Genomic DNA, 57,671 nt, shown 5'->3' on the forward strand with positions numbered 1-57,671 from the left:
GACTCTTAGCGCGTAGCGTTAGCATTGAGGCACCTTGCGCAAAGGAAATGGTAGCACTACGTGCTTTGTCATTATTCCTTTGCACCTAATTTGCTTGGTGACAATAGCGTTTTGGACCCACCTGACCCCATGCCGAACTCAGTAGTGAAACGAAACAGCGCCGATGATAGTGTAGCATTTGTTATGTGAAAGTAGGTCATTGCCAGGCTCCAAATAAGAGAAACCCGTTACAGCAATGTGACGGGTTTTTTGTTGTTTGAAATAAAATTAGAGCTCTCAGCTTTAAGCCGTCAGCTATCAGCTGCACAGCGTCAACCACTACACCGTAGTGTGGTTTGAGCATCACGAAACCCAGGATTAAAGAACACCACGATCACCTTAGAGTTTAGTATATTGCTTTAAAAAATGGCTGATTCTAATCTTGATAAATCTACAAATACTATCAATAAATATAAACACATAAATTGCCCTCAACTGTTATCAACTATCATGTTAGAATTTTATTTTAGTAACACCGACAGAGAGTGAGAGCAATATTGGTTTATTCTGATTACCAACAAGTGTTAAATGAAATTACAGCTGAGGTACAGCCGTTACTTTCTCAAGGAAAGGTCGCTGATTATATTCCTGCTTTAGCTGAAGTTGAAGCCAATAAGTTCTCTATGGCTATTCACACGACAGATGGTGAAACCTTCTGTGCTGGTGATTGTTCGGAGCGCTTTACGATACAGTCGGTATCAAAGGTAATGACCCTTACACTTGCTTTACAGCGTTATGGTGATGAACTGTGGCAAAGAGTTGGTAAAGAACCTTCGGGCACAGCATTTAATTCTTTAACGCAGCTTGAATTCGAAAAAGGCCTTCCTCGAAACCCATTCATAAATGCGGGCGCTATTGTTACATGCGATGCACTTTATAGTCGTCTTTCAGCTCCTATGCATTCTATGCTTGAAACATTTCGTTTATTATCTGGTAATCCAGCGATAGTGATTGATAAAAAAGTAGCAAACTCAGAATACGAGTTCCGACACCGTAATGCTGCTATGGCGCATCTGATGAAATCTTTTGATAATTTTGACAACGAGGTGGATGATGTTCTGTGGGCTTATTTTAACTTCTGCGCAATCGAGCTTAATTGTGTCGAACTTGCAAAGGCTTATAACTTCTTGGCTAATAAAGGGATTGATAATACAACAGGTAAAGTGGTTCTTTCTAATCGTCAAAGCAAACAGTTAAATTCATTATTATTTACGAGTGGTTTATATGACGCCGCAGGTGATTTTGGTTATCGCGTTGGTATGCCTGGTAAGTCGGGAGTGTCAGGAACTATACTGGCTGTTTTGCCTAATAAGTTTACTGTGGCTGTTTGGTCACCGGGCTTAAATTCGTTCGGTAACTCAGTAGCAGGGATAGCAGCTTTGGAGCTGCTATCTGAAAAGCTAGATATATCTATTTTTTAAAACTTGCCTAAGGAGTTTACTGTTCCCAGTAAACTTGTTCTAGGCAGTCTTCTCGCTCAGGCAATCCACGTGATAAACGCGGTGAGTGCTGCACCAATACTTCATAACTTGCGCGGTTAGCATACTTGCTAATTTGCGCCAGTGATGAATAGGTCATTGCCGGTTGCTGGTGTTTAGCTGAGTTACCGACATTGAGCTTATGATACACGTTTGCTGATAAGTCATGTAATACAGCAGCTAATGCGCAGTCGCCTGCACCATTGGTGTTCTTAATACTGTCTGGACCACCCATAAATGGCGCTGTATGACTATAAGCTTTAATAGGACTTTCACAATCGACTTTACGCATTGCACGTGAAAACTCAAAACGATTAAAGTCAGCTATTGCACCAGGCAAAAGTGGGTATTCTGTTTCTCGTTTGAATTTTTCATCAACGTGGCCTGCCATAAATAGGCCTTTTTCGCCCGCTGTGCAAATAACCAAATCGACCCAGTCTAGGGCTTTATCAGCTGCTAGCAGTGGATCTTCAAAGCCTGTGATTGCCAAGCCTTCCTCTTCGTTCATTGCTAAAATATCAACGTGTTCTTTTACAAAGTTAGCCCACCAGGTTGGGTCTTGTTCGATTAAAAACTTGGTTCCGAGTGTTAACACAACTGGTACATTGGCCTCATTAGCATATTTAACTGCTTGCATAGTCGCTTCAGTCATAGTTTCACTACCTTGAGTACGCATTAAATATGCACTGATAACGAGAGCAGATGAGTTTTCGATAAGTTCTTTATCGATTGACTCCGGGCGTAAGTGATTCATTAAGCCTGCACTGATTGCAAATGTGCGCTCGCCGCTATCATCAATTAAGGTGAAACAGCGCCCAATTGGGCCATCAACTGGTTGCAAGTAATCAAGATCAACACGGCTTGAGGTGTTACATAAAAAGCGATAGGCGTAGCTACCTATTTTTATGTTTTCACTCATGACACCTAATAGTACTGAGCGGTCGTCCGCTAGCACTGAGTAATTGTGCATGGTGTTACCTATTGTGCCACCGGCAAATTCATAATCGACCATGTCGTTTAATTTAAGACGATCGTATAGAGCGTTGGTAATATCACTATCAATAACTTGCGACATTCCTCGGCGCAGGTGGAATTCGTCAAGGAAAGCTTGATCAACTTTTGCTTCGATATCAACGACAATTTGATCTATTCCAGTAATATAGCTGCGCTGCAGTCTATCACTAGCATTTAGTTGATTCGTTAGTGGATCTTTGGCTTCCACCGGAAAATAATGTTTATGCCTGCGGCGTCCAGGAAATTTCATTTGCTACCCGTGTGTTGTGAGCTAAATAAAAAAAGCGGGAGATTATAGCGCAAATCGCAGTCACTGAGCCATGGCAAAGCACCTTTAATTTGTTTTATTTTTGTCACTAATCCACATGTTTAGCACTTTTTTGCTCTAAGTAGGTATAATAAAACAATAATTAAAGAAAGGTTGAGAAAGATGAGTACCTTGCACAGTGACCAATATTGGATGGAAGCTGCGTTAGAATACGCAAAAGAGGCTGAAAAGTTGAACGAAATCCCTGTTGGAGCCATTATTGTAAAAGATAATCAGCTAGTTGCGGCAGGTTATAATCGTTCGATAACTGACAATGATCCATCGGCTCACGCAGAGATGATTGCGATTCGCGAAGCAGGTCAAAAGCTTCAGAATTACCGCTTAATTGATTGCACCCTTTATGTAACGCTAGAACCTTGCTCTATGTGTGCAGGTTTGTTGGTACACAGTCGCATCAAACGTGTTGTATTTGGAGCGACTGACTTAAAAACGGGATCCGCAGGGTCGATAATGAATTTACTTCAAGAGCCAAGGTTGAACCACCAAGTTGATATCACTGCAGGTATACTAGCACAACAGTGTGGGCAGACGATTTCTGACTTTTTCAAGCGGCGTAGAAAAGAAATTAAGGCTGAAAAGCAAGCCAAGAAAAATTTAAATCTTAACTCTTAGGGTCTGATGCATCATTCAATTCAGACATCACTTGCATTGCAAACATGCGGCGACGCCATATTGTTTTTTTGTGTAAATTGCGCAGCATTATTCTACGACGAGTAGCTGTTGAAAATATAACGTTGCGCTTAAATGCGTGCGTACGCCGACGTTTTAGCATGGTTTCTCCTAAGTGTGAGAGTGAGAAGTAATTAATTTAGCTCACATTAGTGATCATTTAGTGACAAGTAAACATATATTTTAATCAAACTCAGGTGCTCGCAAACTTTGTTAAATTATTACCTTATTGGGAACTATTCTCTATTATAGGTTTAGAGGGAGTGTTTGGTTCACTTTTTGCTACAGTTTTTTCCATCGCATTATTTTCATCTAACCAAACAAGTGCATCATAGTAACGACGAATGTTATCTACGTATTTAACTGCTACGTCACCTCTTGAGTAGCCATATTTTGTTTTTCTGTAATAGCGCTTTTTAATTAACAGCGGCAAACGTTTTTTTACATCAGCCCATTTGTCGGGGCTTGCCCCTTGTTGTTGGGTAATAATACGCGCGTCATTAACATGTCCCCAGCCAATATTATATGAAGCTAATGCAAGCCACGTTCTATCTGGTTGGGGAATGCGCTCTGGAATACGCTTTACTAATTTAGCTAGGTATTCCGCCCCCCCTTTAATATTTTGTTCTGGTTCTAGTCGGTTTGTTACGCCAACTTGTTTTGCTGTCGCCCGGGTAAGCATCATGATTCCACGCACACCGGTTGGTGATTTTGCTCTAGGGTTCCACATCGACTCTTGGTAACTTAGAGCTGCAAGTAAACGCCAATCTAAACTACCAGCGTATTGTTCAAACCAAGGTTGGTATTTAGGTAAGGTCTCCTTTATTGCTTCGATATAGGCGAGGGTGTTTACATAATTGAATTGACGAACATGTCCAAAATATTTTTCTTCGAGCACATAAAGTTGGTTATTTTGCTTTACTTCGCCGAAAAAAGGCACCATCAGCGCATACAAAGAGTCGTCATTGTCTTTTCGCATTAGCCAAGCTATAGGATCGTTGCGAGTAACAGAAAAGCCAATACTTAAATTTGGATGGTAACGACGAAACAGCGATAAAGTATGTGAGTCGGCAAGTGTATAGTCAATTTCACCATCAATCACTGCCTGCAATAGTTCCTCTTCATCGAGGTCCTCGGTTTCGCTCCAGTTTAAGTTTGGGTGAGTTTGTTTAACTTGTTGAAGCGCAAGTGAGTGGCTGCTTTTAGCTAACACAGTTAAGTTACCTGTTAGATCATCAAAATCGCGAGGACGAACTCTGCCTTGTTTATATACTAGCTTTTGGCTAATCGTTCGATACGTTGGACCAAAACGGTAATTTTGAGAGCGCACTTTGTCATAGGTTAAACCAGACGCAATAATATCTAGATCGCCGCTGTCTAATCGGGAAAACATATCTGTTAGGCTAAAAAATGGCACCATTTTTAGTTCAACACCCAAGTGCTCGGCAAACTCTTGTGCTAATTCGTACTCAAAACCTTGCTCGCCTTGAACAGCCTGATAGTAATTGCTCGCACCAGCTAAAGTACCGACTCGGATTTTGTTTTGCGTTTTTATTTGGCTTAACTGTGACTCTTGCTGCTGCATATCACAGGCACATAAAAACATGATTAACGTAATGATTGTTATTAACTTTTGTTTAATCATAGTGTGCCCCTTTGATACCCTACAACACTTATATCAAAACTTTAACATCGCGTCACTTGTCGATTGGTTTAAGGCAAGGTTTTATTTGCGCGGGTAATACAACTAGTTGCTGTCTTTAAACAATTTTTAATTCCTCTCAAATCCTGTATTTCCGACTGACTTGAGTATATAATATGCGCCTAAAATATCGTTCAATCCCTAACCCCGGATGAAAATACCTATGTTGATCCTTCGTGGTGCACCAGCACTTTCCGATTTTAGAGTTCAGAAAATTTTAGCCCGTTGCCAACAGGCGCAACTTCCAGTCACCAATGTTTACGCTGAGTATGCTCACTTTGCAGATCTAACAGCAGAGCTTTCAAGTGAAGAGCAAATTAAGCTTGAGAAGTTACTTACCTACGGCCCAACGATAGCAGAACATGCACCAGCAGGTACTTTGGTGTTAGTTACGCCGCGTCCTGGCACTATCTCGCCATGGGCTTCAAAAGCAACGGATATTGCGCACAACTGTGGTTTAACGCAAGTTCACCGTGTAGAACGTGGTATTGCTTATTATGTTGAAGGTGACTTAAGTACAGAGCAAGTAAGTCAGGTTGCTGCACTACTGCATGACCGTATGACTGAAGCGACGCATAGCTCTCTTGAAGCTGCAGAACAGTTATTCCGCACTGATGCACCGAGCGAAATGTCATCTGTTGACATTTTAGGCGGTGGTCGTGAAGCACTTGCAAATGCAAACGTTGAGCAAGGTTTTGCATTAGCAGATGACGAAATTGACTACTTGGTAGAAAACTTCCAAAAGTTAGGGCGTAACCCGAACGACATCGAATTATTTATGTTTGCACAAGCAAACTCAGAGCATTGTCGTCATAAAATATTTAATGCTGATTGGACAATTGATGGCGTAGAACAGCCTAAATCATTGTTCAAAATGATCAAAAACACCTACGAGAAAAACCCTGAAAATGTGTTATCAGCTTATAAAGATAACGCAGCAGTAATGACCGGCTCAAAAGCAGGCCGCTTCTTCCCGAATGCTGAAGGCGAATACAGCTATCATCAAGAAAACATTGAAATATTGATGAAGGTTGAAACCCATAACCACCCAACTGCCATTGCGCCATTCTCTGGTGCTGCTACTGGTTCAGGCGGTGAAATTCGTGATGAAGGTGCAACAGGTCGTGGTTCTAAGCCAAAAGCTGGTTTAGTTGGTTTTACCGTATCTAACTTACGTATCCCTGGTTATGAACAACCTTGGGAAACTGATTTTGGTAAGCCTGCTCGTATTGTTAATGCCCTTGATATTATGACAGAAGGCCCACTAGGTGGGGCTGCATTTAATAACGAGTTTGGTCGTCCTAACTTAGTTGGTTATTTCCGTACTTATGAAGAGCAAGTAACCAGTCATAATGGTTTGGAAGTACGTGGCTACCACAAGCCAATTATGCTTGCCGGTGGTTTAGGTAATATTCGTACTGACCATGTGCAAAAAGGGGATATCCCAGTTGGTGCTAAGCTAATCGCTTTAGGTGGCCCTGCGATGAACATTGGTTTAGGTGGCGGCGCTGCTTCATCAATGGCATCTGGCCAATCTAACGAAGATTTAGACTTTGCTTCAGTACAACGTGAAAACCCAGAAATGGAACGTCGTTGCCAAGAGGTTATCGATAAATGCTGGCAACTAGGTGACGCTAACCCAATTGCGTTTATCCACGATGTGGGTGCTGGCGGTTTATCAAATGCTTTCCCTGAGCTTGTGAATGATGGTGGCCGTGGTGGTAAATTCCAACTACGCGATATTCCAAATGATGAGCCAGGCATGGCACCACACGAAATTTGGTGTAATGAATCACAAGAACGTTATGTACTTGCTGTAGCTACTGAAGATTTTGACCGTTTTGAAGCAATTTGTAAGCGCGAACGTGCGCAGTACGCTGTCATCGGTGAAGCAACAGAAGAGCGTCACTTAACGGTTGCTGATAGTCACTTTGACAACAATCCAGTTGATTTACCGCTTGATGTGTTACTAGGTAAAGCGCCTAAAATGCACCGTGAAGCGAATACGCAAAAGGCAGTGAGCGAAGCGCTTGATACGAGCAAAATTGATGTGGCAGAAGCTGCAACTCGTTTATTGCGTTTGCCAACAATTGCAGAAAAAACCTTCTTAATCACCATCGGTGACCGCTCGGTAACAGGTCTTGTTGCGCGTGACCAGATGGTTGGCCCTTGGCAAGTACCTGTTGCTAACTGCGCCGTTACAGCTGCAACTTACGATACTTACCACGGTGAAGCAATGTCGCTCGGTGAGCGTACACCAGCAGCGCTTCTAAACTATGGCGCATCGGCACGATTAGCTGTGGCTGAGTCATTAACCAACATTGCGTGTGCTAATATTGGTGGTCTTGAGAATATTAAGTTATCAGCAAACTGGATGGCTGCAGCAGGTCACCCAGGTGAAGATGCGGGCCTTTATGAAGCAGTTAAAGCAGTAGGCGAAGAGCTTTGCCCAGCACTAGGCTTAACTATTCCAGTGGGTAAAGACTCAATGTCGATGAAAACTCAGTGGGATGAAAATGGCGAACAGAAATCAGTTACTGCGCCGTTATCTTTGATCATCACTGCGTTTGGTCGCGTTGATGATGTACGTAAAACTGTGACTCCACAATTACGTACTGACAAAGGTGAAACATCACTAATCTTAGTTGACTTAGGTGCGGGTAAAAACCGCATGGGCGCATCAAGCTTAGCGCAAGTTTATAAGCAACTTGGTGATATAACCCCAGATGTTGACAGCCCTGAGTTATTAAAAGGCTTCTACAATGCAATGCAAGCACTTGTCGCTGATAATAAGCTACTTGCTTATCATGACCGTTCAGACGGTGGCTTATTTACCACAGTAGCTGAAATGGCATTTGCTGGTCACACAGGTGTAACTGTTGATCTTGATGGTTTAACAGGTTCAGACATCGAAGCACTTTACAACGAAGAGCTCGGTGCTGTTATCCAAGTTGCTAATAACGATTTAGCTGCTGTGAATGCGGTATTTGCTGAGCACGGTATTGCTGCTATTAGCCATGAAATTGGTACACTTAATAACGATGATTCAGTGGTATTTAACCGTGCAGGTAATGCTGTACTGAATAATACACGTACTGAACTTCGTACTATCTGGGCTGAAACAACGTATCAAATGCAAGCGCGTCGTGATAACCCAGATTGTGCTAAGCAAGAGTTTGATGCAAAGTTTGATGCGAAAGATCCAGGTCTGAACGTTAAACTCAACTTCGACTTAAACGAAGATGTAGCTGCACCTTACATTGCCACAGGCGCTAAGCCTAAAATGGCTATCTTGCGTGAGCAAGGTGTTAACTCGCATTTAGAAATGGCTGCGGCGTTTAACCGCGCAGGTTTTGCTGCTGTTGATGTACACATGAGCGATATTCTTGAAGGGCGCTTAAGCCTTGAAGAGTTTAAAGGCTTAGTAGCATGTGGTGGCTTCTCATACGGTGATGTATTAGGCGCGGGTGAAGGTTGGGCTAAGTCAATCTTGTTTAATGATATGGCGCGTGACCAATTCCAAAGCTTCTTTGAACGCCAAGACTCATTTAGTTTAGGTGTATGTAATGGTTGTCAGATGTTATCAACATTAAAAGAGTTGATCCCTGGCACTGAGCATTGGCCACGTTTTGTAACTAACAAATCTGAGCGCTTTGAAGCACGCTTTAGCCTAGTAGAAGTACAAGAGAGTCCATCTGTATTCTTCAAGGGCATGGCAGGTTCTCGCATGCCAATCGCAGTTTCTCACGGTGAAGGTCATGCTGAGTTTGCCAATGATGCAGCTGTTAAAGCAGCCGTTGAGTCAGGCACTGTGGCGGTTAAGTTTGTAGATAACCACGGTAACCCTACAACACAATACCCTAATAATCCGAATGGTTCGCCTGAAGGTATTACCGGTATTACATCGGCGGACGGTCGTGCAACAGTTATGATGCCGCACCCTGAGCGTGTATTCCGCGCAGTAGCTAACTCTTGGCACCCAGATGAGTGGAAAGAGGATAGCCCATGGATGCGTATGTTCCGTAACGCACGTAAAAATGTAGGTTAAGCTGCATTTATACACACTAGATTCAGAATCTAGTTGTAAAATAAAAGGCTGCATTGTGCAGCCTTTTTTGTCTACACTGTTCAAGGTTCAAGGTTCAAGGTTCAAGGTTCAAGGTTCAAGGTTCAAGGTTCAAGGTTCAAGGTTCAAGGTTCAAGGTTCAAATTAAGGATAGTATGATTAAACGTATCACATGGGGACTCGTGTTTTTATTGCTGAGTGTTTTAACACTTGGCTACGTATTTCGTATGCCTATAACTCAATGGGCTATAGCACCCTCTTTGAGCCAATCTGGTATTGAATTACATTGTTTAGATTGGTCACTAAATGCAAATATTAGCTTAAACGTATCGCGAGTGTGCCTGACTTATCAAGGTCATCAAATTGAGCTTGGTAGCATAGTCGCTGATACAAATAAAATAACCGTTGGTCGTGCTAATCTTCGCTTAAATAATAACGAAAGTGACTCGTCAAGTAATGACTCGTTTAAAAAGCTGGCACTTAATTTACCCAAAGAGCGGCCTAAAATTGAGATCAAAAGGCTGCTAATTAGCCACCCACAACTTCATGATGAACTGTCGGTTAGCGTTGCTGAAGAAAAGCTAAATACATTTGTGATCTCAGATGATGTAATTGCCGAGATAACAGTCAACAATAATAAAGTTACTGGCCGTTTTAATCTAGCTGATGAATTACTAACAAATATAAAGCCGATACCCGCGCTGACGTTAAGCAGTGAGCATGAGTTCACTTTTGATGGGTTATCCGTTGATATAAAGTCAAATATAGATGCTGAGTTTACTCAAGCGTTTAGTGAATGCCCTTTGACGGTTGATGTTTTAGGTGATGTGAATACTCACTATCATTTTAACGATAAAAAAGCATCGTTAAATGCGCAGCAATTAACGAGCTGGGTAACGTTTGATAGTGGCTGTTTAGCGCTTATAAATAATCAACCACAGCGTGACTTTATAGCCAAGCAGCTGCCTTTAAAGTGGCAAATCATGCTGAGTGATACAGTGAAGTTTGAAAATGAACAACTTGTTATGCCAGCGATGTTATTGAACGCTCAAAATAGTGAAACGAAGCTGAGCCTGACCGACCTAGCAATAAATGCTCAACAGCCATTAGAATATAGCAAAGGCGATATCAAGTTATTGTTTACCAGTGAAGACATTGAGTATTTAGAAGTAGGTGCCAAGTTGAATAACTTGGCTATGAATGGCGATTACCAATTAAGCGTCGATGAACTGCCTGATTTTTTACCCGCATCAGCTAAAAAGTTAACAAGCAAAGGTCAATTTAAAATAGCGAATGTTTTACAACACCTACAAAATGCGAGTATAACCAGTGAGCTTGCTTTTGCTGAGCTTGGTTTTGATAAATTAACCGCAAAGAGCTACAAGGCACAGTTTACGACTGAACTTGATGATAAACAAAATATAAACGCAAGCTTGGATAGCCAATTAGACTCAGTGACTTATGATGAATACCAAGTGCTTGGGGTAAACAATCAATTATCAGCATCTTCTAGTTTGGCTGTTGGTGAATTGTTTGTCGATTTAAACAGTGAAACTAAATTTGCCCAATTTAACAGTGATCTTTTAAACCTGAGTAATATTCGTATAAGTTCAAAGGGCTTGCAAAGCCGAGCGTTGCAAGCATCACATCATGTATTTATTGATGGTATTGAATTAGTAGCCAATCACCATATATCTGCTGTGGAACACCCATTTGAGATAACAATAGCAGAGCAAGCCGTGACTAAACTTAACCCTGTTTTACAGCAGTTTGAGCCATTAGCAACACTGACCGACGGTAGCTTTAATGGCGTTGTACGCGGAGATGTTAATTTACAGCAGGCTGATTTTACATTACAGATAGACCAGCTAAGCGGCTTATACAACGATTATTTAGCCAAGCATTTTAGCAGCCACCTAACCGGTAGTTATGATTCAGGGCAGCTTAATGTGGCTCCCACTACATTTGAATTAAATGAGTTACGAGCGGGTGCTGTTGTGAATAACATAGCAGGAAATTTGAGTGTTGATAACTCTGTTGCACGCGCTTATCAGTTAACCGGTGATGTGCTGGGTGGCCGCTTCGCCTTAGATAGCTACAAAGTGACTCAAGAAGCTCAGCAGTCCTTAGTCACATTTGAAAGTATTGATGCCAGTAAATTAATTACCTTAGATGATAAATCAGGCATTACATTAACAGGTCAAGTGAATGGGCGTTTACCCGTTTACTTTGATCAACAAGGTATTTCAGTAAAGTCGGGTGAGTTATCAAACAAAGGGGCAGGTAAGCTAATAATTTCTGATAATGCTGCTTTTGATGCGGTTAAAACCCGGCAACAAGAGTTGAGCCCGATTTTAAGTTTGTTAGAGAACCTAGACATTCAGAGTTTAAACAGTAGTGTCGAATTAAAGCCTGATGGTTGGCTCTATTTAGGTGTAAACTTAAAAGGGTACAATGAAGAACAGGCACAGCAAGTTAACTTTAATTACAACCATGAAGAAAATGTATTTACACTCTTAAGAGCATTGCGCTTAAGTGATGAAATTACTCAAAAAGTTGAACAAGAGTATTCAACAAAAGGAACTAAAAATGACTAAATGGCTGGTAATATTTACAGCGCTGGGTTTACTTAGTGCATGTACTCACCGTGTTGAAGTGGCGGCGAAAGAGCCTATCACTATTAATTTAAACGTGAAGGTTGATCATGAAATTCGTGTGAAAGTTGATAAAGAGCTAGATGATCTATTTGGCGATGACAGTGAATTATTCTAAGGAGCAATTATGAGTTTTTTAAAAAATAAAAAGTTAAACGTGATCACACTGTTAAGTGCCGCTTGCTTGTCATTTTCTGCTTGGGCTATCACGTTAGATGATGCTAAAAATCAAGGGTTTGTTGGTGAAGATAGCTCAGGTTATTTAGGTCTAGTAGTGCAAAGTGCAGAGGCGAAAGCAGTTGTTGATGAAATTAATGCAAAGCGCAAAGCACAATATTTAAAACTTGCGAAAAAGAACAATTTGTCACTTGCGCAAGTAGAAGCATTAGCTGCAGCGAAAACGATTGAAAAAACCCGGGCAGGGCACTTTATTGAAGTAAATGGTGAGTGGGTTAAAAAATAAACTCAGCGCATTACTTAAAGGCATTAAAACCGAGCTTACTTGCTCGGTTTTTTACAGTTCTTTAATAAGGCTTGCCAAAAGTCGATGCCTTTACGGCGTGCTAAATTAATATTGTGCTCAGGGATTGACTCTGGCTCATTGTATTCATCTAACGCCGCGCTCATGCTTGCTTCACGTATTAAATGCAAAGTAGGGAAAGGCGCTCGGTTGGTATAATTAGCGGCATCGTTTTCATCGCTATCAGCGAATACATAACCAGGATGAAAGTTCGCTATTTGGTACTTCCCTTCAAATCCCTGTGCTACGAGTAAAGCATTTGCTAAATCTACTAAATCTAAAAACTCCTCAAAATCAATAAAGCCTTGCTCAAACATGATAAGTGTTGTTTCGCGCTCAGCTAATAAATTAAGTTGATTACACTGTTCAAGCATTTCCATTACCGCATCATCGATGCTGACACTTTGGCTGGTATAATAATGAATACAGTTATTCTCGACTTCTTTACGAGCGAACGGGCAGAAGTTGTATTTGACGATAACATTTGAGACCCACTGACGGGTTTGTAATTCTGCTAACGTGACGGTTTGATTGTTCATGATTTAATATACTGATTAATTATGGTGAGTGTATTTGCAATAGCGCCTTGATTATTTATTAGGCACTTGTTGGCTTGTAATCCGAGTGCTTCAGTTAATTCAGGTTGGTTTGCATATAAGCAAAGCTGCTTGTAAAGCTCGTCGCTAGTTTTAACTTGTATGCAGCCGCCAAGCGTTACTAGCTCTGGGTACACATGGTTAAAATTATAGGTGTGCGGGCCGGATAACACCCCTACAGAAAATGCAGCTGCTTCAAGCGGGTTGTGACCGCCGCGCTCAATTAAACTCCCCCCGATATAACTTACATTAGCCATGCCATAGAGGCATTGTAATTCACCTAGGGTATCCGCTAATACCACTTGCTCATTAGCATAATTATTCTCGCTTCTACGACTAAATGTAAGGGCTGAGTTAGTGAGTAGATCGGCAACTTTATTAAACTGTTCTGGGTGGCGTGGTGCAATGACTAGTAGTGCATCAGGGAATTGCGTAAGTAAATGTGAGTGAACTTGTAAAATAAGTTCATGCTCAACCGGGTGAGTTGAGCCTGCAACCCAGATAAAGCGTTGCTGGTTATAAAGTGACTTTAATTCAGACACCTTTTCAAGTTGTGTTGTGTTTGGTTGAATATCAAATTTAATTGAGCCAGTTACTGCTACTTTATCAGGTGTTAAGCCGAGCTCAATAAAGCGTTGTGCGTCTTGTTGATTATGACTCGCTAGGCGTGTTATTGAGTTCATTATCACACGGGTTAGTGGCTTTATTTTATTATAGCCTTGTTGTGATTTTGCCGATAAACGCGCGTTTAATACCAGCACCGGAATGTGTTTATTTTGGCACTGTGCCATTAAGTTTGGCCAAAGTTCAGTTTCTAATATGCACAGTGCTTGCGGTTGAATATTTTTTAAAAAGCGAGCCGTTGCCGATGGCAAGTCAAGCGGCAAGTAAAGCGTCTGTACAGAGTCTTTAAAGTTGTTTTTTATTTGCTCACGACCCGTAGGGGTATTACAGGTGATAATAATTGCTAACTCAGGGTGCGCTAATTGTAGTTGCTTTATTAGAGGTGTTGCAGCAAGTACCTCACCCACTGAGGCGCAGTGAATAAGCAAAGGAGAAATTGCGTCAGCTTTTACAAATCCAAAGCGCTCAGCAAAGTGATGACGATACGCCGAGTTTTTTTTACCTCTTATTCCATATAGGTAAAAAACAATTAGTGGGCTTAATAAATAAAGAATAAGCGAATAACAAAAGCGTGCCATTTTTAAGCCTCAAATAATAAAGGGTAATAATAACGTGGATACTTAAGAAGCTAAATATGAAATTGTTAAAAAGCGTTATTTGAGAGAGTTTTGAGTGTTTAGTTTGCCCTAATTTGGTAATATTTGGCCACTTATTAGAAAATGTGTGATGTTATGGAATTCAAATTTATTAAAGCCGCGGTAGTCGCCAGTTTTTTAGCAGGTGCGTTTCCAGCTCTTGCTAGCCCCACTGCTTATTTACCAATTGGCATGGATGCGCAGCTTGATCACCAACTTGATACCTTATTTGCACTTACGTCGGGCACGCCTATGGCAAAGCCGTACCGCCTTAGTGAGGTAGAAGCAGCACTAAGCAAATTACAAGCCACAGAGCCAGCTCTAGTTAGTGCAATTCGTACTAAAATAAAGTCCTATCAAGGCACTGATAATATCACCCGCGTTGGCGTAAAGCTCACAGTGGATGGTGATAAAGCAGTAAAGCTTGCTAATCAACGTGGAGTAAGCTCTGATGAGTGGGGGCAAGGTTTTTTTGAAGGTATTTGGCGACCGAACGATTACATGTTGATGCAAGTTGGCGCAGATTACCGTGCACAACAGAATAAATTTACCAACTATAATAGTTTTATAAGTTTTGCAGGTGACGACTTGCAGCTAAATATTGGCTATAAAGAACATTGGTTTTCGCCTTTTAAGCAATCAGCACAAATAATTTCAACTAATGCTCGTACGTCGCCATCAATTTCGTTAGGTATGGTGGCGCCAGCGCATAATTGGTGGAACTTTGATTTCGAGCTTTATTACTCTGAGCTTGAACATGTGGAAAAAGGTATTTTATATCAAGGTGAATTGCATGACGGCACGCCAAAACTTGCTGGAACACATATTAGTATTGAGCCTATAAGTGGTTGGAAAATTGGTTTAAACCGTATGATGCAGTTTGGTGGCGGCCCTCGCGAAGCAAGCGCTGGAGATGTATTTAAAGCGTTCTTTGATCCTGCTGGTAATGATAATGCAGCTATGGTTGAAGGTGGGCGAGATAATGAGTTGGGTGACCAATTAGCTTCATTTACTTCAAGCGTGAACTTTTATTGGGGAATGCCTATAGAGCTTTACTTAGAGTATGGCGGGGAGGATACAAAAAACCACAAAAATTATCAGTTTGGTAATATAGCTTACAATTTTGGTGCTTTTATACCTAAATTAACAGAGAGTTTATCCCTAAGATACGAATATTCTAATATACATAGTTTATGGTATTTGAACACTATATACACCTATGGCAATACTAAAGACGGATATGTAATTGGTAATTTTATTTCAGATACTAAGCCTAGAGGGGAGGGGGATCCAAGTAAAGCGAGTGTCTTAGAAATGAGCTATACAGAATCCCTACATTCTTTATGGCAAGCTAAAGTAACGGTTGTCGATAATAGCGATGGTTTTTTTGACACTAATGGTTTGTACTATGACTATGAACAATCGATTGAGCTACAACTAAGCAATAATCGACAATGGCAAGAGTATAATATAGAAACCACATTGACGTATGGCGAAGATGTGTTTGGTGATGATTATGCTTGGTTATCCGTTGCACTTTTCTGGTAATAAGTGGCCTTTAGTATTTATATACCGTAACAAATTTGAGAGAAATATGTATGTCTAACACTGACTCAGTAGCAGCGAGCTACCTTGAAAGTTTAACCCGTCATCAAACTTTGTTTGAGACGATGGAAACGTATCACCCACAAGTAATGCAATTGCTTGAGGTGTGCCATAGTGTGTTACAGGCGGGCGGCAAAGTAGTCTGGTTTGGTAATGGTGGCAGCGCCGCTGATGCGCAGCACTTAGCAGCTGAATTCGTGGTACGTTATAAGTTAGAGCGCGGGCCGTTAGCGTCCATCGCCCTAACCACGGATACTTCAATATTAACAGCCCACAGCAACGACTATCATTTTGACACTGTGTTTGAACGCCAAGTACAAGCACTCTGTAAGCCTGAAGATTTAGTCATTGGCTTAACAACATCAGGTACCAGCGCCAATATCAATTTAGCTCTAGCTGCTGCAAATGAAATTGGTGCTTATACAGTTGCCTTTACCGGCCGTGATGGTGGTAAAGTCAAAGACATTGCAAAACTACCGATCATTATTAAAGATGATGAAACAGCACGTATCCAAGAAGCACATATGTTTATCGGTCACTGGTTATGTGAAGCGATTGATATGGTTGTTGCGGGGCAAGAGTAATGGAGCTAGGGCTGCTTAAAAATTTATCTAACGCTAAAATACTGGTTGTTGGCGATGTCATGTTGGACCGCTATTGGCATGGTGATTCAGGGCGTATTTCGCCAGAAGCACCAGTACCGATTGTTAAGGTGAGTAAGTTTGAAGATAAAGCTGGTGGTGCGGCTAATGTAGCTAAAAATATTGCTCGGTTAGATGGTAAAGTTGGTTTGCTTGGTTTAATTGGCGAGGATGAAAGTGGTCAAATCCTTGAAAATATTTTAAATGATGAACGTATAGATTCGCAGCTTGTCAGTGTGTGTGATTTACCGACTATATCTAAAATGCGTGTTATCAGCCGCCACCAACAAGTTGTTCGATTAGATTTAGAAGAAAAGTTTACCGAGCAGCACAGCCAATTATTATTAAATCGCTTAGAACTTGTTCTAGAACAGTATGATTTTGTACTGTTTTCAGATTACGATAAAGGTTCGTTGAGTTTAATTCAAAAAATGATTCAAGTGGCTAAAGCTGCAGGGAAAACGGTTCTTATTGACCCTAAATCATCAGATTTAAATCAGTATCGTGGTGCTGATTATATCACGCCAAATTTAAACGAGTTTAAGCTTGCGGGTGGACAAACTGATTCTGAGCAAAGCTTAACCGACAGCGCGCGCCAACTAATAAAAGATGCCGGTGTTGCAGCTATGCTACTTACTCGTTCAGAGCAAGGTATGTCATTGATCAGCGCAAATGAGAAATATGACTACTCGGCGCAGCAGCTAGAAGTCAGTGATGTAACTGGCGCGGGCGATACGGTTATCGCAACGCTTGCGGTAATGCTTGGAGCCGGTATGCAGCCAAAAGATGCCGTAGAAGTTGCTAATCTTGCTGCGGGTATTGCTGTTAGTAAGCTCGGCGCCGCAACAGTCTCTCCTGAAGAGTTAAGTCGTAAGCTTGGCCAATACTTACAAAAAAATGGTGAACATTACCAAACACCGTTTGATGATGTATTGCAGCATATAGAATTTGCAAAACAAAATGGCGAAACTATTGTATTTACCAATGGCTGTTTTGATATTTTACATGCGGGCCATGTACGTTATTTAGCACAAGCAAAAGCACGAGGCGATCGTTTAGTGGTTGGTCTAAATAATGACGAATCTATTGCGCGTTTGAAAGGCCCACAAAGGCCTATTAACCCACTTGATGAGCGTGCAATGGTATTGAGCGCATTGGCATCGGTTGATTGGGTCATTCCGTTTGGCAGTATTGACGAAAATGACACGCCGGCTAAGTTAATCGAGCAAATTAGCCCTGATATTTTAGTTAAAGGCGGTGACTATACTGTTGAGCAAATCGCGGGTGCTGAACACGTATTACGCCATGGCGGTAAGGTTGAAGTGCTGGAATTTTTAGATGGCTGCTCAACCTCTAAAGTGATCAGTAAAATTAAATCTTAGGCTTAAGAGATGACTGGTACGCAGTATTTAATTGCTGCCAGTCGCTTTGTTGCCAATGCATTACCTGATTACGATTACGCTCCTTGTCAAACGAGCGGAGTAAGCGCGATATATTCGCCTCTTGCCATTGACCTTTAACGGCCTTTATCTCACCTCTATCGAAATCGATAATATACACAGCGCCCGTATTGTCGAATAATATGTTATTAATGTTCAAATCAGCATGATAAACACCTAAGTTATGGAACTGGGCGATGGTGTTACCAACTTTTGTTAACTCATCAGATGTTAAGGCACGTTGTTTGAGTACATCAAGTAAGCTTTGTGCGCCTTCTATTGCTTGAGTAATAATATCGCCGCGGTATATTAAACCGTGTTTAGTTACCTTTGCTGTAATGGGCTTTGGTACGTTGAGGCCCATCTCACAAAGTTTCATCATCAATGCGAACTCTTGGTAAACGCGGGTCTTTTCAAGGCCAAGGTACACGTATTGATCGCTTAAAACCTTACCGACTAAACCGCCGCGCCAATAGTGCCTGAGCACGGCAGTTAACTCGTTATGACAAAAGAACCACGCAGTGGCACGGCCTTTTTTGCTGCCGACTATTTTTTCTTGTTGTTGCCAATATTCAGCATCAAACCAATTTAAGCTAATTTGAGCGCTGTACGCTGGGTTGCTCAAAATAATGTGTTGATTGATTGTTTGTTGATTGAACATGGCTAAGATACTTTATTACAGGTAATGAGGTATCTTAACGCGTTTTAATGCTAAGCATAAGTACTTGCAATAGTGAGTGGTTAATTTAAGATCAAGCTCTAGTTAATAATAAAGTGAACAATGCCTGTGAGCCAGACTGCAAACTATTCAGATATCTGTATTTTACGACTTTCAGCAATTGGTGATGTATGTCATGCGGTTTCTGCGGTACAAGCAATTCAAAAAGCTCATCCTAATGCAAAAATTACGTGGGTGATGGGTAAAATAGAATCCATGCTATTGGCAGACTTACCTGGTGTAGAGCTTGTTGTATTCGATAAAAAACAGGGTAAGCAAGCATTTGAGCAGTTAAAGCAGCAATTTAAAGGCCGCAAGTTTGATGTGCTTTTACATATGCAAGTCGCTTTACGTGCAAACCTTGTGGCACGTTGCATTCCTGCAAAGGTCAAAGTTGGGTTTGATTGGGCGCGTGCTAAAGAGCTCCACAGCTTATTTATAAATAAACGTATAAAGGCAGAGCCGCAAGCACATGTGCTCGAAGGATTTAAAGGGTTTGCAAAATCAATAGGGGTACCTGACTACCAACCTAGCTGGGCTATGCCAGTAACAGCACAAGATCAAATTGTCGCCGATGACTTACTCGAGGCAAAGCGGCTTGCCAGCCCTATTTTTGTTATATCGCCAGCGGCGAGTAAAAAAGAGCGTAATTGGTTACCTGAGCGATATGCAGTCCTTGCAGATCATGCACATAGTCAAGGGTTTGAAGTAGTCATCACTGGGGGGCCAACAGAGCTTGAATTTGAGCTGAGTGAGCAAATTATTAGCTACGCTAACGCACCTATCTTAAACTTAGTTGGAAAAACAAAACTTAAAGAATTGTTGTGCGTGCTTAAGCGTGCCGCACTAGTGCTAGCGCCTGATACCGGGCCTGCTCATATGGCGGTTACAGTTGGTACGCCTGTGATTGGTTTGTATGCCCACTCTAATCCAAAACGAACGGGGCCGTATTTGTACCAAAATTATGTGGTTGAGGTTTATCACCAAAATTTATTGCAGCAAACAGGCAAAACCGCTGAGCAAGTGGCTTGGGGAACACGGGTTAAGGGGAGTGATTTAATGGCCCAAATAACCGTTGCAGACGTAACATTGATGTTCGATCTAGTCGTTAAAAAAGAGCAGCTGCTCGCAGCTAAGGTTTACTAATGTTAAATAAAGCGCTTTTTTTAGACCGTGACGGTGTTGTTAATGTTGATCATGGTTATGTGTATGAACCTGATAAGTTTGAATTTATCGACGGTGTATTTTCTGCCTGTAAGGCGTTTGTTGATGCAGGCTATAAATTAATCATCGTGACAAATCAATCAGGAATAGGGCGAGGTTATTATACTGAGGCTGATTTTCATGCGCTAAGCAACTGGGTTATAGCGCAATTTGCAGAGCATAATATCACTGTCAGTGGGATTTATTTTTGCCCTCACCATCCAAAAAAAGCACTTCCAGAATATCTAAAGGAATGTCAGTGCCGCAAGCCTGCGCCAGGGATGTTGCTACAAGGTATTGATGAGCACCATATTGATGCTACGCAAAGTATTATGGTGGGCGATAAACTTAGTGATATGCAAGCCGCAAGTAATGCGAATATTACAACTAAAGTACTTGTACGATCAGGCCAAGCATTTGATAGCAGCGCTATAGGAGCAGCAGATCATATCAGTGACTCTTTAGCTGATTTACCTGCATTACTGTTGTAGCTAAATATAAACTGGCAGCTTAAGTTGTCAGTCTCAATTTATGCGATGAACTACAAACAGTGCATTTAGTTGGCTAAACTTTTACAATAGCCACAATTCGTGATCAGCGATTAAATTTACGCTTGATTACCCGTTCAATTATTTGGAGATTTCAGATGAGAGCATCTGCATTTTTTAGCCAACTTCAGCAGCAAATTGATGAAGTAAAAGCCGAAGGTCTGTATAAAAGTGAGCGAGTAATTACCTCGCAACAACAAGCGCAAATTCAAGTTGCTTCAGGTGACAAAGTTATTAACTTTTGTGCTAACAATTATTTAGGCTTAGCAAACAGCCCTGAGTTAATTGCAGCCGCACAACATGGCCTTGATGAACATGGTTTTGGTGTTGCGTCAGTACGTTTTATTTGTGGAACTCAAGATATCCACAAAACGCTAGAACAAAAAATCAGTGAGTTTTTAGAAACAGAAGACACCATTTTATATTCATCATGTTTTGATGCGAATGCTGGTTTATTTGAAACTATTTTAGGCCCAGATGATGCCATCATCTCAGACTCTTTAAATCATGCCTCTATCATTGATGGTGTGCGTTTATGTAAAGCAAAACGTTTCCGTTATGCTAACAACGATATGGCCGACCTTGAAAAGCAATTAATCGCAGCTGATGAAGCAGGCGCGAAGACAAAGCTTATCGCGACAGATGGTGTATTCTCAATGGATGGCGTTATTTGTAATTTAGAAGCTGTATGTGATTTAGCGGATAAATATGATGCATTAGTGATGGTTGATGATTCGCACGCTGTGGGTTTTGTTGGCGAAAACGGCAAAGGCACACCAGAGTACTGCAACGTGTTAGATCGTGTTGATATTATTACAGGTACTTTAGGTAAAGCGCTTGGTGGTGCATCAGGTGGTTATACTTCGGGTAAAAAAGAAATTGTTGAATGGTTACGTCAACGCTCGCGCCCTTATTTGTTCTCAAACTCGCTTGCGCCATCAATTGTAACAGCCTCAATTAAAGTGCTTGAAATGCTAGCCGATGGCAGTGAACTGCGTGCTAAGTTGTGGTCAAATGCTAAGTACTTCCGTGAGCAAATGGAAGCGGTAGGCTTTACCTGCGCAGGTAAAGATCACGCGATTATTCCTGTTATGTTAGGGGACGCAAAGGTGGCATCAGCCATGGCTGACAAACTCCTTGCTGAAGGTATTTACGTAACGGGTTTCTCATTCCCTGTTGTGCCAAAAGGTCAGGCTCGTATTCGTACGCAAATCTCAGCTGCACACAGCATTGAACAGCTAGATACGGCAATTTCAGCCTTTACCCGCATCGGTAAAGAAATGGGTGTTATCTAATTAATTATTAAACCGCGGCATGTCCGCGGTTTTTATTGAGTGTGTGATCATGAAAGCATTATCAAAATTAAAAGCAGAACCGGGCATTTGGATGACAGATGCACCAAAGCCAGAAGTAGGCCATAACGATTTATTAATTAAAATTCGTAAAACGGCTATTTGTGGTACCGACGTACACATTTATAAGTGGGATGAGTGGGCACAAAATACCATTCCAACGCCTATGGTTGTGGGTCATGAATATGTTGGTGAAGTAGTCGACATGGGGCAAGAAGTTCGCGGCTTCAATGTAGGAGACCGTGTTTCAGGTGAAGGCCATATTACTTGTGGTCATTGTCGTAACTGTCGTGCAGGACGCGTACATTTATGCCGTAACACAACGGGTGTTGGTGTGAACAGAGAAGGCTCATTTGCTGAGTACTTAGTGATCCCTGCATTCAATGCGTTTAAAATTCCAGATAACATCAGCGACGAGCTAGCATCTATTTTCGACCCGTTTGGTAATGCCGTTCATACTGCCTTGTCGTTTGATTTAGTAGGTGAAGACGTACTTATAACAGGTGCAGGTCCAATTGGTATCATGGCGGCTGCTGTTGCTAAGCACGTAGGTGCTCGCCACGTAGTTATCACTGATGTGAATGAGTACCGCTTAGACTTAGCCCGTAAAATGGGGGCTACTCGCGCCGTAAATGTCGCCAACGAAAAACTTGAAGATGTAATGAATGACCTTGGTATGACTGAAGGGTTTGATATTGGTCTTGAAATGTCAGGCGTGCCATCGGCATTTAACGCCATGCTCAATAACATGAACCATGGTGGTAAAATTGCCATGCTCGGTATTCCACCGTCAGATATGGCGGTTGATTGGAACCAAGTTATTTTTAAAGGCTTAGTGATCAAAGGTATTTACGGTCGCGAAATGTTTGAGACCTGGTATAAGATGGCCAGCCTTATTCAATCAGGCTTAGACCTAAACCCAATCATTACTCATCAGTATTCAGTAGATGACTTCCAAGCAGGCTTTGATATGATGATTTCAGGCCAGTCAGGTAAAGTTATCCTTAATTGGGACTAACTTTTCTACTATGGAAAAAGGCGGCCTTATAGCCGCCTTTTTTATCAATTAAAAAGTATTATTTTAAGAGGCAGCAATGGCATTTAAACATATTTCAATCGCCCAAACTCAAGAGCTACTTAATAAAGAAGACGTGGTGATTGCAGATATTCGTGATCCTAATTCATATCAAGCAGGCCACATTCCTGGCTCTGAGCATTTGTCGAATACTAACATTGGCGAATTTATGATGAACAAAGAGTTTGATCAGCCAATCATTATTGTTTGTTACCACGGTATGAGTTCGCAAGGTGCTGCTAACTACTTATCAGAGCAAGGGTTTGAAGACGTATATAGTATGGACGGCGGGTTTACACAGTGGGAAGTACAGTTGCCGGAGCTAGTTGAAAAATGATAGAGCTTGGCAGTATTAATAATCCTCGTGCGGCGCAAGGTTTTATCGACTATATAAAAAGCCAAGGGCTTAGCGGCGAATTGCGCTCAAGTGATGGCCAAAATGTGATTATTTGTATTGCCCCCGAGCACTTTCATCAAGCTAAACCTTTATGGCAAGAGTTTGTTGAAAACCCTAACCATACCCGTTATCAAGATGCATCGTGGCAGGTTGGTAACATGCAATCGCCTCTTAGTTACCAAGGGCAGTCACTTAATTTAAAAGAACGCTTTAAAGCACTTAGCTGGCTCAACCAAACCGTCACTTTATTATGTGTAGGTATTTATATCGCTTTCTTACTCGGTGGTTTTGAGTCAATTTATGGTATTTTACAATTTAACCCTAATCACCCCCTTACTTGGTTGACGCCTGCTATTGTGCACTTTAGTGCGATTCATTTAATTTTTAATATTATCTGGTGGATCTCACTGGGAGACGGTATTGAAAAGCTTGCTGGTAAAAGCACGTTAATAGGCTTGTTTTTAGTAACCGCTTTGTTTAGTAATTGGGCTGAGTTTCTAATGGTAGGCCCTAACTTTGGTGGTTTAAGTGGCGTGGTTTATGGTTTATTAGGGTATAGTTGGATATACAGTGCCCTTAACCTGCAACAGCCTGCACTTGTAAGTAATGCGATTATTGGCTTTATGCTTATTTGGCTTATTTTGGGCTTTGCTGAGATGTTGCCTGTAGGCATGGCTAACTGGGCACATTTAGGTGGATTACTCAGTGGCATGGCTTATGCACTTACCGCACAATTTTTTAAAACTAAAAAAACTAATGGTAAAGGTATTTAGTAAATAGTACTTCACGAATAATCTCTTGCCCTGTTTCTTGTTTGAGCAGGGTTTTTAGTCTTTGCGCGCAACGCTTTCGAATTTCTTCACGGCCAGTTAGTGACTTGATATTTTCTTCAGGTTCTTTTGATAAAATTTCAATAATCGCATCACGAAGCAATGGTGTGTGGTGTTCTACAACAGCAATATTAGCCATATCACTTAGCATTAAATCTACTGTTAAACGAACGTAACCTAGCTTTTTATTATTCTGAGCAATGTAATTAGCAATAATATCAGGCTCAAAACCAAAATAACCGACGTTTGACTCTGCACGGCTAGTAAAGCTGGTTAATAAACCAAATAACATTGTTAAGAGTAAAATGCTTGCGTAGAGCGTTTTTTTCATATTAAGTAAAGTAATCCATATTCCTGCCATGGTTAACAGTTTATACGTAATACCAATTAATATACAGGCTGAAGAGGCTATTATATTCATTAATCATCACTTTTTCATAACAGCCGCCAGTGGTATCATTTACTCGGTTGTTATTAAGTAGAGATATCGTGATTACATTCCCCCTTTCATTGAACGCTAATTGGCAGCATGGTGCCACTGTTAAGCCGCTTACTCATCATGAGAAAGATTGGCTACTTGAGCCGAATTCACTAACGGCTAAATTAAAACATCATGGCTGTAACTTTCATGTGCAAGTGCTCAGTGAAAAAGTATTTAAACTAAATGTTGAGCAACAATCGTTACTCGATGGTCAGTATAAAGAGGGCGTTAACCGCGAAGTATTACTTTGGTGTAATAATCAGCCAATGGTTTATGCGCAAAGCTGGTTGCCTGTAACCAAAAGTATGCAACAGCAGCAATTACTTGAGCTGGGCGATAAACCGTTAGGTGATGTCATTTTCCAACACCCTGATTTAAAACGCACTGAAATTGAAGTCGCCTGTTTTGATGAGCATCACCCAGTGCAGCAATTGATAGATCAACCTTCCGAGGGAAAGCGATCATTGTGGGGGCGCCGGAGTGTTTTCTCTCTAGCGCAAAACCGCTTTTTGGTTTGTGAAATATTTTTACCTAAGGCCTTTATATACCAATGAAACTTGCTTCATTAAAAGTTGCACACATACCCTATTACAAGCAACTAATGCGAACAGATAAACCAATAGGAACGTTACTGCTTCTTTGGCCTACTTATTGGGCTCTTTGGCTTGCAAGTCAAGGCGTTCCTAGCTTAGTAAATTTTGTTGTTTTTACTTTAGGCGTGTTTGTGATGCGTAGTGCCGGGTGTGTGATCAATGATTTTGCTGATCGCAAAATAGATGGTTCAGTGAAGCGCACTGCTCAGCGACCACTCGCCGCTGGGCTGGTGAGTAGTGGGGAAGCATTAAGCTTATTCGCGTTGCTGATTAGCATTGCTTTTGGGCTTGTATTGTTACTAAGCTGGCAAACAATTTTGCTCTCGGTAGGAGCGCTTGTATTAGCGTTTAGTTATCCATTTATGAAGCGTTTTACCCATCTACCGCAAGTGGTTTTGGGGGCTGCGTTTAGTTGGGCGATACCCATGGCATATATGGCATGTAGCGGATATGTTCCAGTTGCAGCATGGCTACTGTTTTTGGCTAATATTATTTGGACAGTTGCTTACGATACAATGTATGCGATGGTTGATAGAGATGATGATTTAAAAATAGGGGTTAAATCAACGGCGATTTTGTTTGGCTTTGCAGATAGAGCGGTGATTTTTTTACTTAATTGTTGTTTTGTAGGGTTGCTTGCGATTGTAGGGGTTATCTACCAACTAAGTTTTTATTATTGGCTTAGTTTATGTGCAGCGTCTGGCTTTTTAATTTACCAGCAGTGGTTAATACATAGGCGTAAAAGAGAGCAGTGCTTTAAAGCATTTTTGAATAACCACTATGTAGGGCTAGTGATATTTATTGGATTAGCAGCCTCCTTGCCACTCACTTTTTAAGTGAGTAAATGTCAACGAGGAGGATCAATAATTCCGCTGATAGACGTATTCATTCTAAACCAACCAGCGATAGAGTAACGATCATCGACAGCAGGAAGTACTTCATGCATAAAGCGATCGCTTTCAAACATCACGAGCGTGCCTGCTTGAGGTTTAATATTAACCTCGACTTGCTTGCTTTGAGGTTTGTAGATTACTAATTCGCCCCCACTATGAGGAGTATTTAAATATAGTACCGTAGTAAAAATACGATTAGAACGACCCTTAAATGCATCATAGTGTTTTTTGTAAAAATCCCCATTAAGGTACTTAGCATAATGGCATTCGTAGTCGAATAGGCCTAAAAAGAAACTGCGATTCAGTACTCCCCTCATTTCTTCCATAAGCGCTAAGTAATGAATCTGTGCCTCGCTGCTGGCATCAAACCAAAATGTTTTATCTTTACGGATAGTTTTATTAACGTGTAAATCACTTTTTCGACCAATACCCGCAATATTAAAGTCAGGGTTTACTCTATAGCAATCATGCATGAGTTGAGCAATGAGGGTCTTAGAGACCGCATTGTGAATTATTGTAAAACCGTGCTTTTCGATATCATCTAAATAGATTTCTGAAATGAAATAGGGGATCATTTTACGTACTAAGTATCAAAGGTTAGCCAGTTTAGCCTATTAAGCCGTTTACGCGAACTTAAATCTACTAAAAAGAAGCAAAAAAAGCCTGAAGTAATCAGGCTTTTGATTTATATTTATTCACTAATAGACAGCGCTGTCTTTTTAATAAGTGAAAGCAGCTGATTTACATGGTCACCCTGAGGGACATGGTGGCTTGTTTTAACTACCAATTGTTCTTGCGTTAAATCCTTATTTGTTTTCAATTGCACCAAACCGGTATGCTCTGCAACTGTGTTAGCATGTTCAATACTGGCAATTGCAAAGTGATTTGATTTACATAAACCATCCATCACTTGCTCAATGCTGCCCACTTTAATTGACGGTGTTTTATTTAGCCCCTCAATAGCTTCGTTTAACATGGCTTGGATTTGCTTAGACTGTGAGAAACAGCCATACATTGGGTAGTCAATAAGATCTTGTTTACTAATATCACTTTTTTCAGCGAGTGGGTGAGTTTTAGCTACAAATAAAATAAGTTGATCAGGTAAATGAATATCAGTACCTATGCTATTAATTGCTTGTGAGCATACGCTAATATCAATTTCACCAAGTTGAAGTTTACGCATTAATTCACTTGGTTCTTGAAGTTGCATCTCGATTTTTACATGGGGGTATTGTGCTAAAAACTGACCACAAGAAACAGGGACGATCGCACTTGCTTTATTGGTATAGCCAATTACTAACTTTTCATCAGAACAACCATTAACAGATTGGTATAGACGTTTTTTAGTTACTTCAAGTTCATTCAATGCCGCTTGCGCATAGCTTAAAAACAATTCACCTTCAGTGGTTAATTTTACCGAACGAGTAGAGCGTTTAACTAGCTCGTAACCCATTTCATCTTCTAATGTTTGGATGCTGCGTGTTAACGCTGATGTACTAATTTTTGTTGTTTCAGCTGCTTGGCGAAAGTGCCTAAGCTGACCCAGTGCTACAAATTGTTCTAGTTGTTCAAATCTCACTTTTATAGTCCTTTGTAATAAGTAAGCCACACGGAGGCGAACATAGTTGAAATAAACCTAATAGATACTAATGCATTGTACCTAATTTGAAAAGGCAATTTTACACAAATGTTACAACCATTAGTCTGGGTATTGTTTATTTATCTGTAGAAAAAGTGCTAAATTTTCGATGAATAAATCGACTAACTTGGGGTCGAATTGCTTGCCTCTTTGTTCTTTAATAAGCGCTATAACGTCATCCATTAACCATGCTTTTTTATAGCATCGTTCGCTGCCAAGCGCATCAAAGACATCAGCAAGCGCTGTAATGCGTCCCGTAATATGTATTTCTTCTCCTTTTAATTGATTAGGGTAACCAGTGCCATCCCATTTTTCATGATGAAGATAGGCAATAAGTGAACCGCATTTTAAAATTTCATTATTGGACTTGTTAAGAATGTCGTATCCAATTTGAGCATGAGTCTGCATGATTTTCCATTCTTCAGCATCCAGTTTTCCGGGTTTATTTAAAATGCTATCAGGAATGCTGATTTTGCCAATATCATGAAGTGGTGAGGCCAGTTTGATTATTTCACATTCAAATTCATTTAATCCGTATAGCTTGCCTAAAAGTTCACTGTATAAGGCAACCCTTTTAACGTGAGAACCGGTTTCTTTAGAGCGTTTTTCAACGGCTTCACCTAAAATATAGGATAACTCTTTTTGTGAATCTTTTACCATTTCACGCATTTTTAAATTATCGTAGGCAAGGGCGATATTGTTGGCAAAATATTCTAAAAGTTGGTGCTCCGTGCCTCCTAGTTGAGAACCCTTATGAATGTAAAGCATAGCTTCAAGGCCTGCTTGAGTAGAGAAATAGCCTACATAGTCATGATTTGTTTTATAAGAAGATTTACGATTATGCGCATCAATAAATAGCGCTTTTACATTCTCAGGAATATCACTATTCATTGGTAGGGATTTTACGCCCGAGGCAGCAAGCAACTCAAAGTCAGTTGCTGGAGATGTTTGTTGGTTTACTGCCGCGGCACAATAAATTTCGGTTCCATCTAAACCTAGTACATTTTTTACATGAGTTAAAATTGTTGATGCAAATTCATTAACACTGCCACACATTAAAAATGAACTTGAAGCCGTAATTATTCTTTCTAACCCTTTTTTATGGCGCTCAATAATTTGAATATCTCTGTGGGCTCGAAGTGCAGAATAAAGCAGCGTCTTCATTTTTATAGCGGTCAGCTCAGTTTTGTTTTTGTAGTCATTTATATCGTAATCACGAATGACTGCTTCTTCAGGCGCTTCACCTGGCTGTCCGGTCCTAAGGATTAAGCGTATATCGTGATTATTAATATCTTCGCGGATAAACTTTATGAGCTCTAGCCCAGCGTGACTAGTCTCCATCACAACATCAATTAAACCCACAGAAAAGTCAGGGTGTTGTTGTAATAATTGCTTGGCCTCTTGGGCAGAATATGCATGATGAAACCTGAGTGCTTTATTCTCAAACTTAAAGCCGGATAATACCAATTTGGTCACTTGATGAATGTCATCTTCATCATCGACAACTAATACATCCCAAAAATCGGGCTCGCTATTAAGTGTGGCCTCTTGAATTACCTCATTTGAAAATAAAAAGTCACTCAAATGAATACCCTTAAGTTTAATTATTCACATATAGAGTATAGTGTCTGTTTTTTAGTCTGCCTGTTTGCTGTGTGGTTTTTTTTCAATATTCTTCAACTCGATCTCTATAGCATCACAGGAAATATGAATTTCATATAAAGAGGTTAAAAGTGACAAAGCTAAGCATCCTAGGCTAATACCAAAGAGGACTACGCCAACGGTTTTAAACTCAATAAATAATGCAAACATCGAAATAGTACACATTAAAAATGAGGCTACACCATAAACTTGCATGGTTCTTATAAGTTTAATACGCTTTCTGAGGTTCGCTATTTGCTCTACGACAATTGGGCGAATCGTTTTCCCTTCACGGGCATTTAGCTCTCTAATTAATTGCGCTAATACTAAAAAACGATTTGTATAGGCTAACAGCAACAAGGATATTGCAGGAAAGAGTAAGCCAGGGGTTGTGAGGGTCATAACTAGGTCCAGTATAGCTGTAGGTTTAAACACCCAGCCTAGCAATCAAGTAAATGAAAGTAAAAGAGTTCGCTTATAAAATAACAGGAAAGTAATAAATGAATAATCCATTTCAATGGCTCACCATTTATAGTGCCGCGGATGCTGTAGAGGCGAATATTGTTAAAGGCTTACTTTTAGCCAATGACGTGAATTGTCAATTGTTAGGCGAGTCTTTACAAAGTGCGGTGGGTGAAATACCCATTGCACAAACTGAAGTTCGTGTTCAGGTTTATGCGATTAAAGAGCGCCAGGCGCGAGAAATATTGATAAACTATACACAAGAACAACAATCCGCTCCTGATTGGGTTTGCCCTAATTGTAATGAGCATAATGGGTCAACATTTGAAATGTGTTGGTCCTGTAGGACATCAAAGAATGACTAAAGCGAATAATTTTCAGCGAATTCGAGAGCTTAATTATTTACAGCAAGCGGTGTTAGCCGCAGCACTTATTGAGCGAATGCTACCAAATTACGGTTTATTTAGTGAAGCGACAGGGTTTGGTGATGAAACAACGCTGCGCAGTGCACTTAATGTATGCTGGGAAAAAATTCTTTTACCTAAAAGTAAAATTGATTTAGAAAAACAAATTGAAAAAATTGAACCTAATGTACCTGAGTTAGCAGACTTTGACATGTTTGGAACCTACCCAGCAATAGATGCTGCTACCGCTTTACTTGGTTTAATGCATGGTTTAATTGCTCAAGATGGCAGTGAGTTCGTTAGCATAAGTAAAATATCGCAAGCGACGGTAGCACGCTTTATTGAATACCAACTCACCGTTGAAGGTGAGATTGCTGATAACAAAATGGTGCGAGAGCATCCCCTTATGCAATATGAAATTGATGTACTCAGCGAAATGATTGATTATGTTGAGCAGATGGGAAGAGTGACGTCACAAAGTGTTAAATCACTTAAGCAGCATGCCATTGCTGATGGCCAAACAAACATTGGTTTAGCGTTATAAAATTAATCTAAGTAAATCTACTCGTTAGGAGAAAGTTGCAGTGCGAATTTTAGGCATTGAATCATCATGTGATGAGACTGGTATTGCTATTTATGATGATGAGCAAGGGTTACTCGCGCATCAATTATATAGTCAGGTAAAAGTGCATGCTGATTATGGAGGAGTGGTTCCAGAGTTAGCTTCACGTGACCATGTTCGAAAAACGCTACCGCTTATTGATGCAGCATTTGCTCAAGCCGGTTGTGGTCCTGAAGATCTTGATGGTATTGCCTACACCGCAGGCCCTGGTCTTGTTGGAGCTTTACTTGTTGGTACTTCAATCGGGCGCTCATTGGCTTATGGTTGGGGAATTCCTGCCGTTGCAGTACATCATATGGAAGGGCATTTACTGGCTCCAATGCTTGAAGAAGATGTACCAGGGTTTCCATTTATTGCGCTTTTAGTCTCAGGTGGCCATACCATGATGGTTAAAGTCGAAGGTATTGGTCAATATGAAGTGCTAGGAGAGTCTGTTGATGACGCTGCAGGAGAAGCGTTTGATAAAACTGCAAAACTCCTTGGTTTAGATTACCCAGGTGGGCCTCGCTTAGCGAAACTGGCTGAGCAAGGTGAGCCTAAGCGATTTATATTTCCACGACCAATGACTGACAAACCCGGGCTTGATTTTAGCTTTAGTGGTTTAAAAACGGCCGCGGCTATCACGATTCGTGATAATGATGATGCTGAGCAAACCAAAGCCGACATTGCTCATGCCTTTCAAACCGCCGTCATTGACACACTGGTTATCAAATGTAAGCGTGCGTTAAAACAAACGGGTATTAAGCGCCTTGTTATTGCTGGTGGCGTAAGTGCCAATGTGCAATTGCGCGCACAACTAGAACGTGTAATGCAAGGCATGAAAGGTCAGGTGTATTACCCAAGAACTGAGTTTTGCACGGATAATGGCGCAATGATAGCGTACGCAGGCATGCAGCGTTTAAAAGCAGGGCAGTTTGCAAGCCTTGATATGAAGACTAAGCCACGTTGGCCAATAGATAGTCTTGAGGCGATTTAATTCGCGTTGTGATCATTTTGAGTTGGCGGCTTTTTTTTGTCGCCAATTTTAGGCTCTTGCCCACTGAACAAGCGTTTAATATTGCCGTGATGACGGATAATAATTAGCACAGTTAAAAACGTAACAGGTAATGTATACAATGGTTTTATCCACCATGTGTACAGCGGTGCTAATGCAACCGCAGTGAGTGCTCCCAAGGATGAATAGCGAGTGAGTGCAACTACAGCAACCCACGTTGAAATTAATAGCCCACCTAGCGTTAAACCTATCGGCAACAGGGTGCCAAACGCTGTTGCAACCGCTTTTCCCCCTTTAAAGTTAAAGAAAACGGGAAACATATGACCCAAACAAGCAGCCACACCAATTAGTCCTAGGATTAGCGGATCTAACTTTAAAAAATAAGCGCCCCAAACAGGAATCGTGCCTTTAAGAATATCAAACACCAAAACTAATACGGCAGGTAAAGCTCCCCCTAAGCGAAATACATTCGTTGCGCCTGGGTTGTTCGAGCCATTCAAGCGTGGATCAGGTAGTTTAAAAAGCCGAGACACTAGAATAGCCGATGAAATCGACCCCAGTAAATAGGCTAAAACTAACATTAATACAGCTATCACGCGGTTCCTTATTTTTTAATTATGTATTTTCGGCTATCATTGGCGTCAAAATTAACATCACAAACACGTGCGTTCAATATTTAGGTAATTCCTTTGCACCTACTGCACATTGTATTGTTAAATTTCTCATAGTTAAACACGCTAAAAGTATATAAATGATATAAATATAAATTATAGCGTGTGTAAACTCATTAAAGAGTTTAAATTTCCAGTTGGAGCAGTTATGGACAAGGTTTTTATATCACAACTACATGTTGACACTATCATAGGCGTTTATGATTTTGAAAAAGAAACTAAACAGAGCTTATTTTTTGATATAGAAATGCTATGCGACATCAAACCAGCTGCCACAACAGACGATATAGGTCTTGCATTAGATTATTCAAAAGTGAGTGAGCGTGTTATTGAGCACACAACGGCTAAGCCCGTTGAACTGTTAGAAACGCTTGTAGAGCAACTAGCTGCACTCATATTAGCAGAATTTAAGACCACTCAGGTAACGATTAAAGTAAGTAAACCTGCCGCGGTGGCGCAAGCACAAACAGTAGGTGTTGAAATTACACGCCAAAAGGCAGCCAATTAATATGGCCCAGATTTATATTAGCCTTGGCTCAAATGTAAATAAAGAGCACTACATTAGCCAGGCTTTGAAAACGTTAACATCATATTTCCCCCATCTTGAACATTCTAGTGTATTTGAAAGTGAGGCAGTAGGATTCACTGGTAGCAATTTTTATAACTCTGTTGTGGGTGCGCAAACAGAGATGCCGCTCGAGCAATTATGTCAGTTACTCAAAAATATTGAGCAAGAAAATGGCCGAACAGCTAATGATAAGAAGTTTAGTCCGCGCACATTGGATTTAGATTTATTGTTTTACGACGATATTGTCTGCGACTCACCAGCACAACTTCCGCGCGATGAAATAACAAAAAATGCATTTGTACTGCAGCCACTGGCAGAAATAGCCCCAAATTTTTATCACCCTGTTGCTGAGCAAACGATTGCCCAGTTATGGAGTAATTACAATAACCCCAATCAAAAACTATGGAAGGTGGAGTTTACTAACCCATGAGTATTATAGAAATTATTGTTTTAGCCCTGATCCAAGGATTGACTGAGTTTTTACCTATTTCAAGTTCAGCACACTTGATTCTTCCTTCGCAAATATTAGGGTGGGAAGACCAAGGTCTAGCCTTTGATGTAGCTGTACATGTTGGAACGCTTGTTGCGGTTGTAATCTACTTTAGAAAAGAAGTAGTCGAAATCTTAGGTGCCTGGTTTAAATCATTTGGTACACAAGGTGCAACCGATGACAGCAAACTCGGCTGGTGGATTATTTTGGGGACTATTCCTGCTGCTGTACTCGGGTTAATTTTCAAAGATTTAATTGAGTTATATTTGCGCAGTGCATGGGTTATTGCTGTAACGACCATTTTATTTGGTTTACTCCTGTGGTACGCAGATGTGAAAGGCAAGCAAACAAAAACAATTTACCAATTAAACTGGAAATCAGCCCTTATGATTGGTATGGCGCAAGCTATGGCAATGATCCCGGGTACGTCACGTTCAGGTATTACAATGACCGCTGGTTTATTGCTTGGAATGAATAAGCAAAGTGCGGCACGTTTTTCATTTTTACTGGCCATTCCTGTTATTTCGATGATGGGGTTGTACTATACAGTTGAGTTAGCGTTGGGTGATGAAGTTGTGGATTGGACTACGCTAATTTTAGGTGCGGGTTTATCATTTGTTTCTGCATACGCTTGTATCTTTCTGTTTTTAAAAATCATTGAACGTATGGGCATGATGCCATTTGTTATTTATCGTTTATTACTCGGTATTGGTTTAATTGTATTTTTAATGATTTAGGCAGTTATACATACAAATAAAAACGCCTTAGCTCACTGAGCTAAGGCGTTTTTTGTTATTAGCTAATACACATTTAGAATGTGTATTTAGCGCCTAGCGATAAACGGCGGCCTTTAACATCAAAGAACTCACCATCGTCGTACGTGAACGGGTTACGTGGTGGCTCACGGTCTAGGATGTTGTTAACACCAACACGTAACTGTAGCTCATCCATTAGGTAAGTTTTGTACATGAAATCAAATGTTGTGTAAGACGGGATATCATTGTAGTTGTTGTCTTCAATGGTCCAGTCATTATCATTAACAGTTGCATGACGGTAGTTCATGGTTAGCACATACGCTGAGTCATCATGAGAATAAACAGCATTAAAACGGCCCTTCCAGCGAGGTGAAGCTGTTTCGCCTACATCAGTTCTAAAATCTTCAGCACGGCCTGTAGAGTTATTGTTGTCCTCTATTAGGTAAGTTGCTGTTAGTTTCAATGCCAAGTCACCAGAGAACAACTCAGTGCGGTATGCAGATTCAACATCGATACCTTTGATTGCTACAGTTGCAGCATTGATAGGTCGATTGTAGAAGTTTGTGATCTCTCCTGTTTTAGAGTCTCGCTCCACGTTGTTACAGAATAGATTGTCTAATGATGTTGATTCATAACAAAGTTTAACATTATCTCGGCCATAATATTCAATAGCATCATCAATTTCAAATGACCAATAATCAAGTGTTAAATCTAATCCTTCAATAAACTCTGGAGTGTAAATAACACCGATAGTGTAATCGTTTGACGTTTCATTTTTAAGGTTTTGGTTACCTTGAATATAGCCAGGAAGACTACCGCCAGCTAACCACTCTTCAGAAGGCATCCAACCTTGAGGCAGGCCAGCAGCTTGGCAGTTTTTGATTACGTTATCTTTATATTTGCTGCCTGACTCAGCGATAGAATCAGCTCTACACACATCCGCGCGACCTGAGCTAAACGTTTTTGAGTTAGGCGTAAATAAATCCCCTAGGTTGGGAGCGCGTACTGATTTAGAACGGTTTAAGCGTACACGTAACTCATCAGTTACACCCCAGTTTAGGGCTATCTTCCAGGCATTATCTTCACCCGTTACCGAGTAATCCATGTAACGAAATGCTGTTTCAAGGGTTAAATCCGTTGTTAGGAAGGTTTCTTCTAATAATGGAATTGAAATTTCAGCTGAAAGTTCGTTTACATCTATTTCGCCGTCCATTGGTGAACTTGAGTTACCAAAGATCAGGCCTTTTTCCATATTTTCAGACGGTGTAATAGTTGCTGACTCACGGCGGTGCTCAGCAGTAAAGGCCGCAGCAACATATCCTGCTGGTAGTTCAAATAAGGCGCCATCTACAGTAACAGCAAACACGGCTTGGTCGTGCTTAGCAAAACGCGTTGCATCAGTCGCTATATAGTCTAGCTGTGCTTGTGTTGCCGAAGTCGCGCCCATTGTGTTAAATGGTGTACAACCTTCAACAGCCCCAATAACTTCGCCATCTGCATTACGCTTAGCACATACTACATTGCCTTGGTATTCAACGGCATCAATAGAGTTAGCCAAGTTTTGCGTTAATACTTCGCCAGTCCAAAGAGTATCTTGCTCGATACGGCCAAATTGTGCGTAAGCAGAGTAGCCCCAGTCATCGTTTAAGATACCTTCAGCGCCGATTGAAGTACGGAATACTTCACGCTCTTGGTTATATGCACGATCGCCCCATAAGTTTTCGTTAGCTTGACGAAGTGTGACTGATGTAAGCTCATTGTCGTCCATTACTTTAGCCATATCGCTTTTTATAAATGCATTGTCGCGACGTATTGTATGGCGGAAGAAGGCTGGAGAGCTCTCTGTGGTTGCATCAGTTTTTGAATAAGTAAAGTCAAACGTAAGTGCATGGTCGTCATTGAGTTCATAAGTACCATACGCTGAAGCAATCATACGCTCTAGTGGCGTTTGAAAGTAATCTTTATAGCCGTGGCCAAAAACACCATCACCTTGATTTTGGCCATTTTGGAAGTAGCTTGTAGCATCTCGTCCAACACCTGGGTTTGGAATACGGCCTAAACCATAGTCAAACGGTTTTAGGTTACCATTTGCATCAAAAGTGTAGTGGTGATTGTCATAGCCGTTATCAACAAAGGCGTCTTTGGTAAAAAAGTCACCACCTTCTGAGTAGTAAGCAAGGCCTGTTGGTTGGCCTAAAACAACACGTGAAGGGATACCGTCGTCACCACTGGTATTTGCCGGGTTTGCGTACGAGTTAACAGGGTTGCGATAAAAATCACGGCTCAGCTTGCCATAGCTTTTGTTTTCTGTGTAATTAAATGAAGCAATAAAAGAGAGTTTATCGCCTTCCATACCACCTGTAATTGAGAAGTTGTTTTGCTCGCCGCCACTTTGCTCTGGACGTACAGTAGAAACATCAAGTTCAATTCCATCCATTGATTTTTTAGTAATGATATTTACAACACCCGCTACAGCATCTGCACCGTAAACGGCTGCAGCACCACCTGTAGCAATCTCGATACGCTCAATCATTGTGGTAGGAATGTTGTTTAAATCAACCGCAGTGTCACCCACAGAACCTGGTACAAAACGACGACCATTAACGAGTACTAATGTACGCGCTGACCCTAAACCACGAAGATCAGTTGTGTTAAGACCTGACGCATAAATAGTATTAGTCGTTGTTTCTGGTGATAAGCCAACCGTCGCCTGTGGCATTTCTGCAAGCAAATCATTAACGTTAGTAATACCTTGGTTTTCCATCTCAACACCGCTGATCACAGTCACAGGCGTTGGCGAGGTTAGGTTAAAACGTTTGATTTTGGATCCAGTCACTTGAATTCGTTCAACAGGTTTAGCATCTGCCGTTGACTGAGCGAATACACTCGATGCGCCAATGGCACCTGTTACAAGTACTGTATTAACCGCTGCTGCGATAAGATTTAATTTTTTCAACATAACACCTTTTAATTTCGACAAGCTTTAAAGACCGATTAAAACTTGATGGAACTTATTTACTTTCACTACTGAGCCAGTTTTGGCTGACACCAAATAAACGTCAGAAAATGTAAGTAAATGTAACTTGCAGATGTTTTATCACAGTACCTAAATTGAGTCTTGAAAGGAGGGAATGTATCAATTGTTTCTTAATTGTGTATTTTGTATTTATTATGGGTATTTTTTGGTATGGTTTTGATTTTATAGTTTTTAATTTGTAATCATGGCTTTACATGGTTATTTGCAAGCTGTTTTCTTGAACTGACTTACTTTTTTTATTAACTAAAACTAAATTATTTATAAATAACTTAGTCTGTTAATTGAGCTTTATTTAAGGTTTTGTATAAAAAATGACGCATGATTTTTGCGCACTTAAACCGTTGGCAGTGAACTTTTTTGAAATTACTGTTTATGTGTCACTTTTTTGCAAAGGTGTTGTGCGAGATGGCAATGGTAACTAGGCGCTAAATTTGGCATTATATCAGGCCTATTATCGCTAATATTAATTGTGCTGCGCACCTAAAAATGCAGCAAAGGAACACAAATGCATATTCATATCTTGGGAATTTGCGGTACATTTATGGGTGGTATTGCCGCAATCGCTAAATCATTGGGTCACACTGTAACGGGGTCTGACCAAAACGTATACCCGCCAATGAGCACCCAACTGGAGTCGCTCGGTATTGAACTCACCCAAGGTTATGACACCGCCCAACTTGAGCCTGCACCAGATATGGTGGTAGTTGGAAATGCAATGAGTCGTGGTAATCCGTGTGTAGAATACGTGTTAGATAAAGGCCTTCCATATACATCGGGTCCTGAGTGGTTAAAACATAACTTATTACAAGACTCCTGGGTACTTGCTGTTGCTGGAACGCATGGCAAAACAACTACCGCCAGTATGCTTGCGTGGATATTAGAATATGCGGGCTTAAAACCCGGGTTTTTAATTGGTGGGGTTGTGCAAAATTTCGGAGTGTCAGCGCGTGTTGGCGAAACGCCCTTTTTTGTCATTGAAGCTGATGAGTACGATACGGCTTTTTTTGATAAGCGAAGTAAATTTGTTCACTATTTGCCCAGAACGCTCATTTTAAATAATTTAGAGTTTGATCATGCTGATATTTTTGACGATTTAAACGCAATAAAAAAACAGTTTCACCATTTAATGCGTACATTACCCAGTAGTGGAAAAGTCATTTGGCCTAGTGATGAGCTCGCCCTAGATGAAGTCATACAACAAGGTTGCTGGAGTGAAAGCGAAACATTGGGCGGTGACTGGGGCTATAACCTACTTAAAGGTGATGGCAGTGAGTTTACTGTATTACTAAACGATAAAATTGTTGGCACGGTTAAGTGGCAAGCTATTGGTGAGCATAATGTTAAAAATGCCATTATGGCGATAGCAGCAGCGCGTCATGTGGGTATTGCAATTGATCATAGCATTAGCGCATTAGCTGAGTTTATTAGCCCAAAAAGACGCATGGAGCTCAAGGCGGATATCGCAAATATTAAGGTGTATGATGACTTTGCGCATCACCCAACAGCCATTAAAACCACACTGGCAGGACTGCGTGCTAAGGTTGGCGACGAAAAAATTATCGCGATTTTAGAGCCTCGTTCGAACACCATGAAAATGGGCGTGCATCAACATACACTGTTAGCGTCACTGAGGGATGCTGATGAGGTTTACTTATTTGAGCCAGATAATCTTAACTGGTCGTTGAATGAGCAAGCTCAGCAAGCTGGTATGAATTGTTTTACCAGCACCAACGAAATCGTTACGAAAGTAGTGAATGACGTAGTACCGCAACAGCATATTTTAATTATGAGTAATGGCGGTTTTAATGGTCTGCATGAGCAATTAATTCGCGCGATTGAGACGAAGTATAATTAACTTAAAAAGTGAGAGCTTAAGTGCAATATAAAGAAACCATCACGCTTGCTTTTAGTGGGGCATCCGGTGCTCCCTATGGTTTACGTTTACTTGAAGTGTTATTAGCACAGCAATTTAAAGTATATGTGTTGATCTCAAGCGCAGCGCGCGTTGTACTGGATACAGAGTCAAACATTAAACTCTCAGCCAATGAAGACAAAGCAACTGAGCAATTGTGCGCGCTTTTTAATGCGCTACCTGAGCAGCTTCAGGTTTTTGGTAAAGACAACTGGTTTAGCCCTGTGGCGTCAGGCTCGGCAGCACCTAAAAAGATGATTGTTTGCCCATGTAGCGCAGGCTCGGTGTCTGCTATTGCTGTTGGTGCGTCAGATAACTTACTTGAGCGAGCGGCTGATGTGGTTATCAAAGAGAGTGGGCAACTTATTTTAGTGCCGCGCGAAACACCGTTTAGTGAGATCCATCTTGAGAATATGCTTAAACTAGCTAGGTTAGGCGTCACTATTATGCCAGCAGCACCGGGATTTTATCATCAACCAGAGTCTATAGGTGACTTGGTTGATTTTATGGTGGCACGAATTTTAGATCATTTAAACATTGAGCATACCCTTACTAAGCGATGGGGTTATGGGGAAGGTAAAAAGTGAGCGAACAAACCACAGCTTTAAAAATTAAGGGCCTCAGAAAGGTCTACAAAAATGGTGTTGAAGCAGTTAAAAATATTGACCTGCAGGTGCAAAAAGGGGACTTTTTTGCTTTGCTTGGTCCAAATGGAGCGGGTAAATCAACGACGATTGGCGTTATTTCGTCGCTTGTGAATAAAACGGCCGGCCAAGTAGAGGTATTTGGTCATAACATTGATACTCACTTGGAGGCCGCTAAATCAGAATTGGGTTTAGTGCCTCAGGAGTTTAATTTTAGCCAGTTTGAAACACTCACCCAAATATTAGTGAACCAAGCTGGGTATTATGGTGTGCCACGTAAAATAGCTCATCAGCGTGCCGATAAATACCTGGAGCAGCTAGGTTTACTTGAGAAAAAAGACAAGCAAGCACGTACTTTGTCAGGCGGGATGAAACGCCGCTTGATGATTGCTCGTGCGCTGATGCATGAACCAAAGTTACTTATTCTTGATGAGCCTACAGCGGGTGTTGATATTGAACTACGTCGCTCAATGTGGGATTTTTTAAGGCAGATTAACGAACAAGGTGTGACCATTATTCTTACCACGCATTACCTTGAAGAAGCAGAACTGCTTTGTAAAAACATTGCCATTATTGATTCGGGAATTATCGTTGAAAATACCACGATAAAAGCACTACTGGCGAAGCTGGACAAAGAAACTTTCATTTTAGATTTAAAGCAGCCTGTACAACCGGTTTCACTCGCGGGGTATCAATTTTCTATGGTAGATGATCATACCATTGAGGTTGAAGTGGCTAAATCACAAGGCCTTAACGCTGTATTTAGTGCGTTAACAGAGCAAGGAAATACGGTGCTAAGCATGCGCAATAAGGCAAATCGTTTAGAAGAGTTATTTGTCGGTTTATTAGAACAAGGGCGGGAGAAGTAAATGTTTAAATACGGCGTAGCCTTAAAAAGTTTATGGATAAAAGAGTGTATCCGCTTTTTACGTATTTGGGTACAAACACTCGTGCCACCTGCTATTACAATGAGCCTATACTTTGTTATTTTTGGTAATTTAATTGGCTCTCGCATTGGTGAAATGGGGGGCTTTAGCTACATGGAGTTTATTGTTCCTGGCTTAATAATGATGTCGGTCATTACCAACTCATATTCCAATGTTGCATCAAGTTTTTATTCGACTAAATTTCAAAAAAGCATAGAAGAGCTTCTGGTTGCCCCAGTACCTAACTATATTATTGTATTGGGTTACATGGGAGGGGGGATGACCCGAGGTATGTTGGTTGGCTTAATCGTCACCTGCGTTTCTTTGTTGTTTGTCGATATTCAAATTCATAATGTGTTTGTTATTATTGCTACAGTTGTATTAACTTCAGCCGTGTTTGCACTGGGCGGTTTAATTAACGCGATTTATGCAAACAGCTTCGATGATATCAGCATTATCCCGACCTTTATCTTGACGCCATTAACCTATTTAGGCGGGGTGTTTTATTCAATAACTCTGTTACCTGACTTTTGGCAGGGCGTGTCACAAATCAATCCGATTATTTATATGGTTAACGCATTTAGGTTCGGGTTTTTAGGTGTATCAGATGTTGATTTATCCGTCGCATTTGGTGTGTTGTTTTTATTTATTACGGCCTTATTTACATTAGCGTTAACGCTAATCAAAAAAGGCGTGGGGCTTAGACACTGATGAGTGATGCAAATTCACGAAGTATTGTATCAAACCAAGATGGCTTGAATGAAAAGCTTGATGAGATTGTCAGCAAGCACTTAAAAGCTGAGTTTAAAAAGCCGATTGCCGCGCATACTCAATCTGCGTTTGATGAAGTAAACGAAAAAGTACACGCGTTTAGTGGTCCTTTGATTCTTGACTCATGCTGTGGTGTTGGTGAAAGTACAGCTAATTTAGCAAAGCGTCACCCTGATGCATTAGTCATTGGTATTGATAAGTCATCACATCGTTTAGATAAGCATGATGTGGAATATAAACAAGCCGATTCAGGTCATTATATTCTAGTGCAAGCAGATCTAAATGACTTTTGGCGTTTGGCTGTGGCTGCGGGTTGGCAACCCTCTCATCATTACCTACTGTATCCAAACCCATGGCCTAAAGCGAAGCACATTCAGCGACGTTGGCATGGTGCAGCAATCTTTCCCTTTATTGTTAAGCTAGGTGGGCGTTTAGAGGTTCGCAGTAACTGGGATATCTATGTTAAAGAGTTTGCCCAAGCACTGCGCTTAACTGGGCACAATTGCGACGTTGAACTGTTTGAGAGTGACACTGCGATCACTCCATTTGAGCGTAAATATTGGGCGAGTGGTCAACAGAGTCACCGTTTAGTGATTGATTTAAGTTAATCGCTTGTATGAGTGGGTTTATTTGTGGAGCCGGTGCGGCAAAGTAATTGCCCTGCATTAAATGTACGTTGGCTTTTAAGAGTGTGTTGATGGTTGGTTTATTTTCAACACACTCGGCAATTAGTTCTAAATTTAATTGCTTTGCAAAGCTCGCAATATGTTCGATATACAGATAAATGTCAGTGTCATGGGCAACCTGTTTAACTAGTGAACCGTCAAGCTTGAGCCCATCGACATCAAGTTTTAGTACGTTAGAGATATTTGAATACCCTGCTCCAAAATCATCAATAACGACTTTAACACCACGTTGTTTAACCAATGCGATAAATGCTTTCACTTCAGAGAAGTTTGCAATAGCTTCGGTTTCTAAAAGCTCTAATGTAATGTTACTAGGCTGGGGGTAGCGATTAAGCTCTTGTTCAAGGTATTCGCTGAGGCCTGGATCTAACATATCGTGTACAGTGATATTAATGCTCCAACAAAAACTTGTCCGCCTAAAGCGCTCAAAACACTGAGTGAGCATTGTGCGGGTAAGAGCACCGTCCATGCGAGAGCGATTCACAACATTTAAAAATGATTCAGGCAGTAATATTTCACCATGGCAGGTGATCATACGTGCTAAACATTCGTACTTTAGAACATTACCACTGCTATAGTCATATACAGGCTGGAAATACGCAATAATACGATTATTATCAAATGCTTCTCTGACCTCTTTAGCCATTTCAACATTATATTGATACTGATTTTTCACATCATGTAATGCATTTGAGTAATTAATAACGTTAAAGCGCCCTTGTTTCGCTTGCAGCGCAGCAATGTGGGCATTTTCAAGCAGCATTGCTTTGTTTCCGTGAGCAATACCTGCACATAGCGTAATATAAATAAACGGCTCCTTAAGCAAAGGAGAGCTGCAATTATAACCTTGTACTAATTCATTGAATCCGAGATGTTTTTCTTCAAATGGACCTATTAGGACCACTTTGTTCGTTGATAGACGAAATATCTCGCTGCCTGCGGGACGGCGTTTAGCAAAGTACTCAAGTAAGTTTTTCATAACTTTATCACCTACTTTTGTACCGTAAAAACTATTAATATCCTCAATTTCATTGATCCAAATAACGGCAACTTGTAAATGAAAGTGAGAGGATTTGCTCATGTAATATTCAAGTGCAATGTGGTTTGCAAAACCGCTGCTACTGTCTGTTGAAAGGGCGCGTTTGAGCAAATAAATATAAATGCTTGCGACTAATAAGGCGATAAAGAAGAAAAAACTCGCAAGTGCAGCCGCTTTTGACACGCTTTGGTTAAGGTGTTGATTGAGATCATATATTTTAATATCAGCACCCGTAAGGTAAGTATTGCCAGCGTTATCAATGTAAGGCACGAAAATGCTTTTAAAATGCCCCCATTGATCTTTTGAAATCTCAAATACAGGCTCGGTCGAATAAAATGCGCTGATATTGGCTTTGGTTGCTTCAGGGTAGAGATCAAAAAATTGAGTGACTTTCCCTGAGTTTTGATCCTCTTGGGTGTAGCTTGACGCAGTGAAATGTACACGGTTATCTTTTAATACCATGGCATACACATAGGCAATATCAAGCGCATTAGCGAACTCTGAAAGTTGACGGCTTTTTTGCTGAAACACAAATTGTGGGATCGATCTTCCAGATTTTAATGACTCATGGTAATCATGGCCTAATATATGTTTTACGCTTACTGCTGCATTTAATAACCGTGTATCTAGCTGTTGCATGATTTCTGCACGGGCAGTGTGGTAAGTATAATAAACGTAGCTGAGCAAACTCACTAAAAATATTAAAAAGCCTGCAATAATCCAGTTTGTCCTTAAACTCGTATTTACCATTTTTGTCCCTTATTTGTTTACTTGTGCATTATACAAAAAAAGGAACTGCTGCCTATAATTAAATCTTTCTTGGTTTATTAACTAATTTATCATTAATTTGTCATGCAATTGTCGGCTTTTATGGCTTTAAACGAGACATTTATACTCTATTGCAGTAAAGTTAGCGCATTTCGTGGAAACATTGCGGTTTAGTTTATTATTCAAAAAGCTATAAATGCTAGGTAATTTGATTATGAAAAACTGCACTTACTGGGTATTAAGATGGATCAAAAGCGTTGTGCCGTCGCCTCTAAAGAAACTCTGATGCGTATATTTACCGTGCCTGAAGCACCGGACTCAACATTGAGTAAAATTGAACTTGAGATTTCAAGCAATTTGGCTGGCTTCTTAAATGAGAACATCGCGGCTATAGAAAAGCCACTGCATGAAATTGAAAAAGACTTTCAATCGGCAGTGATCCCAGAAGATCCAACGTTTGTTTCTGCTTATGCACAAGACATAATGGAGCAACTGGTTGCACACTCTGTGCATACTGCTGCGCCTAGCTTTATTGGTCACATGACTTCTGCATTGCCGCACTTTGTATTGCCATTATCAAAATTAATGGTGGGGCTAAATCAAAACTTAGTCAAAATAGAAACATCAAAGGCATTTACCCCATTAGAGCGTCAAGTGCTTGGTATGATCCATCACCTTGCGTATGGGCAAAGCGATGCCTTTTACAGCAAGTGGATGCACAGCGCTAAAACCTCATTGGGAGCGTTCTGCTCTGGTGGCACCGTAGCTAATATCACAGCGTTATGGATAGCACGCAATCGCTTGTTAAAAGCCGATGGTAAGTTTAAAGGAATTGGCTCACAAGGGTTAATAAGTGCAATGATGCACTATGGCTATAAAGGGTTAGCTGTATTAGTTTCAGAGCGTGGGCATTACTCATTGGGTAAATCAGCAGATTTATTGGGTATAGGTCGTGATAATTTTATCGCGATAAAAACAGCCAATGACAATAAAGTAGACATTGCGGCGATGCGAGACAAAGCGCATGAACTTCAATCCCAAGGTATTAAGGTCATGGCGATTGTAGGTGTAGCAGGTACAACTGAGACAGGCAACATTGACCCCCTTAACGATATGGCTGATTTAAGCCAAGAGCTGGGGTGTCATTTTCATGTAGATGCAGCATGGGGTGGTGCGACACTGCTCTCACAGACATACAGACCTTTACTCAAAGGCATCGAACGTGCTGACTCAATCACAATTGACGCACACAAGCAAATGTACGTTCCTATGGGCGCGGGGTTAGTGTTATTCAAAGACCCTGCAGCTACTGATGCGATAGAGCATCATGCAGAGTACATTTTACGTAAAGGCTCAAAAGATTTAGGTAGTCATACACTTGAAGGTAGTCGCCCTGGTATGGCGATGTTAGTGCATGCTTGCTTACGTGTAATAGGCCGTAAAGGTTATGAAATACTGATCGATAAAGGGATTGAAAAAGCGCGTTACTTTGCTTCACTTGTTAGTGAAGATGAGGATTTCGAGTTAATCTCTGAGCCAGAGTTATGTTTGCTGACCTATCGCTATGTGCCGAAGCAAATTCAGCAAAAGATCACAAATGCAGATGAACAAACTCGATTAGAGATATTTGCGTCATTAAATCGATTTACAGCCAGTATGCAAAAGCGCCAACGTGAAGCGGGTCGATCTTTTGTATCGCGTACACGTTTAACACCAGCAAAGTATGATCATCAACCAACTGTGGTTTTTCGGGTTGTACTTGCGAACCCACTTACATCCGAAGCTATTTTAAAAGAAATTTTAGCTGAGCAAAAAGAGCTCGCTAAAACAGATCCTGTCTTTAAAAAGTTTTTATCTAAGTACATGGATTAATTTAGTGCTGGCGCTAGCCAAAGGCGCGCCAGCATAGCGTTATGAATGAAAACAACTGGCTCTGATCATCTCACTGATAATTTTTTGCGAAGGTTTAATTTTCTCCATTGCTAAAAACTCATCCGGCTGGTGGGCTTGATTAATAGAGCCTGGCCCCATTACGATAGTTTCACAGCCAAGCTGTTGAATAAACGGCGCTTCAGTACAGTAATTTACAGCCACAGCTCGCTCGCCAGATACTTTTTCGGCCAGTTTAACGAGTGCAGAATCAGTACTGCCTGTAAAAGCAGGGATGGGTTCATGCATATCAATCACGCTCACCGCATCAGGGTATTGGTTATTAATATCTGCAGCTATATTTAACAGCATCGCTTGTAATTCTTGTACACTTAAACCTGGTAATGGGCGCATATCAATGTGCATTTCACAGCAACCACAAATACGATTTGCGTTGTCACCACCATGTATGTGCCCAAGGTTAAGAGTAGGGTAGGGTATAACAAAATGCTCAACTGAATATTTATTCTTTAATTCTTGCTTTAGCACTAGTAGCCTTGAGGTAACTTGATGCATAACTTCAATGGCATTCAAACCACGCTCAGGATCAGAGCTATGGCCTGAACGACCGACGACTCTAATTGCTGTACTCATATGCCCTTTATGCGTAAATACAGGCGTCATGTCGGTAGGCTCACCGATTATACAGCGTGCAGGTTTTAAATTTGAATGCTTACAAACTTGCTGGGCGCCCGCCATGGTAGTTTCTTCATCGGCAGTGGCTAAAATTAAAATCGGTTGCGATTGTTTGCTCTCATCAAGCTCACTTATCGCTTGCAAAATAAAAGCGAAAAAACCTTTCATATCAATACTGCCTAAGCCGTAAAGTTTATTATCTGACTCGTTTAATTTAAATGGATCAACGCTCCACCTGCTGTCATCAAATGGCACGGTATCAGTATGACCAGCAAGCATTAAACCGCCATCGCCTTTGCCGCGCTTTGCTAATAAGTTGAAACGACCTTTAGGACCTGAAAGCTCAGTTATTTCACACTCAAATCCGAGCTCTTTACACCAATTAGCAAGTAAATCGATAACCCCCTTATTACTCATAGACAAAGACTCATCCATTGAACTAATTGAAGGCGCAGCAATTAATTGCTGATACATAGACATAAAAGAAGGGAGTGACATAAAAAATTCCAAAATAATTATTCATTCTAATTGCATAACAATATAAAAGTATTTATGATGAATATCAATTCACTTTTTAAGCATAAATATATCAAAGTAGAGCCATGACTAATATACGACGATAACGAAATCTCATTCCTCAAAATAGTGCCCTGCAACGCACTTAAAATCTATATGCATACCTAATTATCACTAGAAAGAGTAAAGAATGAACTTAGTAATTATTGGCGCGAGTGGTTATAGCGGTGCTGAGTTAGTCAGCTTAGTAGTAAAGCATTCCCAGTTAACCTTAACCGGTTGTTATGTGTCTGAACAAAGTTTAGATAAAGGCAAATTGTTAAGTGATTTATATCCAGAGCATTTAGGTTTATTAGATACCCCTTTATTACCGCTAAGCGAAGCCGCCTTTAACGAGATTAATAGTAATGCTGATTTTGTTTGTTTATGTACAGATCACAAAGTAAGTGTCGATTTAGCGCCACGCTTTTTAGCTATGGGCAAAAAGGTGTTCGATTTATCTGGCGGTTACCGTTTAAGCAGCAACGAAGATTACCAAACTTATTATGGTTTTGAGCATCAGCACACTGACTTATTAGCACAAGCTGCATATGGTTTAGCTGAATGGAATAGCGAAGCCATTAAAGAGGCCCAGTTAGTAGCGGTTGCAGGCTGTTACCCAACCGCAGCACTCAACGCATTAAAGCCATTACAACAAGCGGATTTATTAGCTGATCAACCAATCATAATCAATGCTGTATCAGGAGTAACAGGTGCTGGGCGTAAAGCCAGTATTGCCACTCATTTTTGCGAAGTGTCATTGGCACCGTATGGTTTATTCAACCATAGGCACAGCCCTGAGATTGAACAGCATTTGGGCCATAAGGTTTTATTCACGCCGCATTTAGGTAATTTCCCTCGCGGTATCCTTGAAACTATTTATGTACAGTTAAAAGCAGACGTAACACCTGAACAAGTTACACATGCTTATCAGGTATTGGCAGATGAGCCGTTAATTCGTTTGTTGGGCAGCAAAATACCTTCTATTAAAGGGGTTGCTAAGCAGCCATATGTAGATATTGCATGGCAGCAACAAGGTAGCCAGTTAATTGTTATGGCGGCGATAGATAATTTATTAAAGGGCGCGGCTGGCCAAGCATTGCAATGTATTAATTTAGCTATGGGCTTGCCCCACAGCACAGGTTTAAAAGGGTAGTTTTAGTAATGCAGACATGGGTTATTAAATTAGGTGGCGCAGTACTAAATACTGAAGATGCAGCAAAAGCATTATTTGAAGCTTTAGCATCTCAGACGCAATCGCAATTTGTGATTGTTCATGGCGGTGGTGCACTTGTTGATAGTTGGTTAAAAGATGCTGGCTTTGCAACAGCCAAGCACCAAGGTTTACGTATTAGTCCAAAAGAACAGATGCCTTATATTGTTGGTGCATTGGCAGGGTGTGCCAATAAACAATTGATGAGCCAAGCAATCATTGCAGGGCATAAACCTGTGGGGCTTAGCTTGTACGAGGCCGGTATTATTTCTACACAAAAGCTAAAAGCATTAGGTCAGGTTGGTCAATGCCAAAGTGGTGTGCAAAGCGTTTTACCTGAGCTTTTAAAGCTAGGGCGTTTACCGTTAGTTAGTTCGGTTGGATTTGGTGAAGATGGCCTTTGGTATAACGTAAACGCGGATGAAGCAGCCGCAGCGATAGCCAAAGAGCTCGATGCTGAAATTATTTTTATGACGGATGTAGAGGCGGTTCTGGATGGCAATAAACAGCCTTTACATCAACTTGACACAAATCAGATCAATACTTTAATTGCAGAGGGAGTAATTGTGGGCGGGATGGAGGTCAAAGTTAAGACCAGTCTTCACGCTGCCCAACATTTACGACGAGGTGTGTATATTTCGAGCTGGCAAAAGCCAGATAATTTAATTGCTTTACTTAACGGTGAGCACGTCGGAACAAAAATTACACCATAGGTTTTACATGTTTAATCATTTTTTATCAGGTCTAGAGTTAGATCAAAAAGGCGCACTTAAATTACTCAATCTTGCGCAAAAAATTAAAGCTAATCCCGCTGATTTTAGCCAAGCGCTCGCGGGCAAATCAGTTGTTACGTTGTTCGAAAAGCCAAGCTTACGTACCCGCTTATCGTTTGATATTGGTATTAACAAACTAGGCGGCCATGCGGTTTATTTGGATTCGCAAAATGGGGCTATGGGCGCTCGTGAGTCAGTAAAAGATTTTGCATTAAATATTGCTAGCTGGGCTGACGGCATAGTAGCACGGGTTAATCAGCATAAAACGCTGACTACACTGGCTGAGTTTTCTAGTGTGCCAGTGGTCAATAGTTTGTGTGACTTATATCACCCATGCCAAGCCTTGGCTGATTTTTTAACGCTGCAAGAAGTATACGGTGATGTAAGCCAGCTGAAATTAGCCTATTTAGGTGAAGGCAACAATGTGACTCATTCACTTATGCTACTGGCCGCAACGCTTGGCACTGATTTTGTTGCAGTCTGCCCTAAAGGCAGCTCACCAGATTCGCAAATATTAAAGCAAGCAGAGCAAATCGCTGCAATGAATGGCGCATCAGTGATGGTGAGCGACCGTGTTGAAGCTGCGGTAGGTGCTAATGTTGTGTACGCCGATACCTGGGTATCAATGGGTGATGACACACCGCTTGAACAAGTTAAAGAAAAGTACATGCCATATCAGTTAAATGCAGCATTACTTGCACAAACAGGGGCTGACACTGTTTTGCATTGCCAGCCAGCACACCGTGAATTTGAAATTACCTCTGAGGTAATGGATGGCCCGGCATCAAAAATTATACAGCAAGCAGAAAACCGTATGCACGCGCAAAATGCACTGCTTGTTACATTACTAAATCCAAATTTTGTTTAAGGTATTATCAATGAGTTCAATTAAAAAAGTCGTATTAGCCTATTCAGGTGGTTTAGATACATCAGCTATCGTGCCGTGGTTAAAAGAAAACTATGGCTGTGAAGTTATCGCGTTTGTGGCTGATGTAGGTCAAGGTGCTGAAGAGCTGGAAGGCGTAGAAGAAAAAGCCATCGCATCAGGCGCATCAGAATGTTATGTGGTTGATTTGAAAGATGAGATGGTAAGTGATTACATTTACCCAACGTTAAAAACTGGCTCAATCTATGAAGGTACTTATTTGTTAGGTACTTCGATGGCACGCCCAATCATTGCTAAAGCACAGGTTGAAATTGCACGTAAAGTCGGTGCCGACGCGCTTTCTCATGGTTGTACAGGTAAAGGCAATGACCAAGTTCGTTTTGAATCGTGTTTCGCAGCCCTTGCACCTGACTTAAAAGTAATTGCACCTTGGCGTGAGTGGGATTTATCAAGCCGTGAATCGCTATTAGATTACTTAGCTGAGCGTGATATTCCTTGTTCAGCATCAGCTACCAAGATTTATAGCCGTGATGCTAATGCGTGGCATATTTCTCATGAAGGTGGCGAACTTGAAGATCCATGGTGCCAACCAAGTGAACAAGTATGGACATGGACTAACTCTCCTGAGCAAGCGCCCAATGAGGCAGAACTAGTTACCTTAAATGTAGTAGAAGGTGAAGTGGTTGCCGTGAATGGTGAGCAACTTAAACCTTACGACTGTTTAGTGAAACTTAATGATATAGCATCGCCGCATGGTGTGGGTCGTGTTGATATTGTTGAAAACCGTTTAGTGGGCATGAAGTCACGTGGTTGTTATGAAACACCTGGCGGTACCGTGATCATGGCTGCACTGCAAGCAATTGACGAGCTTGTACTTGATAAATCAAGCCGTAAATGGAAAGAAGTGCTGGGCGGTGAGTTTTCACACCTAGTTTATGATGGTCGTTGGTTCACACCACTTAAAGACTCAATTTTAGCAGGCGCAGAAGCGTTATCAACACTGGCTACGGGTGAAGTTGTGCTTAAGCTTTATAAAGGTCAAGTAACTGCGGTGCAGAAAAAATCACCAAATAGTTTATACAGTGAAGATTTCGCGACCTTTGGTGAAGATGATGTGTACGACCAATCACATGCTGAAGGGTTTATTCGTCTGTTCTCGCTTTCAAGCAGAATTTCAGCATTAGCGAAGAAGTAATTTAATACGCCCCGATCGAACGGGGCAATTTCAGGGTTTGGAGATATTTCATGGCATTATGGGGCGGACGTTTTTCTACGGGTCCAGATGAAGCGTTTAAGCAATTTAACGACTCACTTCCCTTCGATTACCAACTCGCAGAGCAAGACATTGTTGGCTCTGTGGCATGGGCTGGGGCGCTTAAGCAAGTTGATGTACTAACAAGTAGCGAGCATGAAACGCTTGTTGCAGCACTATATGAATTACTCGATGAAGTTAAAGCTGACCCACTTGCAGTGGCGACGTCAGGCGCTGAAGATATTCATTCACATGTTGAAGCAGCATTGATTGAAAAAGTGGGTGACTTAGCTAAAAAGCTGCATACAGGGCGCAGCCGTAACGACCAAGTTGCGACAGATTTTAGATTATGGTGCCGTGATACTGCCGATCATTTGCTCGAGGCCTTAGGGCAATTAAAAGGCGAGTTTATTGCACTTGCTGAGCGTGAACTCGGTACTATTTTGCCAGGTTATACACACTTACAACGCGCTCAACCATTATTGTTTAGCCACTGGTGCATGGCGTACGTTGAAATGCTTGAGCGTGATGAAAGTCGTTTAAATGATGCCAAAGCGCGGATGAACTTTTGCCCATTGGGAAGTGGTGCACTTGCGGGAACGGCGTACCCAATAGATAGGCAAGCACTTGCCACGGGGCTAGGTTTTACCGCTGCGACTAAAAATAGTTTAGATTCGGTATCTGATCGTGACTTTGTTTTAGAGCTATTAAGCTGTGCATCTATTTCAATGATTCACCTATCCCGTATGGCAGAAGATTTAATCTTTTATAACTCAGGTGAAGCAGGGTTCATTGAGCTTGCAGATAATGTGACATCTGGCTCATCTTTAATGCCGCAAAAGAAAAACCCAGATGCACTTGAACTAATTCGTGGTAAAACTGGCCGAGTATTTGGCTCGTTTAGCGCCATGATGATGACCCTTAAAGCACTGCCTCTTGCGTATAATAAAGATATGCAAGAAGACAAAGAGGGTTTATTTGATGCCATGCCAACTTGGCTTGCGTGTATCCATATGGCACAAGCGTGCATCAAAGGTGTAAAAGTAAATGCCGAGCGTACGCTTGCTGCGGCTAAAGGGGGCCATTCAAATGCTACCGAGTTGGCTGACTATTTAGTGGCTAAAGGTATTCCATTTAGAGAAGGTCATCATATTGTTGGTGTGTTGGTTCAAATGGCAATTGCGCAAGGGAATAACTTAGAAGATTTAAGTTTAGAGCAATTTAAATCAGTGCATAGTATTTTTGAACAAGATGTATATCCTGTACTAGAGATTGATGCTTGTATTAAAGCACGCCAAGCTTTAGGTGGGACCTCGTTGGAGCGAGTGTCTGTTGCTGTTAAAGATGCCAAAAAAAAACAGCAAATAACGGTACGTGATGCAAACTTAGATGATGTTGAATCTATCGCTAAACTAATCCAGCATTGGGCAACAGTCGGTGAAAACTTACCGCGGGCCAAAAGTGATATGGTGCACTCAATTAATGAATTTGCTGTTACCGAAGTGAACTCAACGGTAGCAGGCTGTGCTTCTTTGTACATTTATGATACTGGCCTTGCAGAAATCCGCTCTTTGGGTATAGATCCTGAATCGGGGGTTTCTGGTCAAGGACGTCAGTTAGTTGAGCACTTACTAACAAAAGCCAAAAAATTGGCACTTAATCGCATCATAGTGTTAACGCGAGTACCAGATTTTTTTGAGAAACAAGGTTTTACATTCTGTACCAAAGAAAGCTTACCAGAAAAGGTAATGAAAGACTGTGAACTGTGTTTACGCAAAGACAATTGCGATGAAGTTGCAATGGAATTTATTTTGAAGCCAAGTCGGAATGCGGCGATCCCGTGTAAAAACGTAGCTTAAAATCCCTGGATATAAAAAACGTACGGTTACCCCTGTGCGTTTTTTTATATCTTGCGCTGTCTGGTATGACCACTGCAGGCTCAAGATATAGAAAAAGATCATAAATAGATCAATGTTTCTTAAAAGTTGGATCGCTATTTGCTTTATATTTATTAGATGGCTCAGTTAGGGTTCATCTTTGCAATACGCCAAAAAAATATCATAGCGTCATGCAATAACAACTTAAATTGCTTAAGTAATCTCAACATTTAACGAAAGGAACACTCTCATGCAAGTTACAGGTAACAGCCAGCTGCAAATGCAAGCATACAACACAATGCAACAATCGAAGCCGGCTTTGGAACAAAGCGCTAGTAATAAAACCCTACAATCTGATACAGTGTCTATATCTAATGAAGCCTTATTAGCCGCAAGTGGTGGAGCTGAGATTCAGCGTGGTGGTGGTGGTTTATCTACAGACCCGGATCGCCGCAAACCTTCATAACTTGCTAAATCAGGTTTAGCAAAACGAGATGGTGTATGTATTTTGATTTAACGTCTTTAGGAATCCACTTTGATACTATTATCATTTGGGGTTTTTTAATGGCTTGCTTGTACAATTTATTGCTCAAGTTTACAGTAGAAGATAGAAATAGTTCACCTCTCGTTATATCAATTATAATGCTCCTCTCGTATGGTTTGAGCTATGAGTTTGTTGATCTAAATGCGGGAAAGTATGTTTACCTTATTTGGGTTAAGTATGATGTTATTACCATAATTGCCCTTCTTGCAGCACACAAAATACTGAAGCTACAATTTACCGCTACTTTAAAATATATATTAGTTGGCTTATCAATAAATACTCTAATATTTTTTGGCATCCACGTTGATATCGTTTACTTTGGTAATTCTGAATATTGGTGGTTTTGGAGCTTTTACTCAGTTGGGATAAACGTTGTTGACTTCTTCATGGTTGTGACTCTTATCTTTGGAAAAGATTGGTTGCGAATAGGTAAATTATTTTCTAAACGGAATAAGAAAAAACAAATCAGCAATCTTAGAAATTGCTAGTTCTATTCAATAGTTTCTAATGCAATTTTTTCAAGAGTATGCAAGCTTGTATCTCGCTTCACTTGTGATGTGGAGCTTCTTGATGGCGTTCCTATATAATTTAGTAAAAAAGTCTGCAATGCCTAATAGTGATGGTGTCTTGATGTGGATGTCTCTAGCTATATTTCTATCTTACCTTCTTTCTGACCCACTTCTTAGCTTATCGGTGGGGGTTGATATTATTTACAGCATCAATGGATACATTATCTGGGCTATTAGCGATTTTGTTATTTTGCTTATAATTTTAATTATCACAAGAAAATCAAGAGTACAAAAACTCCCCGCTAAACTTTACGTCATTATAGGTTTAACGGTGAATATGCTGTTGTTTTTGGCAATGCATATCGATATTAATGTATTAATGCATTACGAGCATTGGTGGTTTTGGACTTTTTACTCGATTACCGTCAATGTTATGGATGTGATGATGATTATTGCACTGTTAACTAACAAAGACTTTTTAGGGCTGTTAGGGTGTTATAGATGGGGGGTTGAGACCAAGCAAAGTGCATGATCTCAATGTATTCACAGATCGTTTAAAAAGCTTTAAAAACGGTATTCCCAACTGGTTTTAAGCGCTGTATTTGTATCAGAATCACTATTAAGTTCGTCTTTAAACACAGAGCCACTCACTTTCCAAAGACCCGAAAAAATTGCTTGTTGATAACCTAGCTCTAACTGTAAGCGTTCAAATGAGCCTATCTCTTTTGCTGGTGCGGTTATGAGTGATTCTCCCTTCAACCAACGCACCTTTGCAAAACCGGCATAACCTTGCATTGTGTGATACTGAGCACCTAATACAGCTGATTTGCTGTTATAAGGTGTTGAACTGCCAATTAATCGGTCTTTATGGTTATAACCAGCACTTATGCTTGTTAAAGTGTCATTGCCATAGTTGCAATCCATGTTTGTGATACATTCTTGCTGGGTGTTTGTATATTCAAGGTAAGTTTTCAGTAAGTGTTTTTGATTACCATAAAAATGTTCAATGCCCAAGGTATAAAATGGCTCACTTGGTGCAAAGCCGCTGTCATTTCGGCCCATTATCTCTGCATAAACGCCAACCGCTTGACCTGCTATTTGCGTTGAATATTTGGCGTCTAGACTAGTAAGTTGTTGTTTTTTATTTTCTGTTTCTAATGTTGCAGTATCAATAAAAGAGCTGGTTAAAAACTCAGATCCAGATGTACTGAACGCAATTTCTAAACCAGGTAATGGTGTGCTGGCAAAGCGCATCGCCCAATAATTACCTTCATCATTATTGCTAAGAGTTGGTTTTTGTTTAGCGAAAATACCAGTAAGTTGCCAGTTTCCAATGAATGAGAGAAAACTTGGCCCATCATATTGAGTATTAGCACGGTTAACTCTAATACCTTTCATGGGAGCTGCATTATTTGAAAGTAGTAGGGCGTTATCATTACTTGGTCCCCACCAGTGGCTTACTTGCTCAGCACTAATTGACCAGTCAGCAATTAAAACCGCTAAATAGCTCCCCTGATTGTTTATGTATTTATCATCAAGCGCTTCATCTGCATAATTTACACTCACTTTAGCGCTGACTCTATTACCAGTAATAGAGCCATAGCTATTTACTCCGCTTTTTTGCTGAGCGCGGCTGCCAAAACTTTGTTGTAAGCTTGTATCACTATTGTAGTGTGCTTTAACACCTGAACTGGTGCTTTGCTTTGCATTTGCGAGGGCATGTTTTACATGCTGTAAAGCAAACTGGCTTTGCACAGGTAAGGTATCAACATTGACATTGTTTAGGTCGCGCACAATACCTTGCCACATTAAAGGATAACTATTAATCGGTTGCTTAATAACACCTTGGTTAAAGAGCATTTCAATTGAAGCACGTAAAAGAGGATCATCTCCCTCAATCCACGGTCCAGCTAAACTCGGTAAAGAAAATGTGAGTAACGCGGCACAACTGGCAAGTTTAGTTAACTTCATCCGTGTAACTTTTCCTCTAAAGCTTTAACTACAATTGGATTAACAAACTCACTAACATCGCCTTTATGGCGCGCTACTTCTTTAACAAGCGTTGAAGAGATAAATGAGTTCTTTTCTGAGGGGGTTAAAAATACACTTTCTAAATCAGGGTTTAGGCGTCTATTCATATTCGCTAATTGAAATTCATAATCAAAATCTGATACTGCACGAATACCACGGATCAACACATTTGCGTTGTGATCGCGAGCAAGATCAGCAAGTAAACCTGAAAAACCAATAACGCTTACATTTTCAATATGATTTAAAAGGCTATTAGCCAATGCAACGCGTTCTTCCAAACTAAAGCAAGGTTTTTTACTGGGGTTGTTAGCAATAGCAACAATCACAGTGTCAAACATTTTTGCCGCACGTTGAATTAAATCTGTGTGGCCATTGGTTAATGGGTCAAAGGTACCCGGGTAAATTGCTGTGACTTTCATAGAACTTAGCTTAGTGTTATTTTGTTGGCTATATTAGCAGTGTTTGCAGTGCAAATCAGCCCTCTTACTTATTCAGCTTTAACGTAAAGTTAGTTTAATTCATTTTCACTTATGTAAACGTTGATTTTAAGATAGAAATTTTCATGGTGGTGTTTTATTCGAATGGATTTGTATATACTGCGCCGCTAATATTAATTGCGTAAACTTTGAGCATTTGCTTTAAAAAAATCTAGAGTAGCCTAATATGAGTACCAAGGACAAAATAATTAAGACCAGCATTGCGCTGTTTAATGAGCACGGGGAACGTGCAATCACTACAAACCATATTGCTTCTCACATGGGGATCAGCCCCGGCAATCTTTATTATCATTTTAAAAATAAAGAAGACATTATTCGTCATATATTTGCTTTATACAGTGAGCACCTTCATACCCAATTTAGCCCTGTAGATGAAGATACAGATGGTTTTGTTCAATTAAGTGGGTACCTTGATGCCTTATTTGAATTAATGTGGCGATTTCATTTTTTCTACGATAATTTAGGTGATATTTTATCGCGTGATGATGAACTTAAAAAGAACTACATTGAGTTTCAAGCCGCGCTCTTAACTCAAGTACGCGGCATAATAATTAGCCTACGTGACAGCGGTTTAATGGAACTTAATGACGAAGATGCCACTGAACTTGCACATATGCTAAAGCTTACAGTGAGCTTTTGGACGCCTTACATCAAAGCGCGTCGTTTAAGTGGGGAGCTCGCTCAGCAAGATATTTATAAAGGTATTTTAAAAGTGCTTATGCTTTTTAAAGCGTACGCCGCCGAGCAAAGTATTCCTAAACTCAATCAATTAAAAGAAAAGTACACCCAGCTATCGCAGCAAGCTATACCTGCTTAATTCAAACTAAGTTATGCGGTACT

General features: G+C 40.7%; 55 protein-coding genes and 1 rRNA gene. 39 read left to right on the top strand and 17 right to left on the bottom strand.

Features of this window, described 5'->3' with window-relative positions; all coding sequences use genetic code 11:
• Positions 1–93 precede the first annotated feature (93 nt).
• A 5S ribosomal RNA gene (gene rrf, locus C7Y70_RS17950) occupies positions 94–208 on the top strand.
• 328 nt (positions 209–536) lie between these two features.
• Positions 537–1,460, top strand: a complete 924-nt coding sequence (gene glsB, locus C7Y70_RS17955) for a glutaminase B (RefSeq protein WP_099297721.1) — start codon at positions 537–539, stop codon at positions 1,458–1,460.
• Between the two features lie 16 nt (positions 1,461–1,476).
• Here the strand turns inward: glsB and C7Y70_RS17960 are convergent, their stop codons facing one another.
• Positions 1,477–2,781: an inosine/guanosine kinase gene (locus tag C7Y70_RS17960; protein ID WP_135476276.1), complete on the bottom strand. Its 1,305-nt coding sequence runs from the start codon at positions 2,779–2,781 to the stop codon at positions 1,477–1,479.
• Positions 2,782–2,961: 180 nt separating this feature from the next.
• Between C7Y70_RS17960 and tadA the strand changes: the two genes are divergently transcribed.
• Complete coding sequence (gene tadA, locus C7Y70_RS17965; protein ID WP_099297725.1) at positions 2,962–3,471, top strand: tRNA adenosine(34) deaminase TadA; 510 nt, start codon at positions 2,962–2,964, stop codon at positions 3,469–3,471.
• On the opposite strand, the gene C7Y70_RS20545 is transcribed toward tadA, so the two are convergent.
• The gene (locus C7Y70_RS20545; RefSeq protein WP_167850847.1) at positions 3,461–3,631 is read right to left on the bottom strand and encodes a hypothetical protein; all 171 of its coding nucleotides are present in this window, start codon (positions 3,629–3,631) and stop codon (positions 3,461–3,463) included. The genes tadA and C7Y70_RS20545 overlap by 11 nt on opposite strands.
• A 123-nt stretch (positions 3,632–3,754) precedes the next feature.
• Complete coding sequence (mltF, locus tag C7Y70_RS17970; protein ID WP_135476278.1) at positions 3,755–5,173, bottom strand: membrane-bound lytic murein transglycosylase MltF; 1,419 nt, start codon at positions 5,171–5,173, stop codon at positions 3,755–3,757.
• Positions 5,174–5,393: 220 nt separating this feature from the next.
• Between mltF and purL the strand changes: the two genes are divergently transcribed.
• The 4 genes from purL to C7Y70_RS17990 all read left to right on the top strand — a co-directional run bounded on the left by purL (position 5,394) and on the right by C7Y70_RS17990 (position 12,413).
• Positions 5,394–9,278, top strand: a complete 3,885-nt coding sequence (purL, locus tag C7Y70_RS17975) for a phosphoribosylformylglycinamidine synthase (RefSeq protein WP_135476280.1) — start codon at positions 5,394–5,396, stop codon at positions 9,276–9,278.
• 173 nt (positions 9,279–9,451) lie between these two features.
• A complete protein-coding gene (locus tag C7Y70_RS17980; protein WP_135476282.1) occupies positions 9,452–11,893 on the top strand; it encodes a YdbH domain-containing protein in 2,442 nt (813 codons plus the stop codon).
• Positions 11,886–12,068, top strand: a complete 183-nt coding sequence (locus tag C7Y70_RS17985; RefSeq protein ID WP_099297731.1) for a YnbE family lipoprotein — start codon at positions 11,886–11,888, stop codon at positions 12,066–12,068. The genes C7Y70_RS17980 and C7Y70_RS17985 overlap by 8 nt, the downstream gene beginning before the upstream one ends.
• A gap of 9 nt (positions 12,069–12,077) precedes the next feature.
• The gene (locus C7Y70_RS17990; protein ID WP_135476284.1) at positions 12,078–12,413 is read left to right on the top strand and encodes a YdbL family protein; all 336 of its coding nucleotides are present in this window, start codon (positions 12,078–12,080) and stop codon (positions 12,411–12,413) included.
• A gap of 35 nt (positions 12,414–12,448) precedes the next feature.
• On the opposite strand, the gene C7Y70_RS17995 is transcribed toward C7Y70_RS17990, so the two are convergent.
• A complete protein-coding gene (locus tag C7Y70_RS17995; protein ID WP_135476286.1) occupies positions 12,449–13,009 on the bottom strand; it encodes a DUF1415 domain-containing protein in 561 nt (186 codons plus the stop codon).
• Positions 13,006–14,268: a lipid IV(A) 3-deoxy-D-manno-octulosonic acid transferase gene (waaA, locus tag C7Y70_RS18000; protein ID WP_135476288.1), complete on the bottom strand. Its 1,263-nt coding sequence runs from the start codon at positions 14,266–14,268 to the stop codon at positions 13,006–13,008. The genes C7Y70_RS17995 and waaA overlap by 4 nt, the downstream gene beginning before the upstream one ends.
• Before the next feature lie 153 nt (positions 14,269–14,421).
• Here waaA and C7Y70_RS18005 point away from each other — a divergent pair, with 153 nt between their 5' ends.
• Genes C7Y70_RS18005 through hldE form a run of 3 tightly spaced genes read left to right on the top strand, consistent with a single transcriptional unit; the run spans position 14,422 to position 17,953 of the window.
• Positions 14,422–15,873 (top strand): capsule assembly Wzi family protein, encoded by a 1,452-nt coding sequence (locus C7Y70_RS18005; RefSeq protein ID WP_135476290.1) that lies wholly within the window; start codon positions 14,422–14,424, stop codon positions 15,871–15,873.
• Between the two features lie 50 nt (positions 15,874–15,923).
• Entirely contained in the window at positions 15,924–16,514 is a 591-nt protein-coding gene (locus C7Y70_RS18010; RefSeq protein ID WP_099297739.1) for an SIS domain-containing protein, read from the top strand.
• Entirely contained in the window at positions 16,514–17,953 is a 1,440-nt protein-coding gene (gene hldE / locus C7Y70_RS18015; RefSeq protein WP_135476292.1) for a bifunctional D-glycero-beta-D-manno-heptose-7-phosphate kinase/D-glycero-beta-D-manno-heptose 1-phosphate adenylyltransferase HldE, read from the top strand. Before C7Y70_RS18010 ends, hldE begins: the two co-directional genes overlap by 1 nt.
• Here the strand turns inward: hldE and C7Y70_RS18020 are convergent.
• Positions 17,943–18,671, bottom strand: coding sequence for a 3-deoxy-D-manno-octulosonic acid kinase (locus C7Y70_RS18020; protein WP_099297743.1), 729 nt, complete (start codon positions 18,669–18,671; stop codon positions 17,943–17,945). The genes hldE and C7Y70_RS18020 overlap by 11 nt on opposite strands.
• Positions 18,672–18,797: 126 nt before the next feature.
• Between C7Y70_RS18020 and C7Y70_RS18025 the strand changes: the two genes are divergently transcribed.
• The 6 genes from C7Y70_RS18025 to glpG all read left to right on the top strand — a co-directional run bounded on the left by C7Y70_RS18025 (position 18,798) and on the right by glpG (position 24,076).
• The gene (locus C7Y70_RS18025) at positions 18,798–19,874 is read left to right on the top strand and encodes a glycosyltransferase family 9 protein (RefSeq protein ID WP_210114677.1); all 1,077 of its coding nucleotides are present in this window, start codon (positions 18,798–18,800) and stop codon (positions 19,872–19,874) included.
• The gene (gene gmhB, locus C7Y70_RS18030) at positions 19,874–20,422 is read left to right on the top strand and encodes a D-glycero-beta-D-manno-heptose 1,7-bisphosphate 7-phosphatase (protein ID WP_135476296.1); all 549 of its coding nucleotides are present in this window, start codon (positions 19,874–19,876) and stop codon (positions 20,420–20,422) included. The genes C7Y70_RS18025 and gmhB overlap by 1 nt, the downstream gene beginning before the upstream one ends.
• Positions 20,423–20,577: 155 nt before the next feature.
• Positions 20,578–21,774, top strand: coding sequence for a glycine C-acetyltransferase (locus tag C7Y70_RS18035; protein WP_099297749.1), 1,197 nt, complete (start codon positions 20,578–20,580; stop codon positions 21,772–21,774).
• 49 nt (positions 21,775–21,823) lie between these two features.
• Complete coding sequence (gene tdh, locus C7Y70_RS18040; RefSeq protein WP_099297756.1) at positions 21,824–22,849, top strand: L-threonine 3-dehydrogenase; 1,026 nt, start codon at positions 21,824–21,826, stop codon at positions 22,847–22,849.
• A 76-nt stretch (positions 22,850–22,925) separates the two neighbouring features.
• Positions 22,926–23,243, top strand: a complete 318-nt coding sequence (gene glpE, locus C7Y70_RS18045; protein ID WP_099295066.1) for a thiosulfate sulfurtransferase GlpE — start codon at positions 22,926–22,928, stop codon at positions 23,241–23,243.
• Positions 23,240–24,076, top strand: coding sequence for a rhomboid family intramembrane serine protease GlpG (glpG, locus tag C7Y70_RS18050; protein ID WP_135476298.1), 837 nt, complete (start codon positions 23,240–23,242; stop codon positions 24,074–24,076). The genes glpE and glpG overlap by 4 nt, the downstream gene beginning before the upstream one ends.
• Here glpG and C7Y70_RS18055 read toward each other — a convergent pair.
• Entirely contained in the window at positions 24,057–24,464 is a 408-nt protein-coding gene (locus tag C7Y70_RS18055) for a flagellar basal body-associated protein FliL (protein WP_099295078.1), read from the bottom strand. The genes glpG and C7Y70_RS18055 overlap by 20 nt on opposite strands.
• Before the next feature lie 158 nt (positions 24,465–24,622).
• On the opposite strand from C7Y70_RS18055, the gene C7Y70_RS18060 reads away from it, so the two are divergent.
• The gene (locus C7Y70_RS18060) at positions 24,623–25,168 is read left to right on the top strand and encodes a chorismate lyase (RefSeq protein WP_135476300.1); all 546 of its coding nucleotides are present in this window, start codon (positions 24,623–24,625) and stop codon (positions 25,166–25,168) included.
• Entirely contained in the window at positions 25,165–26,043 is an 879-nt protein-coding gene (ubiA, locus tag C7Y70_RS18065; RefSeq protein ID WP_135476302.1) for a 4-hydroxybenzoate octaprenyltransferase, read from the top strand. Before C7Y70_RS18060 ends, ubiA begins: the two co-directional genes overlap by 4 nt.
• 11 nt (positions 26,044–26,054) lie before the next feature.
• On the opposite strand, the gene C7Y70_RS18070 is transcribed toward ubiA, so the two are convergent.
• From C7Y70_RS18070 to C7Y70_RS18085, 4 genes are all read right to left on the bottom strand, one after another.
• Positions 26,055–26,675 (bottom strand): 2OG-Fe(II) oxygenase, encoded by a 621-nt coding sequence (locus C7Y70_RS18070; protein ID WP_135476304.1) that lies wholly within the window; start codon positions 26,673–26,675, stop codon positions 26,055–26,057.
• 116 nt (positions 26,676–26,791) lie between these two features.
• The gene (locus tag C7Y70_RS18075) at positions 26,792–27,679 is read right to left on the bottom strand and encodes a LysR family transcriptional regulator (protein WP_135476306.1); all 888 of its coding nucleotides are present in this window, start codon (positions 27,677–27,679) and stop codon (positions 26,792–26,794) included.
• A gap of 120 nt (positions 27,680–27,799) precedes the next feature.
• Positions 27,800–29,323: a DUF3369 domain-containing protein gene (locus C7Y70_RS18080; protein ID WP_135476308.1), complete on the bottom strand. Its 1,524-nt coding sequence runs from the start codon at positions 29,321–29,323 to the stop codon at positions 27,800–27,802.
• Between the two features lie 51 nt (positions 29,324–29,374).
• On the bottom strand, positions 29,375–29,782 hold the full coding sequence (locus tag C7Y70_RS18085; RefSeq protein WP_099295059.1) for a DUF2721 domain-containing protein: 408 nt from the start codon (positions 29,780–29,782) through the stop codon (positions 29,375–29,377).
• Between the two features lie 98 nt (positions 29,783–29,880).
• Here C7Y70_RS18085 and C7Y70_RS18090 point away from each other — a divergent pair, with 98 nt between their 5' ends.
• Genes C7Y70_RS18090 through tsaD form a run of 3 tightly spaced genes read left to right on the top strand, consistent with a single transcriptional unit; the run spans position 29,881 to position 31,844 of the window.
• Positions 29,881–30,207: a DUF2007 domain-containing protein gene (locus C7Y70_RS18090; protein WP_099295058.1), complete on the top strand. Its 327-nt coding sequence runs from the start codon at positions 29,881–29,883 to the stop codon at positions 30,205–30,207.
• Positions 30,200–30,790, top strand: a complete 591-nt coding sequence (locus C7Y70_RS18095) for a YjaG family protein (RefSeq protein ID WP_135476310.1) — start codon at positions 30,200–30,202, stop codon at positions 30,788–30,790. Before C7Y70_RS18090 ends, C7Y70_RS18095 begins: the two co-directional genes overlap by 8 nt.
• Before the next feature lie 40 nt (positions 30,791–30,830).
• Positions 30,831–31,844, top strand: a complete 1,014-nt coding sequence (tsaD, locus tag C7Y70_RS18100; RefSeq protein ID WP_099295056.1) for a tRNA (adenosine(37)-N6)-threonylcarbamoyltransferase complex transferase subunit TsaD — start codon at positions 30,831–30,833, stop codon at positions 31,842–31,844.
• Here the strand turns inward: tsaD and plsY are convergent.
• Positions 31,841–32,458, bottom strand: coding sequence for a glycerol-3-phosphate 1-O-acyltransferase PlsY (gene plsY / locus C7Y70_RS18105; RefSeq protein WP_099295055.1), 618 nt, complete (start codon positions 32,456–32,458; stop codon positions 31,841–31,843). The genes tsaD and plsY overlap by 4 nt on opposite strands.
• Positions 32,459–32,681: 223 nt before the next feature.
• On the opposite strand from plsY, the gene folB reads away from it, so the two are divergent.
• From folB to C7Y70_RS18120, 3 genes are read left to right on the top strand one after another with little or no spacing between them, the layout of a single operon-like run.
• Positions 32,682–33,041 carry a dihydroneopterin aldolase gene (gene folB / locus C7Y70_RS18110; protein WP_135476312.1) on the top strand — a complete coding sequence of 120 codons (360 nt, stop codon included), beginning with the start codon at positions 32,682–32,684 and terminating at the stop codon, positions 33,039–33,041.
• 1 nt (position 33,042) lies between these two features.
• Positions 33,043–33,531: a 2-amino-4-hydroxy-6-hydroxymethyldihydropteridine diphosphokinase gene (gene folK / locus C7Y70_RS18115; protein ID WP_099295053.1), complete on the top strand. Its 489-nt coding sequence runs from the start codon at positions 33,043–33,045 to the stop codon at positions 33,529–33,531.
• On the top strand, positions 33,528–34,328 hold the full coding sequence (locus C7Y70_RS18120; protein WP_099295052.1) for an undecaprenyl-diphosphate phosphatase: 801 nt from the start codon (positions 33,528–33,530) through the stop codon (positions 34,326–34,328). The genes folK and C7Y70_RS18120 overlap by 4 nt, the downstream gene beginning before the upstream one ends.
• Before the next feature lie 73 nt (positions 34,329–34,401).
• On the opposite strand, the gene C7Y70_RS18125 is transcribed toward C7Y70_RS18120, so the two are convergent.
• Positions 34,402–37,305, bottom strand: a complete 2,904-nt coding sequence (locus C7Y70_RS18125; RefSeq protein ID WP_135476314.1) for a TonB-dependent receptor — start codon at positions 37,303–37,305, stop codon at positions 34,402–34,404.
• Between the two features lie 583 nt (positions 37,306–37,888).
• On the opposite strand from C7Y70_RS18125, the gene mpl reads away from it, so the two are divergent.
• Genes mpl through C7Y70_RS18150 form a run of 5 tightly spaced genes read left to right on the top strand, consistent with a single transcriptional unit; the run spans position 37,889 to position 42,244 of the window.
• On the top strand, positions 37,889–39,238 hold the full coding sequence (gene mpl, locus C7Y70_RS18130; protein WP_099295050.1) for a UDP-N-acetylmuramate:L-alanyl-gamma-D-glutamyl-meso-diaminopimelate ligase: 1,350 nt from the start codon (positions 37,889–37,891) through the stop codon (positions 39,236–39,238).
• 20 nt (positions 39,239–39,258) lie between these two features.
• On the top strand, positions 39,259–39,882 hold the full coding sequence (locus tag C7Y70_RS18135; RefSeq protein ID WP_135476316.1) for a flavin prenyltransferase UbiX: 624 nt from the start codon (positions 39,259–39,261) through the stop codon (positions 39,880–39,882).
• Entirely contained in the window at positions 39,879–40,808 is a 930-nt protein-coding gene (locus C7Y70_RS18140; RefSeq protein WP_135476317.1) for an ABC transporter ATP-binding protein, read from the top strand. The genes C7Y70_RS18135 and C7Y70_RS18140 overlap by 4 nt, the downstream gene beginning before the upstream one ends.
• On the top strand, positions 40,809–41,576 hold the full coding sequence (locus C7Y70_RS18145; protein WP_099295047.1) for an ABC transporter permease: 768 nt from the start codon (positions 40,809–40,811) through the stop codon (positions 41,574–41,576). It begins immediately after the preceding gene.
• A complete protein-coding gene (locus C7Y70_RS18150; protein WP_135476319.1) occupies positions 41,576–42,244 on the top strand; it encodes an SAM-dependent methyltransferase in 669 nt (222 codons plus the stop codon). Before C7Y70_RS18145 ends, C7Y70_RS18150 begins: the two co-directional genes overlap by 1 nt.
• On the opposite strand, the gene C7Y70_RS18155 is transcribed toward C7Y70_RS18150, so the two are convergent.
• The gene (locus C7Y70_RS18155) at positions 42,174–44,111 is read right to left on the bottom strand and encodes a bifunctional diguanylate cyclase/phosphodiesterase (RefSeq protein ID WP_135476321.1); all 1,938 of its coding nucleotides are present in this window, start codon (positions 44,109–44,111) and stop codon (positions 42,174–42,176) included. The genes C7Y70_RS18150 and C7Y70_RS18155 overlap by 71 nt on opposite strands.
• A 261-nt stretch (positions 44,112–44,372) precedes the next feature.
• Here C7Y70_RS18155 and panP point away from each other — a divergent pair, with 261 nt between their 5' ends.
• A complete protein-coding gene (panP, locus tag C7Y70_RS18160) occupies positions 44,373–46,001 on the top strand; it encodes a pyridoxal-dependent aspartate 1-decarboxylase PanP (RefSeq protein WP_135476323.1) in 1,629 nt (542 codons plus the stop codon).
• A gap of 39 nt (positions 46,002–46,040) precedes the next feature.
• Here the strand turns inward: panP and argE are convergent, their stop codons facing one another.
• The gene (gene argE / locus C7Y70_RS18165; RefSeq protein ID WP_135476325.1) at positions 46,041–47,192 is read right to left on the bottom strand and encodes an acetylornithine deacetylase; all 1,152 of its coding nucleotides are present in this window, start codon (positions 47,190–47,192) and stop codon (positions 46,041–46,043) included.
• Between the two features lie 208 nt (positions 47,193–47,400).
• Between argE and argC the strand changes: the two genes are divergently transcribed.
• The 8 genes from argC (at position 47,401) to C7Y70_RS18205 (ending at position 54,835) form a co-directional block, all read left to right on the top strand.
• Entirely contained in the window at positions 47,401–48,405 is a 1,005-nt protein-coding gene (gene argC / locus C7Y70_RS18170; protein WP_135476326.1) for an N-acetyl-gamma-glutamyl-phosphate reductase, read from the top strand.
• An 8-nt stretch (positions 48,406–48,413) separates the two neighbouring features.
• The gene (gene argB / locus C7Y70_RS18175; protein WP_135476328.1) at positions 48,414–49,175 is read left to right on the top strand and encodes an acetylglutamate kinase; all 762 of its coding nucleotides are present in this window, start codon (positions 48,414–48,416) and stop codon (positions 49,173–49,175) included.
• A gap of 7 nt (positions 49,176–49,182) precedes the next feature.
• Positions 49,183–50,103 carry an ornithine carbamoyltransferase gene (locus C7Y70_RS18180; RefSeq protein ID WP_135476330.1) on the top strand — a complete coding sequence of 307 codons (921 nt, stop codon included), beginning with the start codon at positions 49,183–49,185 and terminating at the stop codon, positions 50,101–50,103.
• 10 nt (positions 50,104–50,113) lie between these two features.
• Positions 50,114–51,316 (top strand): argininosuccinate synthase, encoded by a 1,203-nt coding sequence (locus C7Y70_RS18185; RefSeq protein ID WP_135476332.1) that lies wholly within the window; start codon positions 50,114–50,116, stop codon positions 51,314–51,316.
• A 50-nt stretch (positions 51,317–51,366) separates the two neighbouring features.
• Positions 51,367–53,232, top strand: a complete 1,866-nt coding sequence (gene argH, locus C7Y70_RS18190; protein WP_135476334.1) for an argininosuccinate lyase — start codon at positions 51,367–51,369, stop codon at positions 53,230–53,232.
• Positions 53,233–53,500: 268 nt separating this feature from the next.
• Positions 53,501–53,716: a hypothetical protein gene (locus C7Y70_RS18195; RefSeq protein WP_135476336.1), complete on the top strand. Its 216-nt coding sequence runs from the start codon at positions 53,501–53,503 to the stop codon at positions 53,714–53,716.
• Positions 53,717–53,751: 35 nt separating this feature from the next.
• The gene (locus tag C7Y70_RS18200) at positions 53,752–54,282 is read left to right on the top strand and encodes a hypothetical protein (RefSeq protein WP_135476338.1); all 531 of its coding nucleotides are present in this window, start codon (positions 53,752–53,754) and stop codon (positions 54,280–54,282) included.
• A 19-nt stretch (positions 54,283–54,301) separates the two neighbouring features.
• Entirely contained in the window at positions 54,302–54,835 is a 534-nt protein-coding gene (locus C7Y70_RS18205; RefSeq protein ID WP_167850848.1) for a hypothetical protein, read from the top strand.
• Between the two features lie 32 nt (positions 54,836–54,867).
• Here the strand turns inward: C7Y70_RS18205 and C7Y70_RS18210 are convergent, their stop codons facing one another.
• Both C7Y70_RS18210 and coaD read right to left on the bottom strand, forming a co-directional pair.
• Complete coding sequence (locus C7Y70_RS18210; RefSeq protein WP_135476342.1) at positions 54,868–56,274, bottom strand: capsule assembly Wzi family protein; 1,407 nt, start codon at positions 56,272–56,274, stop codon at positions 54,868–54,870.
• Complete coding sequence (coaD, locus tag C7Y70_RS18215; protein WP_099295032.1) at positions 56,271–56,753, bottom strand: pantetheine-phosphate adenylyltransferase; 483 nt, start codon at positions 56,751–56,753, stop codon at positions 56,271–56,273. The genes C7Y70_RS18210 and coaD overlap by 4 nt, the downstream gene beginning before the upstream one ends.
• A 244-nt stretch (positions 56,754–56,997) precedes the next feature.
• Here coaD and C7Y70_RS18220 point away from each other — a divergent pair, with 244 nt between their 5' ends.
• Positions 56,998–57,648 (top strand): TetR/AcrR family transcriptional regulator, encoded by a 651-nt coding sequence (locus C7Y70_RS18220; RefSeq protein ID WP_135476344.1) that lies wholly within the window; start codon positions 56,998–57,000, stop codon positions 57,646–57,648.
• Positions 57,649–57,671 lie beyond the last annotated feature (23 nt).

Source organism: Pseudoalteromonas sp. KS88 (genome assembly GCF_004766475.1).
Taxonomy (GTDB): domain Bacteria; phylum Pseudomonadota; class Gammaproteobacteria; order Enterobacterales; family Alteromonadaceae; genus Pseudoalteromonas.

Coding starts and splice junctions, on each gene's coding strand:
- C7Y70_RS18090 (WP_099295058.1), top strand. CDS start 29,881: ATGAATAATCCATTTCAATGGCTCACCATTTATAGTGCCGCGGATGCT.
- argH (WP_135476334.1), top strand. CDS start 51,367: ATGGCATTATGGGGCGGACGTTTTTCTACGGGTCCAGATGAAGCGTTT.
- mltF (WP_135476278.1), bottom strand. CDS start 5,173: ATGATTAAACAAAAGTTAATAACAATCATTACGTTAATCATGTTTTTA.
- C7Y70_RS18210 (WP_135476342.1), bottom strand. CDS start 56,274: ATGAAGTTAACTAAACTTGCCAGTTGTGCCGCGTTACTCACATTTTCT.
- C7Y70_RS18200 (WP_135476338.1), top strand. CDS start 53,752: ATGTATTTTGATTTAACGTCTTTAGGAATCCACTTTGATACTATTATC.
- C7Y70_RS18120 (WP_099295052.1), top strand. CDS start 33,528: ATGAGTATTATAGAAATTATTGTTTTAGCCCTGATCCAAGGATTGACT.
- folK (WP_099295053.1), top strand. CDS start 33,043: ATGGCCCAGATTTATATTAGCCTTGGCTCAAATGTAAATAAAGAGCAC.
- tdh (WP_099297756.1), top strand. CDS start 21,824: ATGAAAGCATTATCAAAATTAAAAGCAGAACCGGGCATTTGGATGACA.
- C7Y70_RS18005 (WP_135476290.1), top strand. CDS start 14,422: ATGGAATTCAAATTTATTAAAGCCGCGGTAGTCGCCAGTTTTTTAGCA.
- argB (WP_135476328.1), top strand. CDS start 48,414: ATGCAGACATGGGTTATTAAATTAGGTGGCGCAGTACTAAATACTGAA.
- C7Y70_RS18035 (WP_099297749.1), top strand. CDS start 20,578: ATGAGAGCATCTGCATTTTTTAGCCAACTTCAGCAGCAAATTGATGAA.
- C7Y70_RS18220 (WP_135476344.1), top strand. CDS start 56,998: ATGAGTACCAAGGACAAAATAATTAAGACCAGCATTGCGCTGTTTAAT.
- C7Y70_RS17995 (WP_135476286.1), bottom strand. CDS start 13,009: ATGAACAATCAAACCGTCACGTTAGCAGAATTACAAACCCGTCAGTGG.
- C7Y70_RS18070 (WP_135476304.1), bottom strand. CDS start 26,675: ATGATCCCCTATTTCATTTCAGAAATCTATTTAGATGATATCGAAAAG.
- panP (WP_135476323.1), top strand. CDS start 44,373: ATGGATCAAAAGCGTTGTGCCGTCGCCTCTAAAGAAACTCTGATGCGT.
- coaD (WP_099295032.1), bottom strand. CDS start 56,753: ATGAAAGTCACAGCAATTTACCCGGGTACCTTTGACCCATTAACCAAT.
- argC (WP_135476326.1), top strand. CDS start 47,401: ATGAACTTAGTAATTATTGGCGCGAGTGGTTATAGCGGTGCTGAGTTA.
- C7Y70_RS18195 (WP_135476336.1), top strand. CDS start 53,501: ATGCAAGTTACAGGTAACAGCCAGCTGCAAATGCAAGCATACAACACA.
- tadA (WP_099297725.1), top strand. CDS start 2,962: ATGAGTACCTTGCACAGTGACCAATATTGGATGGAAGCTGCGTTAGAA.
- gmhB (WP_135476296.1), top strand. CDS start 19,874: ATGTTAAATAAAGCGCTTTTTTTAGACCGTGACGGTGTTGTTAATGTT.
- C7Y70_RS18020 (WP_099297743.1), bottom strand. CDS start 18,671: ATGTTCAATCAACAAACAATCAATCAACACATTATTTTGAGCAACCCA.
- C7Y70_RS18185 (WP_135476332.1), top strand. CDS start 50,114: ATGAGTTCAATTAAAAAAGTCGTATTAGCCTATTCAGGTGGTTTAGAT.
- C7Y70_RS17960 (WP_135476276.1), bottom strand. CDS start 2,781: ATGAAATTTCCTGGACGCCGCAGGCATAAACATTATTTTCCGGTGGAA.
- C7Y70_RS18205 (WP_167850848.1), top strand. CDS start 54,302: ATGCAATTTTTTCAAGAGTATGCAAGCTTGTATCTCGCTTCACTTGTG.
- mpl (WP_099295050.1), top strand. CDS start 37,889: ATGCATATTCATATCTTGGGAATTTGCGGTACATTTATGGGTGGTATT.
- hldE (WP_135476292.1), top strand. CDS start 16,514: ATGGAGCTAGGGCTGCTTAAAAATTTATCTAACGCTAAAATACTGGTT.
- C7Y70_RS18180 (WP_135476330.1), top strand. CDS start 49,183: ATGTTTAATCATTTTTTATCAGGTCTAGAGTTAGATCAAAAAGGCGCA.
- C7Y70_RS20545 (WP_167850847.1), bottom strand. CDS start 3,631: ATGCTAAAACGTCGGCGTACGCACGCATTTAAGCGCAACGTTATATTT.
- glpE (WP_099295066.1), top strand. CDS start 22,926: ATGGCATTTAAACATATTTCAATCGCCCAAACTCAAGAGCTACTTAAT.
- C7Y70_RS18095 (WP_135476310.1), top strand. CDS start 30,200: ATGACTAAAGCGAATAATTTTCAGCGAATTCGAGAGCTTAATTATTTA.
- C7Y70_RS18145 (WP_099295047.1), top strand. CDS start 40,809: ATGTTTAAATACGGCGTAGCCTTAAAAAGTTTATGGATAAAAGAGTGT.
- C7Y70_RS17990 (WP_135476284.1), top strand. CDS start 12,078: ATGAGTTTTTTAAAAAATAAAAAGTTAAACGTGATCACACTGTTAAGT.
- C7Y70_RS18055 (WP_099295078.1), bottom strand. CDS start 24,464: ATGAAAAAAACGCTCTACGCAAGCATTTTACTCTTAACAATGTTATTT.
- argE (WP_135476325.1), bottom strand. CDS start 47,192: ATGTCACTCCCTTCTTTTATGTCTATGTATCAGCAATTAATTGCTGCG.
- C7Y70_RS18085 (WP_099295059.1), bottom strand. CDS start 29,782: ATGACCCTCACAACCCCTGGCTTACTCTTTCCTGCAATATCCTTGTTG.
- C7Y70_RS18125 (WP_135476314.1), bottom strand. CDS start 37,305: ATGTTGAAAAAATTAAATCTTATCGCAGCAGCGGTTAATACAGTACTT.
- waaA (WP_135476288.1), bottom strand. CDS start 14,268: ATGGCACGCTTTTGTTATTCGCTTATTCTTTATTTATTAAGCCCACTA.
- C7Y70_RS17985 (WP_099297731.1), top strand. CDS start 11,886: ATGACTAAATGGCTGGTAATATTTACAGCGCTGGGTTTACTTAGTGCA.
- ubiA (WP_135476302.1), top strand. CDS start 25,165: ATGAAACTTGCTTCATTAAAAGTTGCACACATACCCTATTACAAGCAA.
- folB (WP_135476312.1), top strand. CDS start 32,682: ATGGACAAGGTTTTTATATCACAACTACATGTTGACACTATCATAGGC.
- purL (WP_135476280.1), top strand. CDS start 5,394: ATGTTGATCCTTCGTGGTGCACCAGCACTTTCCGATTTTAGAGTTCAG.
- C7Y70_RS18010 (WP_099297739.1), top strand. CDS start 15,924: ATGTCTAACACTGACTCAGTAGCAGCGAGCTACCTTGAAAGTTTAACC.
- C7Y70_RS17980 (WP_135476282.1), top strand. CDS start 9,452: ATGATTAAACGTATCACATGGGGACTCGTGTTTTTATTGCTGAGTGTT.
- glpG (WP_135476298.1), top strand. CDS start 23,240: ATGATAGAGCTTGGCAGTATTAATAATCCTCGTGCGGCGCAAGGTTTT.
- C7Y70_RS18155 (WP_135476321.1), bottom strand. CDS start 44,111: ATGGTAAATACGAGTTTAAGGACAAACTGGATTATTGCAGGCTTTTTA.
- C7Y70_RS18150 (WP_135476319.1), top strand. CDS start 41,576: ATGAGTGATGCAAATTCACGAAGTATTGTATCAAACCAAGATGGCTTG.